This is a genomic window from Sunxiuqinia indica, from assembly GCF_009847015.1.
Lineage (GTDB): Bacteria > Bacteroidota > Bacteroidia > Bacteroidales > Prolixibacteraceae > Sunxiuqinia > Sunxiuqinia indica.
The window spans coordinates 115,343-173,013 of the sequence record NZ_WVEM01000005.1 but is presented as its reverse complement, the minus strand read 5'-3'; the positions used below and the strand labels follow the sequence as shown (position 1 = coordinate 173,013).

At 40.5% G+C, this 57,671-nt stretch carries 44 protein-coding genes and 1 tRNA gene (1 of these 45 cut by a window edge); 25 read left to right on the top strand and 20 right to left on the bottom strand.

Annotated features, from left to right (window positions below):
- The 3 genes in view from GR929_RS09405 to GR929_RS09395 are tightly spaced (at most 35 nt apart) and all read right to left on the bottom strand, a layout consistent with a single transcriptional unit that may run on beyond the window.
- Nucleotides 1-3,116: the 5' portion of an efflux RND transporter permease subunit gene (locus tag GR929_RS09405; RefSeq protein ID WP_159519089.1), read on the bottom strand. It extends 10 nt beyond the left edge of the window; 3,116 of the gene's 3,126 nt are visible here — the first part of the coding sequence; it begins with the start codon at nucleotides 3,114-3,116; its stop codon lies beyond the left edge, outside the window.
- Nucleotides 3,117-4,325: an efflux RND transporter periplasmic adaptor subunit gene (locus tag GR929_RS09400; protein ID WP_159519087.1), complete on the bottom strand. Its 1,209-nt coding sequence runs from the start codon at nucleotides 4,323-4,325 to the stop codon at nucleotides 3,117-3,119. It lies immediately after the preceding gene.
- Nucleotides 4,326-4,360: 35 nt separating this feature from the next.
- Nucleotides 4,361-5,800, bottom strand: coding sequence for an efflux transporter outer membrane subunit (locus GR929_RS09395; protein WP_159519086.1), 1,440 nt, complete (start codon nucleotides 5,798-5,800; stop codon nucleotides 4,361-4,363).
- A gap of 243 nt (nucleotides 5,801-6,043) precedes the next feature.
- On the opposite strand from GR929_RS09395, the gene GR929_RS09390 reads away from it, so the two are divergent.
- The 5 genes from GR929_RS09390 to GR929_RS09370 all read left to right on the top strand — a co-directional run bounded on the left by GR929_RS09390 (nucleotide 6,044) and on the right by GR929_RS09370 (nucleotide 10,897).
- On the top strand, nucleotides 6,044-6,613 hold the full coding sequence (locus tag GR929_RS09390; RefSeq protein WP_159519085.1) for a DUF502 domain-containing protein: 570 nt from the start codon (nucleotides 6,044-6,046) through the stop codon (nucleotides 6,611-6,613).
- Between the two features lie 161 nt (nucleotides 6,614-6,774).
- Nucleotides 6,775-7,710, top strand: coding sequence for an ABC transporter ATP-binding protein (locus GR929_RS09385; RefSeq protein ID WP_159519084.1), 936 nt, complete (start codon nucleotides 6,775-6,777; stop codon nucleotides 7,708-7,710).
- An 87-nt stretch (nucleotides 7,711-7,797) separates the two neighbouring features.
- Nucleotides 7,798-9,120, top strand: a complete 1,323-nt coding sequence (locus GR929_RS09380; protein WP_159519082.1) for an ABC transporter permease — start codon at nucleotides 7,798-7,800, stop codon at nucleotides 9,118-9,120.
- A gap of 235 nt (nucleotides 9,121-9,355) precedes the next feature.
- The gene (gene cysK, locus GR929_RS09375) at nucleotides 9,356-10,267 is read left to right on the top strand and encodes a cysteine synthase A (protein ID WP_159519080.1); all 912 of its coding nucleotides are present in this window, start codon (nucleotides 9,356-9,358) and stop codon (nucleotides 10,265-10,267) included.
- Nucleotides 10,268-10,363: 96 nt separating this feature from the next.
- Nucleotides 10,364-10,897 (top strand): mechanosensitive ion channel domain-containing protein, encoded by a 534-nt coding sequence (locus tag GR929_RS09370; RefSeq protein ID WP_159519078.1) that lies wholly within the window; start codon nucleotides 10,364-10,366, stop codon nucleotides 10,895-10,897.
- Between the two features lie 228 nt (nucleotides 10,898-11,125).
- On the opposite strand, the gene GR929_RS09365 is transcribed toward GR929_RS09370, so the two are convergent.
- Nucleotides 11,126-11,881 carry an NYN domain-containing protein gene (locus GR929_RS09365; RefSeq protein ID WP_159519076.1) on the bottom strand — a complete coding sequence of 252 codons (756 nt, stop codon included), beginning with the start codon at nucleotides 11,879-11,881 and terminating at the stop codon, nucleotides 11,126-11,128.
- 216 nt (nucleotides 11,882-12,097) lie between these two features.
- Here GR929_RS09365 and GR929_RS09360 point away from each other — a divergent pair, with 216 nt between their 5' ends.
- The 3 genes from GR929_RS09360 (at nucleotide 12,098) to GR929_RS09350 (ending at nucleotide 15,364) form a co-directional block, all read left to right on the top strand.
- Entirely contained in the window at nucleotides 12,098-12,784 is a 687-nt protein-coding gene (locus tag GR929_RS09360) for a TrmH family RNA methyltransferase (protein ID WP_159519074.1), read from the top strand.
- The gene (locus GR929_RS09355) at nucleotides 12,781-14,706 is read left to right on the top strand and encodes a dipeptidyl-peptidase 3 family protein (protein WP_159519072.1); all 1,926 of its coding nucleotides are present in this window, start codon (nucleotides 12,781-12,783) and stop codon (nucleotides 14,704-14,706) included. The genes GR929_RS09360 and GR929_RS09355 overlap by 4 nt, the downstream gene beginning before the upstream one ends.
- A gap of 124 nt (nucleotides 14,707-14,830) precedes the next feature.
- Nucleotides 14,831-15,364 carry a TlpA family protein disulfide reductase gene (locus GR929_RS09350; protein ID WP_159519070.1) on the top strand — a complete coding sequence of 178 codons (534 nt, stop codon included), beginning with the start codon at nucleotides 14,831-14,833 and terminating at the stop codon, nucleotides 15,362-15,364.
- 3 nt (nucleotides 15,365-15,367) lie between these two features.
- Here GR929_RS09350 and GR929_RS09345 read toward each other — a convergent pair whose 3' ends face one another.
- Nucleotides 15,368-17,443 carry a cache domain-containing protein gene (locus GR929_RS09345; protein WP_159519068.1) on the bottom strand — a complete coding sequence of 692 codons (2,076 nt, stop codon included), beginning with the start codon at nucleotides 17,441-17,443 and terminating at the stop codon, nucleotides 15,368-15,370.
- Between the two features lie 304 nt (nucleotides 17,444-17,747).
- Between GR929_RS09345 and GR929_RS09340 the strand changes: the two genes are divergently transcribed.
- From GR929_RS09340 to GR929_RS09330, 3 genes are all read left to right on the top strand, one after another.
- Nucleotides 17,748-19,196 (top strand): Do family serine endopeptidase, encoded by a 1,449-nt coding sequence (locus GR929_RS09340; RefSeq protein WP_159519066.1) that lies wholly within the window; start codon nucleotides 17,748-17,750, stop codon nucleotides 19,194-19,196.
- Nucleotides 19,197-19,311: 115 nt separating this feature from the next.
- Nucleotides 19,312-20,172: a sigma-70 family RNA polymerase sigma factor gene (locus GR929_RS09335; protein ID WP_159519064.1), complete on the top strand. Its 861-nt coding sequence runs from the start codon at nucleotides 19,312-19,314 to the stop codon at nucleotides 20,170-20,172.
- Between the two features lie 93 nt (nucleotides 20,173-20,265).
- Nucleotides 20,266-21,381 carry an MBL fold metallo-hydrolase gene (locus tag GR929_RS09330; RefSeq protein WP_201300953.1) on the top strand — a complete coding sequence of 372 codons (1,116 nt, stop codon included), beginning with the start codon at nucleotides 20,266-20,268 and terminating at the stop codon, nucleotides 21,379-21,381.
- A 5-nt stretch (nucleotides 21,382-21,386) separates the two neighbouring features.
- Here GR929_RS09330 and GR929_RS09325 read toward each other — a convergent pair whose 3' ends face one another.
- The 3 genes from GR929_RS09325 to htpG form a co-directional block, all read right to left on the bottom strand.
- Entirely contained in the window at nucleotides 21,387-24,554 is a 3,168-nt protein-coding gene (locus GR929_RS09325; protein ID WP_159519060.1) for an ATP-binding cassette domain-containing protein, read from the bottom strand.
- Nucleotides 24,555-24,646: 92 nt separating this feature from the next.
- The gene (locus GR929_RS09320) at nucleotides 24,647-25,477 is read right to left on the bottom strand and encodes a hypothetical protein (protein WP_159519058.1); all 831 of its coding nucleotides are present in this window, start codon (nucleotides 25,475-25,477) and stop codon (nucleotides 24,647-24,649) included.
- 293 nt (nucleotides 25,478-25,770) lie between these two features.
- Nucleotides 25,771-27,828, bottom strand: a complete 2,058-nt coding sequence (gene htpG, locus GR929_RS09315) for a molecular chaperone HtpG (RefSeq protein WP_159519057.1) — start codon at nucleotides 27,826-27,828, stop codon at nucleotides 25,771-25,773.
- Between the two features lie 192 nt (nucleotides 27,829-28,020).
- Here htpG and GR929_RS09310 point away from each other — a divergent pair, with 192 nt between their 5' ends.
- A complete protein-coding gene (locus tag GR929_RS09310; protein ID WP_159519055.1) occupies nucleotides 28,021-29,484 on the top strand; it encodes an aminotransferase class V-fold PLP-dependent enzyme in 1,464 nt (487 codons plus the stop codon).
- Here GR929_RS09310 and GR929_RS09305 read toward each other — a convergent pair.
- The 3 genes from GR929_RS09305 to GR929_RS09295 are packed head-to-tail and all read right to left on the bottom strand — an operon-like array spanning nucleotide 29,481 to nucleotide 31,794.
- On the bottom strand, nucleotides 29,481-30,164 hold the full coding sequence (locus GR929_RS09305) for a LytR/AlgR family response regulator transcription factor (protein ID WP_159519053.1): 684 nt from the start codon (nucleotides 30,162-30,164) through the stop codon (nucleotides 29,481-29,483). The genes GR929_RS09310 and GR929_RS09305 overlap by 4 nt on opposite strands.
- Nucleotides 30,161-31,195 (bottom strand): sensor histidine kinase, encoded by a 1,035-nt coding sequence (locus GR929_RS09300; protein WP_159519051.1) that lies wholly within the window; start codon nucleotides 31,193-31,195, stop codon nucleotides 30,161-30,163. Before GR929_RS09300 ends, GR929_RS09305 begins: the two co-directional genes overlap by 4 nt.
- A complete protein-coding gene (locus GR929_RS09295; protein ID WP_159519049.1) occupies nucleotides 31,192-31,794 on the bottom strand; it encodes a hypothetical protein in 603 nt (200 codons plus the stop codon). Before GR929_RS09295 ends, GR929_RS09300 begins: the two co-directional genes overlap by 4 nt.
- Before the next feature lie 161 nt (nucleotides 31,795-31,955).
- On the opposite strand from GR929_RS09295, the gene GR929_RS09290 reads away from it, so the two are divergent.
- Together GR929_RS09290 and GR929_RS09285 are read left to right on the top strand one after the other, a co-directional pair.
- Nucleotides 31,956-32,303, top strand: coding sequence for a hypothetical protein (locus GR929_RS09290; RefSeq protein WP_159519047.1), 348 nt, complete (start codon nucleotides 31,956-31,958; stop codon nucleotides 32,301-32,303).
- A 205-nt stretch (nucleotides 32,304-32,508) separates the two neighbouring features.
- Nucleotides 32,509-34,611 carry a tetratricopeptide repeat-containing sensor histidine kinase gene (locus GR929_RS09285; protein ID WP_159519046.1) on the top strand — a complete coding sequence of 701 codons (2,103 nt, stop codon included), beginning with the start codon at nucleotides 32,509-32,511 and terminating at the stop codon, nucleotides 34,609-34,611.
- Between the two features lie 63 nt (nucleotides 34,612-34,674).
- On the opposite strand, the gene GR929_RS09280 is transcribed toward GR929_RS09285, so the two are convergent.
- From GR929_RS09280 to dacB, 3 genes are all read right to left on the bottom strand, one after another.
- Nucleotides 34,675-35,622 carry a phosphoribosylaminoimidazolesuccinocarboxamide synthase gene (locus GR929_RS09280; RefSeq protein ID WP_159519044.1) on the bottom strand — a complete coding sequence of 316 codons (948 nt, stop codon included), beginning with the start codon at nucleotides 35,620-35,622 and terminating at the stop codon, nucleotides 34,675-34,677.
- Nucleotides 35,619-36,611: a PhoH family protein gene (locus GR929_RS09275; protein WP_159519042.1), complete on the bottom strand. Its 993-nt coding sequence runs from the start codon at nucleotides 36,609-36,611 to the stop codon at nucleotides 35,619-35,621. The genes GR929_RS09280 and GR929_RS09275 overlap by 4 nt, the downstream gene beginning before the upstream one ends.
- Before the next feature lie 115 nt (nucleotides 36,612-36,726).
- Entirely contained in the window at nucleotides 36,727-38,214 is a 1,488-nt protein-coding gene (dacB, locus tag GR929_RS09270) for a D-alanyl-D-alanine carboxypeptidase/D-alanyl-D-alanine endopeptidase (protein WP_159519040.1), read from the bottom strand.
- Nucleotides 38,215-38,401: 187 nt separating this feature from the next.
- Between dacB and GR929_RS22150 the strand changes: the two genes are divergently transcribed.
- The 3 genes from GR929_RS22150 to GR929_RS09255 all read left to right on the top strand — a co-directional run bounded on the left by GR929_RS22150 (nucleotide 38,402) and on the right by GR929_RS09255 (nucleotide 41,058).
- A complete protein-coding gene (locus tag GR929_RS22150; protein WP_159519038.1) occupies nucleotides 38,402-38,671 on the top strand; it encodes a fluoride efflux transporter FluC in 270 nt (89 codons plus the stop codon).
- Nucleotides 38,672-39,175: 504 nt separating this feature from the next.
- A complete protein-coding gene (locus GR929_RS09260) occupies nucleotides 39,176-39,511 on the top strand; it encodes a hypothetical protein (protein WP_159519036.1) in 336 nt (111 codons plus the stop codon).
- 200 nt (nucleotides 39,512-39,711) lie between these two features.
- A complete protein-coding gene (locus GR929_RS09255; protein WP_159519034.1) occupies nucleotides 39,712-41,058 on the top strand; it encodes a sigma-54-dependent transcriptional regulator in 1,347 nt (448 codons plus the stop codon).
- Nucleotides 41,059-41,064: 6 nt separating this feature from the next.
- Here GR929_RS09255 and GR929_RS09250 read toward each other — a convergent pair whose 3' ends face one another.
- Nucleotides 41,065-41,433: a hypothetical protein gene (locus tag GR929_RS09250; RefSeq protein ID WP_159519032.1), complete on the bottom strand. Its 369-nt coding sequence runs from the start codon at nucleotides 41,431-41,433 to the stop codon at nucleotides 41,065-41,067.
- A gap of 220 nt (nucleotides 41,434-41,653) precedes the next feature.
- On the opposite strand from GR929_RS09250, the gene GR929_RS09245 reads away from it, so the two are divergent.
- The 3 genes from GR929_RS09245 (at nucleotide 41,654) to GR929_RS09235 (ending at nucleotide 44,310) form a co-directional block, all read left to right on the top strand.
- Nucleotides 41,654-42,019: a DUF190 domain-containing protein gene (locus tag GR929_RS09245; RefSeq protein ID WP_159519031.1), complete on the top strand. Its 366-nt coding sequence runs from the start codon at nucleotides 41,654-41,656 to the stop codon at nucleotides 42,017-42,019.
- Nucleotides 42,020-42,342: 323 nt separating this feature from the next.
- Entirely contained in the window at nucleotides 42,343-43,644 is a 1,302-nt protein-coding gene (eno, locus tag GR929_RS09240) for a phosphopyruvate hydratase (protein ID WP_159519029.1), read from the top strand.
- A 216-nt stretch (nucleotides 43,645-43,860) separates the two neighbouring features.
- On the top strand, nucleotides 43,861-44,310 hold the full coding sequence (locus tag GR929_RS09235) for a VOC family protein (protein ID WP_159519027.1): 450 nt from the start codon (nucleotides 43,861-43,863) through the stop codon (nucleotides 44,308-44,310).
- Between the two features lie 30 nt (nucleotides 44,311-44,340).
- On the opposite strand, the gene rho is transcribed toward GR929_RS09235, so the two are convergent.
- Complete coding sequence (gene rho, locus GR929_RS09230; RefSeq protein WP_159519025.1) at nucleotides 44,341-46,062, bottom strand: transcription termination factor Rho; 1,722 nt, start codon at nucleotides 46,060-46,062, stop codon at nucleotides 44,341-44,343.
- Between the two features lie 368 nt (nucleotides 46,063-46,430).
- Between rho and GR929_RS09225 the strand changes: the two genes are divergently transcribed.
- Nucleotides 46,431-47,297: a sigma-70 family RNA polymerase sigma factor gene (locus tag GR929_RS09225; RefSeq protein ID WP_159519024.1), complete on the top strand. Its 867-nt coding sequence runs from the start codon at nucleotides 46,431-46,433 to the stop codon at nucleotides 47,295-47,297.
- Nucleotides 47,298-47,372: 75 nt separating this feature from the next.
- Nucleotides 47,373-48,026 carry a ribulose-phosphate 3-epimerase gene (gene rpe, locus GR929_RS09220; RefSeq protein ID WP_159519022.1) on the top strand — a complete coding sequence of 218 codons (654 nt, stop codon included), beginning with the start codon at nucleotides 47,373-47,375 and terminating at the stop codon, nucleotides 48,024-48,026.
- A 247-nt stretch (nucleotides 48,027-48,273) separates the two neighbouring features.
- On the opposite strand, the gene feoB is transcribed toward rpe, so the two are convergent.
- Entirely contained in the window at nucleotides 48,274-50,730 is a 2,457-nt protein-coding gene (gene feoB / locus GR929_RS09215; RefSeq protein WP_159519020.1) for a ferrous iron transport protein B, read from the bottom strand.
- 143 nt (nucleotides 50,731-50,873) lie between these two features.
- On the opposite strand from feoB, the gene GR929_RS09210 reads away from it, so the two are divergent.
- From GR929_RS09210 to GR929_RS09200, 3 genes are all read left to right on the top strand, one after another.
- A complete protein-coding gene (locus GR929_RS09210) occupies nucleotides 50,874-51,614 on the top strand; it encodes a hypothetical protein (RefSeq protein WP_159519018.1) in 741 nt (246 codons plus the stop codon).
- Nucleotides 51,601-51,897, top strand: a complete 297-nt coding sequence (locus GR929_RS09205; protein ID WP_159519016.1) for a thiamine-binding protein — start codon at nucleotides 51,601-51,603, stop codon at nucleotides 51,895-51,897. Before GR929_RS09210 ends, GR929_RS09205 begins: the two co-directional genes overlap by 14 nt.
- Before the next feature lie 66 nt (nucleotides 51,898-51,963).
- Nucleotides 51,964-52,037: transfer RNA gene (locus GR929_RS09200), tRNA-Arg, on the top strand.
- Nucleotides 52,038-52,298: 261 nt separating this feature from the next.
- Here the strand turns inward: GR929_RS09200 and GR929_RS09195 are convergent.
- The 3 genes from GR929_RS09195 to GR929_RS09185 form a co-directional block, all read right to left on the bottom strand.
- Nucleotides 52,299-54,347, bottom strand: a complete 2,049-nt coding sequence (locus tag GR929_RS09195; RefSeq protein WP_159519014.1) for an OmpA family protein — start codon at nucleotides 54,345-54,347, stop codon at nucleotides 52,299-52,301.
- Nucleotides 54,348-54,350: 3 nt separating this feature from the next.
- Nucleotides 54,351-56,699 (bottom strand): InlB B-repeat-containing protein, encoded by a 2,349-nt coding sequence (locus tag GR929_RS09190; protein WP_159519013.1) that lies wholly within the window; start codon nucleotides 56,697-56,699, stop codon nucleotides 54,351-54,353.
- A 93-nt stretch (nucleotides 56,700-56,792) separates the two neighbouring features.
- Nucleotides 56,793-57,026: a hypothetical protein gene (locus tag GR929_RS09185; RefSeq protein WP_159519011.1), complete on the bottom strand. Its 234-nt coding sequence runs from the start codon at nucleotides 57,024-57,026 to the stop codon at nucleotides 56,793-56,795.
- Nucleotides 57,027-57,671 lie beyond the last annotated feature (645 nt).

Here is a 57,671-nt window from a genome sequence, read left to right as displayed (position 1 = left end):
ATGCGTGCTTTCTGACGCTTTACCGCTTTAACCACATCCTCCAAAATCATGTACAGGCAAGGAACCAAAATCAGGATAATTGAAGTTGCAAATACAATTCCGAACCCCAGTGAAATGGCCATTGGAATGAGGTAGTAAGCTTGGCGTGAACTTTCCAGGATAATTGGAGTTAAACCACCAAAGGTTGTAAATGTAGTCAGGATAATGGGACGGAAACGACGTAAGCCAGCCTCGTGAATAGCATCAAATACCGACATACCTTCCCGCTTTCGGTTGGCATAGTCAATCATAATCAATGAGTCGTTGACAACAACACCGGACAGTGCAATGACGCCCATCAAGCTAATCAATGACAAATCGTACCCGAGCAAGATATGGCCAATTACTGCTCCAACAATCCCGAAAGGAATGGCGGTCATTACAATCAAGGGCTGAACGTAATTATTAAACGCAATGGCCAGCAATGCATAAATAATAAGCATGGCCAATGCAAAACCGCCCCACAACGCCTGCGTTGACTCCCTCATTTCCGCCTGGCTGCCTTCAAAGCTCCAGGTGATTCCGGGAAAGTCAGCACGCAATTGAGGCAGCTCTTCACTTTTAATGGATGCCAACACTCGCGTTGTTGCATTGGCCGGTTCAACGTCCATCCCTACATTAACCACCCGACGACCATCCCGGCGATTAATTGATGTGAACGCTTCACCTTGCCGCACCTCAACGACGTCAAAAAGAGGAACTTCCACCCCATTCGGTGTTCGAATAACAAGATCTTCTAAGTGATAAATATCCTGTCTTTCTTCCAGCGGTAATTTAACCCGTACTTCAATTTCGTTGGTTTCGCGCAATTGGCGCATGGCTAAAGCACCGTAAAATGCATTCCGAACCTGCCGTCCAACTTCGGAGGGCGTTAAACCGAGGCTTCGCCCCTCCGGCAAAAGTTTGAAATCATATTGCATTTTCCCTTTGTTGTAGTTATCGCTCACGTCACGAGTCGCCTCATAGGCTTCCATCCGGTCAAAAAATGCCTGGCTTGCTTTCTCCAACACTTCAATATCTGAGTGGCTTAAGTCAACACTAATATCTTGCTGATAACCGCCGGGGCCTCTTTCTGCTTCAAAAGTAATCTGGTCAACTCCTTCAATGTCGCCAATTTCATTACGCCAAAGTTCAATGACATCCCGGGCTGTCATATCGCGCTCATCGGGCGGCAACATTACAATTTCAACGTCAATGAAACTCTGTCCCCGGACATTGGTTTTAATTCCTTCGGCAACTTCGTACAGATTGTGCTCGTCGAACATTTTTTGAGTTGACCGGGTGATTTCACCAGCCACTTTCGCTGCCTGTTCCGGAGTTGTTCCTACCGGAAGCCGCACTCCTGCCTCGATTTCGTCTGCAGCAACTTCCGGCATCATGATAACTCCCATGTGGTCGCTGTAGGCATATCCACCAACAATTAGAAACAACGCAATTGCGCAACTAATGGTAATGTATCGGTGCTTCAAACTGGTTTCCAAAAATGGACGATAATAGCGATCGACAAAACGATTGAAGCCTGTTGCGAATTTCTGTTGAAAACCTTCGATCCGCTGAACGATTTTATTTTTTTTCCTGGGATTACTGTGCCCCAAATGGGCAGGCAAAATAAATAAGGCTTCAAAAAGCGATACGGCAAGAACGACGATAACCACCATCGACATCGGCCACCAGAATTTCCCGGTAGTTCCCGGGATAAAGAGAAGTGGAATAAAGGCGATGATATTGGTGAGAATACTAAATACAACGGGCTTGGAGATTTCTTTCGTCCCCGCAATTGCGGCCTCCATGTTTCCCATTCCCTGCTGTCGCTTCTCATAAATGTTTTCACCCACAACAATAGCATCGTCTACAACAATTCCCAGAACGACTAAAAACCCAAACATCGAAATCATATTAATACTAATCCCGGCTAACGGCAGAAACATGATTCCTCCAATAAAAGAGATTGCCATTCCCATCATGACCCAGAATGCCAGTCGAATCTCGAGAAATAAGGCCAGAATAATTAAAACGATGACGATCGCCAGAATTCCATTCTCTGTCAAAAGCGATAAGCGTTCCTGGTAATCTTCCGCCCGATTACTATCAATCCGGTATTTTACACCAGGAGGAAGTGATGGCTCAAAATCAGCTAACACACCCTGAACTTTCTCTGCAATATCCAAAGGAGACTGGTCGCCCACTCTGAAGATTTCCAACTCAACTGAAGGCTGTTGATTGAACTGCCCGTGAAATCCTGTCTCCTCAAATCCATCGGTTATCTCAGCGATATCTTCCAGCGTTATTCGGGCTCCGTTTGCAGCAGTAATAATATCAATTTGGCCAAACTCTTCGGCCCACTGCTTGCGTTCTTTCATTCGCAAAAGTATTTCGCCGGTTTGTGTTTCTACTGCTCCGGCAGGAATGTCCTCGCTTGACTGCATCAGTAACGATGCTACTTCATCAAGCGTTAAGTTGTACTCCCTGAGCTTGTGATGTGGTATCTCCACATGAGTGACATAGTCGGGCACATTACCGATTTCTACTTGAGTGATGCCATTGGTGCTCAGTAGGATATCGCGCAATTGCTCGGCCAGCTTTCTTAAAGTCCAAATATCGGTGTCGCCGTATAATCCCAACTCCATCACATCGCGCTGCTGAGACTGCAAAACCACTTCGGGTTCTTCAATGTCGTCAGGAAATGTGCGAATGCGATTCACCGCCTGATCAATATCCTGAAACGCTTTCATGCGCTCAGAGCCAGTTACCAGCTCAATGACAACACGGCCAGAACCTTCCCTGGCTGTTGAGGTAATTTCCTTGATTCCCTGTACTCCCCGAACGGCTTCTTCAACAGGCATCAGTATTCCCTTTTCAACCTCTGCGGGAGCAGCTCCCGGATAAACAACACTCACCTCAACAATATCCAACTGAAATTGGGGAAACACTTCTTTCTGAATGTAGAGCATAGTCCATATACCTCCGCCAATCAAGATTAGCATAAGCAGGTTTGCTGCGATTGAATTTCGAGCCATATATGCAATCGCTCCCTTTGACTCTTTTTTCTTCGTATGATCGTTCGTTGAATTGGCCATCTACTCGTTCCCTCCTTCCATTTGGAATTCACTGTCGCCGGAAGATTGTTGTTCTCCTTTACTTTCGGTTCGTAAACTAACACCATTCACAACAGTGGATAAATTGGTAGTTACAACCTGATCTGTTGTTGATAAGCCTTCCTTTATATAAGCGTAATTGGCGTCCTGAAAGATAATATCGACATCGCGAATTTGAAGCTTCTTATCCTCCATGACCCATACTGTTTGGTTTGCCCGAAGGTAATCGCGACTCAATCGTATCACATCCGGAATTTCTTTCCCTTGAATACTAACGTCCATGAATGCTCCTAAAATCAGTGGCTGTTCACCGCTATTTTTTGTTGCTAATGGATCAGAAACTTCAACCAGTATACGTGCAAGGCGGGTTTGGTTTTCCAGTGAACCAATGAGCCGGGATACTTGTCCGGTGCGAAACTCATCTTCTGCCCAGGCGGAACGATTTCGAACCTTAGCCTTTGAAGCTTTTTCATGATCGTCAGGAAAAGAAATCCACCGCAGCTTGGCTAATGGCACACTGGTTTCGACCCAATAATGCTCGATTCCAACCAGTCGGCCTAGGTTTTCGCCCCGAGCCACTTGGGAGCCGATATTAACATTCCGGCTGATGATATGCGCATCAAAAGGTGCTCTTATGTTGGTGCGCGACAAATCCAGTTCTGCCTGTCGGACAGATGCTTCTGCTGATTCAATCCTTGCTTTAACCGCATTTAACTGAGGCTCTCGAAGTACCAACGATTGGTTTTGCCCTTTGAGTGCATCGCTAACTAGTTCTAAATCTTGCTTTGCCACCTGCTGTCGTCCCATTTCCATGTCGAGATCCGCCTGTGCCTGGTGCAATTCACTTTGCCGCATTTGCAATGCATTTTTATAATCAGCGGAATTTATCCGAAGTAAAGTTTCTCCTTTTTTTACAAAACCACCGGGAGTAAATACATCCGAACGAAAAATAACCTCTCCTTCCACCTGCGAACTCAGGTTAACATCCTGCTCAGCAACGACCACGCCGGTAGCAACAATAGCAGGCCGGAAATTTCCACGATCAACACCAACAACATCGACCAACATTGCGGTTTGCTTCGTTGCCCCTTCTCTTTTTGCCTTCGGTTCTGTTGAAAAAATGATGAGCGTTACTCCCGCTGCTACCAGCAGAATGATTACGCTAATAATAAGTGTCTTTTTCGAATTCATATATTCTCGGTTCTTTTAATACTTACTTAAAAAGATTATCTCCCTTCTAAAACATCTCCCGCATCAGATACTTTTTCAAGCTGTAAGTCGAATCCTCCAGCCAATGCCCGATAAAGCAAAATTCGATATTTCAAAAGCGTTAGATTGGCCGCCAACAGGCTGCGTTGCAATTCTTGTTGGGCATTCAGAGCAGTCAACACATCCAGATAATTGCTCATCCCGTTAAAATACTCCAACTGTAGCTGTTTGTAGGTTTTTTCTGACAACTTAACCTGTTCTTTCAGATTGGCAATTGTTTGCTGCTGCATTGCTTCCTGCACCAAGGCATCCTCAACCTCCCGGAATGCGGTTAAAACAGCTTGCCCATATGCATACAGATATTGATTCTTAATCGCTTCTGAGCGTTCAATTTCTGCATTGATTTGCCTTCCGTAAAACAGGGGAGCGAGCAAATTGCCAGCAACAGAGTAAGCCCAATCATCAAACAACTTATCAGCATTGATTGCAGCCGTTGAGATGGAAGCTGAAATATTCAGACGGGGATAACGATTACTGATTGCAGCGGCCAAATCCCGATCGGCAGCCTGTAACAAATTATAGGCATTTTGCACATCAGGTCGCCGCTCTACTAATTCAACGGGCAAGCCAGTTTGCGGTAGAGGCGGAAGGTCTGGCAAACTATCCAACGCCAGAGACAAACTCTCCGTAGGCGTTTTCCCAAGCAAAACGGCTAACTGGTGCTCCAGTAATTTTAATTGGACTCTAGCTGCGAGTTCGCGTTCACGGGTTGCTTCCAACAACTGCTGCTGCCGAAGAATATCCACTCCTCTGACTTGTCCATATCCAAATCGTGCTTTAATCGATCGCAGGACTTGTTCGTTAATATCAACCTGCGAGGAAGCCAATTTGAGTTGATTTTTCGCTTCAATTAGCTGGAACCAGGTTGTTGCAATCTCTGCAGAAAGAGATAGGGCGGCTGTTTGAAAATCTGCATATGACGCCTGGGCCCGATATCGTTCAGCCTCAACACTCGACTTGATTTTCCCCCACAGATCAACCTCATAATCGGCGCTAAGCCCTAGCTGTAAAACCTCACTATCCCGAAACTGTGATTGAGACCTGTTCTTTTCCGCTCGTAATGAAGCATCAACAAAAGGATAGTAGTTGGATGACTGTCGTTTAACCACCGCCTGTGCCGCTTTTAAACGCTCCCATGCGGTCTTTAAGTTAAAATTGGAATACAGCGCACTGTCGACCAACCGATTTAATTGTGGATCATTAAATGCTTCCCACCATTTATCAGAGAGAGTGGCTGTACCAGTATCAGAAAATTTCGCTGAGCGTTGAATAGGTATCGACTCAGTCGTTGTCTTTGGTGAACAGCCAACAATAAATATGACGATCAACATCACAATTCCTGTTCTTCGATTTATTTCCTTACCACATTTGCATTTAAACTCTCCGACATCAATCATGAACCTATCTGTTAGTATTTCAGCACCTTAATAGAAGGTGATTAAAAGAATAACAATACCCGTCTGAATGAAGTTCAAATTCAAACTAACCAAATAATATAACAATTGTTAATTCAGCAGTAAACACAGGAGAGGAGCAACCTGCTGCCGGCTTCAATATTTATTATTGATGATCTTAATTCGACCACAGGTATATTTTGTAACTTTCGGATCGAACAAAACGAAAACTTTAACATCAGAATAATGAAAAAGCTTTTTACCTATTTCATGCAGGGACTGGTTTTAGTAGCTCCCATTGCGATTACAGTTTACATTGTTTTTCTCATTTTTGATTTTGTTGACGGCTTGCTTCGCGACCAGCTGGCGAGTTGGTTTGGCTATGCCATCCCCGGGTTAGGGCTGGTAGTCATTTTCATTCTTGTTGCTGCCCTCGGATTATTAGGTAATTACATTGTTGCCAGCCCTTTTAAAGTGTTGAGCGATCGTATTTTAAAAAGAGCCCCCCTTTTGAAAGTCATCTACAGTTCGTTGGTTGACCTGTTTTCTGCATTTGTAGGGAAAGAAAAGAAGTTTAATCAACCAGTCTTAGTTGAAATCAACAAAGAAAATCGATTGTGGAAAATAGGTTTTATCACCCAGCAAAGCATGGCCGAACTTGGCATGGAGGGTATGGTCGCCGTATACTTTCCTCATTCATATAACTTTTCCGGCGAACTATATGTGATCGACTCATCGGCTGTTAAGAGTCTGAATATGGCACCTTCCGAAGCCATGAAGTTTGTTGTTTCAGGAGGAGTAACACAGGTCAATTAATTTGAAGAAAAAGTCTAACTTCCTGGCATCAATAGGGTCGCTCATGGATTCAGAGCTTACATTCACCGAAAACTATCTTCCAGGTCAGTCTATTTTACTAAACTTGTATATTTATATTTTCTAATTGCAGATAAAGCTACATTTAATACAAAAACAAACTCATGGAAATTTTTAAAGCGACCAATGTTACCAAAGATTATGCTGGTCACCGGGCACTCGATGGGGTGAGCATTTCGACAAAGGAGCAAAGCATATTTGGATTACTTGGGCCAAACGGAGCCGGGAAAACGACCTTAATACGGATTATAAATCAAATTACAGCTCCGGATGCAGGAGAAGTGCAGTTATTTGGTCGTAAGCTGAAAGCAAATGACATTCAGCATATTGGCTACCTGCCCGAAGAACGAGGGCTGTACAAAAAGATGAAAGTTGGCGAGCAAGCCTTATACCTGGCACAACTAAAAGGACTCAGCAAAAGGGATGCTCTAAAAAGCCTCAAGTATTGGTTTGAGAAATTTGAAATTCAACCCTGGTGGAATAAAAAGGTTGAAGAGCTTTCGAAAGGGATGCAACAAAAGATCCAGTTCATCATCACGGTTGTTCACAAACCTAAATTATTGATTTTTGACGAACCATTCAGTGGATTTGACCCCATCAATGCGAACTTGCTTAAAAATGAAATTCTTGATTTGAAAAACCAGGGAGCCACCATTATTTTTTCTACCCACAATATGGCTTCAGTCGAAGAAACTTGTGATCATATTGCGCTGATTAATCAATCAAAAAAAATATTGGATGGCCCAATTGATGAAATCAAGGAAAGCTACAAACAAGATATTTATGAGATCGAAACAACTGTTCCACATGACGTTACTTCGGAGTTTTCAAGAAATGGGTTTCAGCTAATTGATTACGAACTAAAAGGGCTCAGTCAGCGGGTAAAATTCCGACTTGAAAAAGAAATGACCAGCAACGATTTACTTCAAATGCTCATGCAAAAAATGGAAATCCGCTCGTTCCGCGAAGTTATTCCTTCGATGAACGAAGTATTTATCCAAGTTGTAGGGCACGCCAACCCTAAAAAACAAACCGCATGAAGCGAGTACGCAAAAGTGCAAAGACATTAGCGGACAATTACAAGCGAATTCCATTAACTACCTTTAGAAACTTCAAATTATATTGAGATGAACAAGTCACTACTAATATTAAAACGAGAATATTTAACCCGGGTCCGTAAAAAATCATTTATCATCCTGACGCTACTTGTCCCATTCATCTTTGCCGGGTTTACGATTTTACCTGCCTGGCTGGCCATGCAAAACGATGAAGAAGAACGAACGATTGGAGTTTACGATGCAACTGGCCAGTACTCGGGACGAATGGAAAATACCGAGTTTACCCGCTTTACTACCATCCCGCAAGCCGAATTTGAGCAAATCCAGCAAGACATCAAGTCAAGCAGTTACTATGCTGTCTTGTACATTCCATCAGATATTTTAGCGACGAATAAGGCTCAATTGCTATCGGACAAACAGGTAACTTTCGACATTAAAAATATGATTGGTCGTAAGCTCGAAAACCTTATTGAAGCGGATAAAAAAGCTGTTATCATTGATGGTTCGGGCATTCCGGATCTAGAGGAAAAGCTGTTGGCAGCACGAACAAGCATTAATTTGGAAACGCTTAAGGTTGGCGAAAAAGGAGAAGCGGTCAAAAGCTCTACTGAATTGGCCATGGGAGTTGGATATGCTGCCGGATTTTTGATCTACATGTTTGTATTCATTTATGGAGCCATGGTTATGCGTGGCGTTATGGAAGAAAAATCAAGCCGGATTGTCGAAGTAATTATTTCGTCAGTCAAACCAATTCAATTGATGTTTGGTAAAATTATAGGCATTGGCTTGGTCGGATTAACGCAATTGGCTTTCTGGTTGATTTTGATGTTTTTAATTGTTAGCGGACTACAAATGTTTCTAGCACCTGATCAGGCAGAAATGCTTACGCAATCGCAAAACATGATGGCCTCATCTCCACAAATTCAGGAAAACGCGGTTTTAAACATCATCGATTTAATTGGCAATTTAAATATTCCGCTCATTATTGGATCATTCATTTTCTACTTCCTCGGAGGATTCCTGATGTATTCCTCGTTGATGGGAGCCGTAGGTGCAGCAGTCGACCATGAAGAAGAAGCACAGCAATTAATGCTTCCGGTGACAATACCACTTATCTTTTCAATTATTATTTTATTCCCGGTGGTTAAAAACCCGGAAGGAACGCTGGCATTTTGGGCTTCCATGATTCCATTCACTTCGCCGGTTATCATGATGGTCAGAGTGCCATACGGACTACCGGCCTGGGAGCTGCTGCTATCAATGGGCATTTTAGTGACTTCAATTTATGGAACAATTTGGGTGGCTGGGAAGATATACCGTACCGGAATTTTAATGTACGGCAAGAAAGTCAATCTTAAAGAAATTGTTAAATGGCTTTTTTATAAAAATTAATTCAGATTAAATTGTATTTTATCCAGATATTTTATTTATAATTGTTCCAGATAAGTAAAACAAAAAACTTTCTTATGAGTTATACCTTCTCAAATATGTGTGTGTGTTGTTGTATGAAATACAATGCGGGGAAGGTATGTTTAAGTTAAAAAGATAATAGTATAAAGATATAAGCAAGCCTTCCAGTTACTGGGAGGCTTTTTTTTTGAATAAAACCATTTAAATACAAATAAGTATGAAATTTAACAACATCTTAGAGACAATTGGAAATTCTCCATTAGTTCGCGTGAATAACCTATATCCTGATGGATATGAAGTGTATGTGAAACTGGAAAAAACAAATCCTGGCGGTAGCATCAAAGACCGTATCGCACTTAAAATGGTTGAACAGGCTGAAAGCAAAGGCATCCTGAAACCCGACACCGTGCTTGTTGAGCCAACTTCTGGAAATACAGGAATCGGGCTGGCATTGGTTGCCGCTGTTAAAAAGTATAAGTTGATTTTGGTAATGCCTGAATCAATGTCAGTCGAACGTCGCCGTATACTTACAGCCTATGGAGCGGAATTGGTGCTTACGCCAAAAGAAAAAGGGATGAAAGGAGCCATTTCGAAAGCCGAAGAAATTGCAGCCGAAAATCCAAACTCATGGATTCCGTCTCAGTTTGACAATGAAGCAAATATTGCTGCTCACCGCGACCATACGGCGCAAGAAATTTTGGCTGATTTCCCGGAAGGTTTCGACTACCTGATTACCGGTGTTGGAACAGGTGGACACATTTCAGGAGTTAGTGAAGTATTGAAAAAGAGCTTTCCTAATTTGAAAACATTTGCTGTTGAGCCTGAAGCTTCTCCTGTAATTGGAGGTGGAAGCCCTGGTCCACACCCCATTCAGGGAATTGGTGCAGGCTTTATTCCTGAAAACTTAAAAACCGACTTGTTAGACGGAACTGTGTCCGTTTCGAAAGAAGAAGCCTTTGACTATGCCAAACGTGCTGCAAAAGAGGAAGCCTTATTCGTCGGAATTTCATCAGGGGCTTCGTTGGCCGCTGTCGCCAAAAAGATTCAGGAACTACCCAAAGGGTCAAAAATATTGACTTTTGCCTACGATACCGGAGAACGATATTTATCCGTTGATGGTTTGTTTTAATGATTTTGAGGTCGGTTTATCCGGCCTCTTTCTTTTCATAGTAAATCACTTTTGTTTCAACGAATTCACTATTTTTGCTTCAAAGTAAAACATACCATGGGAACATACCAATTACAAATTATAGAAACTGCAATTGTAATCGTTTTACTGATTGTAGTCCAGTTCATTGTCAGACACTACATCAACAAAACCCTGAAAAAGTTTCACTTCTCATTACAACGACGAAGGATGACCACAAAGATTATGAACTTGTTCATAATCATCGGCGCACTAATTGCATTGACGGGTATTTGGGGCATTGAAAAAGAGAAGTTACTGCTCTTTATTTCTTCGGTACTAACCATATTAGGAATTGCGTTTGTTGCTCAATGGTCAATTTTATCGAACATTACCGCCGGATTGATTCTCTATTTTAATCATCCCTTAAAATTGGGAGATCATATACGAATACTTGAGAAAGATTTTATTATTGAAGGTAAAATCGATGATGTCACTTTCTTCTTTGTTCACATCATTTCCGCCGATGGTGACCGAATTACTGTCCCCAACTCCATCATTCTGCAAAAGAATATTTCGGTAAAACATCCGAATGATAGAAAAGCTAGAATCGAAAAGGAAAAACACAGTTAGCTAAAATTTAAAAACAGCTTCTTTCTGATGTTTCTTTCTTTATAGCTATAATTAAACTTTCTTTTTGGATTCCTGTGTGATTGTAAGCGGCTTGTATGATGGAATCAATAAAACAATCTGCAGTGTTTGGACTGCTTTGCGTATTGAGTTCATCGGTTAGTATTTGAAAGAGTGACAGTGTAAAACAAAATTTACACCAAACTCCGCCTCCTTTCAGTCAGATGTATATTAACGTCTTGATTTTGGTTTTTCCTTTATCTTTACATAAATCAGTTTCAGTTGCCCTTTGGTGTTCTCTCGCTGTTCAATCTCAAAGTTTTTAATGGACTTTATTAAAGGTGTTAGCTTTTGAAAGCCATAGTTCCGGGAATCGAAGTTGGGTTGTTTTTTCTGAATGAGATTACCAACATCGCCAAGGAAAGCCCAGCCATCATCGTCTGCCAAATCGGAAATAGAGCCTGAAATTAATCGGATGACTTTGGGAGTAATTTTGTCGACATTGTTTTTGGGAGTTGCCCGACTGGAGGGGGTCGCAGACTCGTTTTCTTCCGGTTCGGTTTTTAAAATTTCAATGTAAATAAACTTATCGCAAGCGACAATGAATGGTTCTGGTGTTTTTTTCTCGCCAATTCCAATCACCTTCATGCCGGCTTCGCGTAAGCGGGTTGCCAGCCGGGTAAAGTCGCTATCGCTCGATACCAGACAAAAACCATCCACTTTCTCCGAATAAAGAATGTCCATGGCATCAATAATCATGGCCGAGTCAGTGGCATTTTTTCCGGTGGTATAACCATATTGTTGAATAGGAGTGATGGCGTTTTCCAGCAATAGGTTTTTCCATCGTGTTAAGTTGGGTTTAGTCCAGTCGCCATAAATACGTTTGATCGTTGGGTTGCCATATTTGGCAATTTCCTCCATCATTTCTTTTACGTGGGCTGACGGTATATTATCGCCATCAATTAATACGGCTAGTTTTATATCCATGATTTTTATCTATTTGCTGCAAATTACGCATTATTCCTAAAGTGGAGCACTAAAAATGATGAAAAGGTATTGATTGGGGTTTAATTGCCAACAGATGGTTGAAAATATCCAGGATACGACAGAGGTAAAACAAATTTTGAGTCAGCTTTAAAGTTTAAAAATTGATTATTTTTACCCGCTAAAGCTTACTTACGCTATTTGAAGTACGATTGATTTATGGATTACCAACTCATTGAATACCTAACGGAGTGCCTGACACCGGAACGAAAAGCCCTTTTTGAAAAAGTGCTGGAACAACGAACCCGCTACCTCACGGTTGTTTTGGAAGATATTTTTCAACCCCAAAATGCAAGTGCTGTGCTTCGCTCGGTCGATTGTTTTGGTTTGCAGGATTTGCATGTCATCGAAAATCGGAATGAATTTACCGTTGATCGGGAAGTGGCCATGGGGGCATCAAAATGGCTAACAGTAAAGAAATATCAGGGACAGGAGAACAATAGCTTGGATGCGATTCGGCATTTACGGCAGCAAGGATACCGGATTGTTGCAACCACTCCGCATGATGGTGACACAAACCTTGAAGACTTCGATTTAGCCAAGGGAAAAGCTGCTCTTTTTTTCGGAACCGAACTGACCGGGATTTCTGATGTGGTTAAACGGGAAGCGGATGAATTTTTGAAAATTCCGATGTATGGTTTTACCGAAAGCTTTAATATATCGGTTTCTGCAGCCATCATTTTGCATTATTTGACCTATAAAATGCATGGAGATTCGAACATCGACTGGAGCTTGACTGAAGAGGAAAAAGCAACGATAAAATTGAGCTGGATCAAAAGAACTTTAAAACGATCGGAATTGTTAGAAGAACGATACAACGAACTGAAAAAAGAAGGAAAACTATGAAGGTGTTTGCGGAAAAATTTGCCGACTTAAAAATACTACGATATGAACTGATAGGCTTTGAAAACCTAAGTCTTCAACAAAAAAAGTACATTTATTATTTGTCGAAAGCAGCCTTGTGCGGGCGCGATATTTTGTGGGATCAGAATAACAAATATAATTTGAAGGTTCGAAAACTGGCAGAGATCATCTATAAAACGTATTCCGGAAATCGGGGAACTGATTTGTTTCAACAATTTCATATCTATTTGAAACGAATTTGGTTTGCCAATGGCATGCATCATCATTATTCGATGGATAAAATTTTGTCTGGTTTTTCGGATGAAGAATTGAAGCAGTTAATATCAGATGCTGACCTTTCAGACTTTAAGCACATTGATGAAGTTGATGAGTTGGTTGATGTGATTACGAACCCGGAGCGTGAAAAAAAGCGCGTAAGTCTGGATAGTTCAAAAGATTTGTTGGAAGCTTCGGCGATGAATTATTATCGGGATGTGACGCAGGAAGAGGCAGAAGAGTTCTACAAAATAAAAAACCAGGAAGCCGGGGAGAAAACTCCTCCATTTGGGTTGAATTCGCAATTGGTAAAAGAGAATGAGGAGTTGAATGAGATTGTTTGGAAGGTTGACGGGAAATATGGAAAGCCGATAGAGAAGATTTGTTATTGGCTGGAGCAGGCAATTCCTTTTGCAGAAAACGAACTTCAGCAGCAGCATATTCGCAAGTTGATTGAATTCTACCAGACTGGTGATCTCAGGAAGTTTGACGATTACAGTATTTTATGGGTGAAAGAGCTGGAAGGACAAGTTGATTTTATCAATGGTTTTATTGAGGTGTATGGCGATCCGCTGGGCATCAAAGGAAGCTGGGAGTCTATTGTTAATTATAAGGATTTGGAAGGCACTAAAAGGGCAACTATTTTGTCCGAAAATGCCTCATGGTTCGAGCGGCATTCGCCGGTAAATGAAGCATTCAAAAAGAAAGAAGTAAAAGGCGTAAGTGCCAAGGTTATACATGTAGCCATGCTTGGCGGCGATTGTTATCCGCATACACCAATTGGTATTAATCTGCCCAACTCCGACTGGATCAGAGAAGTTTACGGCTCCAAATCGGTAACGATTGAAAATATTACCAAATCGTATTTTCTCGATTCGCTGGGTAATGGACTGATTGAAGAATTTGCAGCCTCGGAGCAAGAAGTAGAACGAGCAAAAAAATATGGCTATAAGGCGGGCAATTTGCATGTCGATTTGCATGAATGTTTAGGGCATGGCTCCGGAAAGATGATGCCTGGTGCAAAGCCGGAGGATTTGAAAAACTACTATTCGACGATCGAAGAAACCCGGGCCGACTTATTTGCACTCTATTATGCCATGGATGAAAAGTTGCTGGAACTGGGCTTGGTGCCATCTGAAGAATCGGGGATGGCTGAATACGATTCGTACCTGCGTGTTGGATTAATTACTCAGCTAACCCGGGTAGAGCCGGGAAAGGATATTGAAGAATCGCATATGCGTAACCGCCAGCTCATTGCGCGTTGGTGTTTTGAACATGGCAAAGCTGAAAACGTGGTGGAATGGATCAAGAAGGATGGTAAAACATATGTCAAAATTAACGATCATAAAAAGTTACGAGCCATGTTTGGGGTTTTACTGGCCGAAGTTCAGCGAATAAAATCGGAGGGAGATCTTAAGGCTGCCGCTAAATTGGTCGAAACATATGGGGTGAAAGTTGATGCGGATTTGCATCAGGAAGTATTGGAGCGTTTTAAAAAGCTGAATATTGCGCCATACGCCGGATTTATGAACCCTGAATTAAGCCTTAAAAAGAATAAAGAAGGAGAGGTGATTTCTGTAGAGGTAGCTTATGCTGAGGATTATACCGACCAAATGCTATCGTACTCCGAGAATTATAGCTTTTTATAGCAAGCAGATAATGATCATTTTCAATTTGTAGTCAACTGAAATGAGCTGCTAAATGTTTCAACACTAATAGGAAGATTATGAGCGAGTTTTATGCGCTTACATAAGAGAATAAAAATAAAAATACATGAAATCAACATCCTTATTTTTGCTGGCTATTGTTTTGTTAATCATGTTTTCATCCACTCTATTTGCACAACAGAGCGAAGAAGAAAAAGCAACGATTGTGCAGCTTGGACAACTGGCTCCACATTTTGTTTTCCAGAATGAGGCTGGAGAAGAGCTGTCTATCTCTGATTTGAAAGGTCAGGTTGTAATGATTAACTTTTTTGCGACCTGGTGCGGTCCGTGTTTAAAAGAGCTGCCTCATGTTGAATCCGATATTTTCGGTACCTATAAAGACAATCCGAACTTCAGGCTGTTGGTTATTGGACGGGAGCATAATTCTGTTGAGTTGGCAACGTTTAAGGAGAAAAAGGGGTATTCTTTTCAGCTGATTGCTGATCCTGAACGGAAGATTTACTCAAAATTTGCCGCGAAATTTATACCACGCAATTTCATCATCGATCGGGAAGGGAAGATTATATACAGCTCTGTTGGCTTTAATGAGGCTGAATTTGCTGAGCTGAAGAAAGTGCTTGCCTTTGAGTTGGCAAATTGAAAACTATTTTGATTTCGGTTCCCATTGAGACGGAATGTAAAAATAAAAGTCTGATCCTTTGCCCAGCTCAGATTTTACACCAATATCGCCTCCCAGAAGATGAATGATATTTTCAGAAATGGCTAAGCCTAGACCCGTTCCGCCGTATGTTTTATTTGTTAATTTCCTGGCTTGGATGAAGCGTTTAAAAATGTCTTTTTTGTCATCTTCATGAATTCCTATTCCAGTATCAGAAACTTTAAAGTGTAACCACTTATCACGTTTGTCAACTTTGAGGGTTACCGATCCTTTTTCGGTAAATTTTAACGCGTTGTTTATTAGATTATCCAACACTTGTTTTAATCGGTATTTATCGGTTGTGCACACAAAGTCATCAGGCAGTGTATTTTCCACGACAAACTCTACCTCTTTTTCTTTTTGTTTGATAAAGAGGTCTTTATAGTTCCATTTTAGTTCTTCAATCAGTTCGTTGAGTTGAAACTCATTAATGGCAACCGATAATTGATCAGACTCAATTTTAGAAATGTCAATAATGTCGTTAATCAGTTTCAACAAGAATCCGCCATTTTTTTGTATAAGCTGAATATACATGACCTGGTCTTCTTCAGATAAATTTTCCTCATCCAAAAGGCTTGAAAAACCGAGAATAGCATTCATTGGTGTGCGAATTTCATGTGACATGTTGGCAAGAAAAGCCGTTTTTAATCGGTCAGATTCCAGTGCTTTTTTCTGCTCAAGAACCAGCTGTTTGTATACTTTGCGGCGCTCGGAAATCATTTCATTGGCAACTTCTCCCATTTCTTTAAATTCATTAAAATAGAGGTTGTCAATGTTAATCTTTTTATAACTCTGTTTGCCGGTTTTGAAGAAGCGAGTGAAGTTGCTAAAGTCGGCAAAGTAATGGGAATTAAACCTGCGGATAACCATCGTTTCTCCCAGGATTACCAGTAGGAGGACAAAGAGGATAACCAACAGGTTTTTGATCAGGTCATTTCGAAGCGATTCCTTTTGATGTTCAATCTCCAATAAGATGTCATCCAGGTAAAAACCGGCACCAACCAGCCATTTTGTTTCCGGAAATTCTTTTACATAGGAAATTTTTTGCTGCATTTTTTCTTCACCGATTTTGTTCCATTGGTAGGTGAAGTAACCTCCTTCCTTCGAGTTTTTTGCAACCTCTATTTCTTGCAGAAACACAGCCATTTTTGCAGAATCTGACCCGTCAAGCAGATTGAAATCACCATAATAGGGCTTGCCTTCAAAAACCACCGGATCTCCATCTGTCTCATTAATAAAAACATAGCCGCCATATCGGAAATGATCGGCGCTTACTTTTTGGGCAACTTCATTTTTAAATTCCTGATAATAGTCTTCATAGTAGGTTTTAGATCCAAAGTACCAGTTTAGCTGGTTGTGCTTTTTTAGAAAAACAATTTTGTTTTGAGGGATAGTGTCAGTTATGGCAAGTTTATCTCCGTGAATGTAATTAATAAATCCCTGATTTTTATCCTTGAAAAAATCCAGCTCACGCTGCACGACCTTATTCCCATTAACGTCGGTATGGTCGAGCAGATTTGAGCCGGTGTATTCCGGTCGTCCCGGATAATAAACGCCGATTCCATCCAGATCGTTAACAAAAACGTGCATGAATTCATTGCCATAGTTCAAGGCCGATACGGTTTCTATTATTAATTTTTTAAGATCTTTGGCGTCCATTTTGCCCTGGTAATAGTTGTATAGTTTGTCAGCAACACGATACGCATTTTTCACATTTTCACTGACTCTGTCTTTCAGCCTCCTGTCAAACGATCTTTTTTGGCTGGCTATGTATTCAATTTCAATATTGATTAAGTCGCGTAAAAACTCCTTGTGTTCTCCAATATGTGCTTCTTGTTGCTGCTTACTGATATCTCTGAAAATTAAAATTTCCTGAATGGAAATAATCCCGGCAACAAAAAAAGTCATCAGTAATGTTGATACGATTACAATTTTCCGAATATGATTAGTAATGCTCCTGGAGGCCGGTCGTCTTGGGGCTTCTGTTGGCTTGGTTTCTTTTATTGTTTGTTTTTCTTCCATTCAGAAAAAACAATTAAAATTGTTTAACTAAAGTCGTCACATTCAAAGTTAATCATATCTCTGAAATATTGTCAGTACTAAGCATTCAATTTGTCTGTGTTCAGAGTAGAATTGTAAGACTAATCTTTCAAAGATGTTAAGCTGAGAAATATAATTTCTTTGTAATTCATATTTTATAAGTGCTTTGCTGTTAAAACATGTTAAACAATACAAATGAATCAAAAATAGGGAAACACTGGCATCTTTTGTGCGTTAATTTAGCCGATATTGAAGAAAATGATCACTAATAATAAAATAAGACGAAATGAAAGACTATAAAAAAATTGGACTAACATTCATCGTTGCGCTTTTTGGTGCTTTCGTTGCAATATGGGCCTACACAAGCTTTTTTGAAGAACCACAAGTGGTAACCGTACAACAAGATCAGGCGATGCGCTACGCAAGTCTGCCATCTGCGCCACAGGGAGAGGCTCCGGATTTAACTTATGCGGCTGAGAATTCGATTCACGCTGTTGTACACGTAAAAGTGACTTCACAGGAGGAGGTTCAACAATATCATTCGAATCCTTTTTACGAATGGTTTTATGGCGATCGTAACCCACGCCAGCAGCAACCAAGAGTTCGGCAAGGAGCAGGCTCCGGGGTTATTCTTAGCGAGGATGGTTTTATTGTCACCAATAACCATGTAATTGACGGTGCTGATGATATTCAGGTTGTTTTGAATGACAATCGGCAATATGAGGCGAAACTAGTTGGCACAGATTTGACTACCGATATTGCCGTATTAAAAATTGAGGAGAATAGTTTACCCCATTTGAAATTTGGGAATTCTGATGCTCTGAAATTGGGAGAATGGGTATTAGCAGTTGGTAATCCTTTCAATCTTACATCAACAGTAACAGCAGGAATTGTTAGCGCAAAAAGTCGTAACATAGGAATCAATCGTGTTGATATGGGGATTGAGTCATTCATCCAAACAGATGCGGCAGTAAATCCAGGGAACAGTGGTGGTGCTTTAGTGAATATGAACGGCGAACTTGTCGGTATTAATACCGCCATCGCTTCTAGAACTGGTTCGTATGCTGGTTATTCGTTTGCCGTGCCGGCCAGTATTGTTGGTAAGGTCGTCGACGATTTAAAGCAATTTGGTCAAGTACAAAGAGCATTACTTGGAGTTATGATTCGGGATGTTGATGCAAAATTAGCCGAAGAAAAGGATATTGATGTGATCGAAGGGGTTTACATTAGTGAAGTCAATGAAAATAGTGCCGCCGAAGAAGCTGATATTGAGGCGGGTGATATTATTTTAAATGTAGACGGAGTAAAAGTTAACTCAACGGCGCAGCTTCAGGAGCAAATTAGTCAGCATCGTCCCGGAGATGTTGTGAAAGTTTTGATAAAAAGAGACGGTAATTCGAAACAAATTAAGGTGACCCTTCGTAACATGCACGGAGATACAGAAATTGTTAAAGCTAGCGACAACAGATTTCTTGGCGCCAGGTTTGAACAACTAACAGAAAACGAAAAATACCAACTTCGCATAAGCCATGGGCTAAAGATCACAGATTTAAGTAAGGGAAAGTTGAAAGATGCCGGACTTAAAGAAGGTTTTATCATAACTGATGTGAACAAGGAAGAGGTTGAGTCGGTTAATGATTTTAAACGGATAGTTAACAGGGCTGATGGTGGTATTTTAATTGAAGGAAAGTATCCCAGCGGAGAGCCGGCATATTTTGTGTTTGGCACCAAATAAGTACATCATTGTTTACTTATAATTAACAAACAAGAAGGCTTTGTGCAAAGCTTTCTGTTTGTTTGAATTATTGACCGTAAAAGTCTATATTTGCACGATTTTTTTAGAAGGGTATATGAGACAATTAAAGATTACAAAATCGATTACCAACCGTGAGAGTGCTTCACTTGACAAGTATTTGCAAGAAATTGGCAAGGAGGATCTGATTACAGTTGAAGAGGAAGTTGAATTAGCACAGCGGATTAAAAAAGGCGATCAACATGCGTTAGAAAAACTGACCCGTGCGAACTTGCGTTTCGTAGTTTCAGTGGCTAAACAGTACCAAAACCAAGGCTTAAGCCTTCCAGATTTAATTAACGAGGGAAATTTGGGACTGATTAAAGCAGCTGAAAAGTTTGACGAGACCCGTGGGTTTAAATTTATTTCTTACGCTGTGTGGTGGATTCGTCAATCTATCCTTCAGGCATTGGCTGAACAGTCGCGTATTGTTCGATTACCGCTTAACCAGGTAGGTTCGTTGAATAAAATCAACAAAGCATTTTCGAAATTTGAACAAGAAAACGAGCGTAAGCCGTCACCTGAAGAGCTAGCTGATTCATTGGAACTGCCTCCTGAGAAAGTTGCAGATACCTTGAGAGTATCAGGACGCCATATTTCTGTTGATGCTCCTTTCGTTGAAGGAGAAGATAACAGCTTGTTGGACGTGCTGGTAAACAACGACTCACCAAATGCAGACCGTAGTCTGATGATGGAGTCGCTTGCCCGTGAAATTGAGCGTGCTCTCGCTACCCTTACAGAACGTGAAAGTGACATCATTAGGATGTTCTTCGGAATTGGTTGCCAGGAAATGACCCTGGAAGAAATTGGAGAAAGATTCGGGCTAACCCGCGAAAGGGTGCGCCAGATAAAAGAAAAAGCAATCCGTCGATTGCGACACACATCCAGAAGTAAATTATTGAAAACATATCTTGGATAAGAAATTCTTTTAAACCGCCCCACGAGGCGGTTTTTTTATGCCCTGAAACTTTTGTACCCCATTATTGTTTTACCAATCAATATGAAGAAAACAATGATGGTACTTGTTCTTATTGTATTTATAATTCTTGTTGTTGTCTATCTGGTAATTAGGTATAACCCGGCCTTTGGCAGAACACCGGACGGAGAGCGATTGGCTCGTATAAAGAACTCTCCGAATTATGTCGGCGGGAAATTTCAAAATCCAGTAGCGACAAATGTTCAGATTGACGACGTTCCATATTTCAAGTTGATCAAGGAATTTCTTTCAACAAAAGATGATCGAACTCCTAAAGAGGAAATACAGGTTGAACCCATTGATCAATCAAAATTTCATCGTTCCAAAAATAGTGTCAACATTTGTTGGCTCGGACATTCCTCTCTTTTAATTGAAGTGGATGGTAAAGTGATCTTAACTGATCCCGTATTTAGTCAACGGGTTTCGCCATTCTCATTTATTGGGACTAAAGCCTTTCCGTATTCCGAAAATTATTCATTGGAAAGTCTTCCGGAAATAGACTTGGTAATGATCTCCCACGATCATTACGATCATTTGGATTATCAAACAATTAAGAGTTTAAAGAATACTGGTGTTGAATTTGTAACTGCTTTAGGAGTTGGTGCACATCTAGAATATTGGGGAATTTCACCTGACCGGATAACGGAACTGGATTGGTGGGAAGAATACCAGTTTACCAATGAAATTCGATTGACAGCAACACCGGCGAGGCATTTTTCGGGACGAGGATTGACAGATCGTTTTTCAACCTTGTGGGCTTCATGGGTTATTGCAGGTTCAAAAGCGAAGCTGTTTTTTGGGGCTGATTCCGGCTACTATCGCGGATTTGAGGAAATAGGAGAGAAGTATGGCCCTTTTGATATAGCTATGCTTGAATGCGGACAATACAGTCAATATTGGCCATTTATCCACATGATGCCTGAAGAGACGTTTAAAGCTTCAGCCAACTTAAAAGCAAAGGCGCTGCTACCTATTCACTGGGGGAAATACAAATTGAGTATTCATCCCTGGACAGAGCCGGTTGATCGCTTACTGGCTGCCCGGGATAACGAAAATACTGAAATTGTTACGCCACGAATAGGGCAGGTTTTCAACTTAAATTCGCCCTTTTCGACGAAACGATGGTGGAAAAATGAATATCACGAAAACTAAGGATTTTATTTCTCCTTTTTCTTCGAATCGCCTTTCATAAATGCCATTGGATTGTAGAAGATGTTGTCTCTTAATCTTGCCTGACGAGCTAACCTCCAATTCTCAACATAGGTTAATCCTTTGTGCAATAAATCAAAGTAAAGAGAAACCATCAACAAAAACGTGAATAACCATAACACGCCAATGTTGAACAGGATCGTATCTATTTTCCTGTCACCAAGAAGCTTGTACGAAGCATAAAAGTGTGCAATTCCATTGTTTTGAGCCGGCTTTCGGTAAATTGGCTCATCGCCCTGGTAAATCCTGTTTTCGTGTAAGTATGTTTTATGTAAGCTGTATTTGTCACGCACCAAAATCTCCATTTTTTTATTGGTGTATCGATCTCTAAATTCAATCAATCGCTCGTCTTTCCCGTTAAAGCCCGAAAGCAAACTATTGTATTTTGCTTCAAGTTCGCTCGAGACTTCCTGATAAGCTACTTTGTATTCATGCTGCGATTTTTGCAGGTATTGCGTCAATACATCACCCCAACGAGCATTGAAGTCAGGTGTGCCAATAAACTCAAACGCCGATTGAATGGAGTCGTTAAAATGCCCGTTTTCTTTAAAAAGATCAGTAAATGAGTTTTTCAAAACAGGGATCAGTGTTTCTGCATTTTCATTCTCGTTTTTATCCTCAAAAATGATGTAAGAGTTTAAGTATTTGTCAACCTCAGGAATCCAATAGAACGCTTTAAATCCGAGGTCGTTTTTCTTTTGTTCTTCATCAAAAAGAATCTTCCGGTAGGCATTGTTTTTATATTGATCTACAGCTAGTGCTTCGTAAGCCCAACGCGAACTCATGAGATCGCCAATTAAAGGCGTGCGGTTGTAGCTGCTAAGCGAGGGGTGCATTTTATTAAAATCAATGATTACACCACTAAGCAAAAGCTGAGGAACGAGGATTAAGGGAATCAGAACATAAATGGCGACTGCTGAGTTTAGTCCTGCCGAAAGGTTTAGCCCCAACAGGTTTGCGAAGCAAGCAGTAGAAAATAGAATTGCCCAGGTGGAGAATGTGAGTCCCGGTATTTCAAGCATGAAATGACTGATTAGTACAAACGAAAATATTTGAACAGCCGAGATTAAAAATAAGATTAATATTTTGGATGAAATATAAGCCCCCCGGCTCAAATTCAGGAACTCTTCGCGCTTTAGAATTTTACGATCTTTGAAAATTTCTTCGGCACTAATACTTAGTCCAATAAACAGAGCCACAACGACACTCATAAACAGAAATGCCGGTAAGTTGTCGTTGTTGGCCAGCCAATATTTTCCTTCGTCAGAATATTTGGAAAAAAAGCCCAAAATAATCGCAAGCAATGGTGCCTCAAGCAAGGCGATTGCCAGGTATTGTTTGTTCGACTTTTTCGTTGCGAAATCTCGTTTGATGAATAATTTTAGTTGGTTGAACCAATCCGGTATTTTAAAAAGAATTTTTGGGAAAACTTCCTTCTCTGCCGGATTTGTTTTCATGAAATCGAGTACTCTGGGTTCGACGTTCTTTTTGTAACGCTCGTACCAGTCTTCTGGTGATATTTTCCGACGGCGAATGCTTTTCCCAAACGGATTTACCATTCGGGCTTCAATAATCTGAAGTGGTTGCTCAGTCTTTACATTTCCACAGCTTAGACACTCGCTTTCATCGGGATTAATATAATTGGCCTGATTTTTAAAATAGGTAATGGCATCCATCGGGTTCCCAAAAAAGACAACCCGACCGCCTTTGTCCATAACAATCATGCGGTCGAACAATTTGTAGATATCGCTCGAAGGTTGATGGATGTTTGCAAAGACCAGTTTTCCTTTTAAACACTGTCTTTTTAGGAGATGCATTACTTTTTCCGAATCAGCTGATGAAAGTCCCGAGGTCGGTTCATCAACAAACAGAATAGAAGGCTCGCGCATGAGCTCAAGCGCAATGTTTAATCGCTTTCGTTGTCCTCCACTCAAGATCTTTTTCAGCGGGCTTCCCACCACTAGGTCTCGCGCTTCAACCAAATCAAAATCTTGAAGAGCCTGGTCTATTTTTTCCTCAATTTCTTCGTCATTCAGATCGCCGAAACAAAAACGTGCATTGAATTCCAGGTTTTTGTATACGGTTAGTTCTTCAAGCAACAGGTCGTCCTGCGGAACGTAACCAACAACTCCTTTTAGTAATTCTTTGTTTTCCGGATCATGCAGATCGAAACCGTTTAACGAAATGGTTCCATTGTTGGGCTTTAGTTTGCCGTTCAACACATTCAGCAAGGTGGTTTTCCCAACACCGCTACCTCCCAGTATGCCAACAAGATCACCCGATCGTTCCTGAAAGCTTAAGGGATGAAGTCCATAGTTTTTCTTGGAGAAGCGATACTCGGTATTTTCGACATTGAGAACAATGCGCGGTTTCCCCTTTTCCTGAATAAAGCGTGTCATAACACTACTATAGTAGATCGGAATGATCCTGGAGGTCTTCAATATTGACCCGGGAGGAAAAACATACAGCCGATTTTGAGTAAGTCGGTGCCCATTCAGGTACATGTTACGTGGCCCCCAATATTTAAAGAAAAGAGTATTTATACTTCCAATGCGTATCAGTTCGAGTTCTACTTGTTGATTCTCCCGATATAGGTGTTTAATCTCTTTATCATGATAGGTCTCATTCCCATTAACCACAAAGAGGCATGTTTTATCTCTTACCTTAGTTATTGAAAATAAATGAAACCGATAAAGGTTATCATATTCTTTCGAATTAATTTTTAACCCTCGAGCCACAAGATTAACCGTTTTCAGATCGTCCAACTTAAAATCTCCATCTTGATTGATGAAATTCAACAGTTGGGCGACAATCATAAAGCGGGTACTCAAATCAAATTGAGTTACAATATCTTCACAAATTTGACTGAGGTAAGACTTATTGATGAATTTTTCACCTTTACCGTTTTCTTCATATAAAATATCACGGTTGCTGATGTGATAGTATTCAACTGATTCAACGTAATGTTGATGATATAACTCAACCAATTCGCGGTTGAAGTTTTCATTGAGAAACGACCGCACCAGTTCTGAAGAAATCGATCTTGATTCTTCATCCTGGTAGTCTGTTATAATTGCAAACAGCCTGATCAGCGTTTCTATGATACCTTCATACATAAGTCTGAAATTTAAGAAAAAACGGATTTTTGTATTCCTAGCATTTGGTGGAACAACAAAAACCCGTTTTGTATTTTAGAGCTGACTTGGTCTTATTTTGTGAATTTATTTCTTACAGAAGTTAATAAATCCGTCAACTTAGTCACTTGTTCCTCAGTCATTGCAGTAGTACCCTCTTCCAACGCATAAATGTCATTGATAGCGACTATGTCAGCGTATACATCGCTCAAAATCTCTGAATCTTTGTAGGGCTCCATCATTTTTTCGAGTTTTATCAATGGTTCTTTTTGAAAAAGAATTGCTTCAATGATTTTCGGGTTTTGAAACGTATTTTCAGAGATATGAGTTGTCAAATATAATCCTTCGAAAACTGTTCCTGAAAGCACCAAATAGGACACTTCCGGGCGTCCTTGCTCGTTTAAAAAAGTGTAAGCATTTTGGAACATATTGGTGATAATATTCACCAATTCCTCGTTGTTGTCCAGATTTGCTTCAATTTGGTCAGGAAGATTTTCTTCAAACGCTTCAGTCATATCTAGTTCGCGCACCAGTTTTTCTGCTGCCTTAAAGTAATCCTGCACATCGGTTTTCTGGTTGTAAGTTGTTGCATAAGCCAAATCTGACGTGTAGATTCCCAGATTTACAGCACGGTCTTTTTCTGAGAAATATTCTGACGCTTTTTCAGGATCATTGGTGATTCCAACAATGTAGCTTGCTTCAATTTCGTTCAACATTTGAGTTACTTCGAATGCTGATGATATGGGGTAAGAGTAGTCTTCGATTTCTTCTTTTATCGTTTCCTCAACAATTTTTGGCTCGGTCTTTTTTTCTTTTTTGCCGCCTGTGCATGCACCGAAAGTACCAGCAAACAGAGCTAATACGACAGCCAGAGAAACGAATTTAAGTGTTTGTGTTCTTCTCATACTTATGGTTTTTAATTGTAATTTATTTGTTTGTTGAAAGTTAGCTTGTTATCTGTCTCACAAATGCAAATCTGATAACTGTCTGTTTAATTTTAAGCTAAAATAATATAAAAATGTTGGGTAACGTATTAATTAAAAATGATTTTTTCATTTAAAGATGCATCAATCCTACATTTGAATATTAATTGTATGTTGGAAAAAATAAATATTTACGCGTTTATAGATTTGAAAAAAGAGCGAAATGGCTTGCGCCCTATCGCTCTTTTTTTAGTCTGTTAAACGATATGTTATTTTTACTTGATCAACTCGACACTGCGACGTACAAATTTATCAAGCGCTTCCCCTTTCAGCATGCCATTTGCCAATAAGGCTAAATCAACCATTTGCTTGGTAAATTTATTTTTCTTGCCAAAGTCACTAAGTTTTTCGCGTTTTTGTTGTTCTAATTCTGCAATTGCTTTTTGCAAATCATCCAGCTTTTCTTTGTCGGCGGCAGGAACTTCTTCTTCTTTCTTTCCTTCTTTCGCTTTTTCCAAAGAATCCTTTTCCAGTTTCTTGGCAGTTAAGTCTTCTTTTATCGTTTCAAAAGCTTTACCTAACTTTTTATCTTTTGATTCCAATACTTTTTGCACCAACGGATGAGCTGTATTTACAACAAGATTTAAGCTGTCTGGCAGGTTGCCGTACATATTCATGCCTCCGCCGCCTTGCAACTGACCCATATCTTTCATTCGACGCATGAATTCGTTACGCGTAATAACGATTGGTTGTCCGCCTTCGCCTAAATTTTTAAAATCGACAATGTAATTGACGCCATTATCCGCAGGGCAAACCGCCTGAAATACCGGGCTCAATTCTTCTTTTTCCTCCCAACTCAATTCTTCTTTTTCTTCTTCTTTCTGAATCAGGTTTTCAACCACATCCGAGTCAACACGCACAAAACGCTTGTCGCTATGTTGTTGCTCCAATTTGTTGAGCAGCGGGGTTGCCAAAACATTATCCAGAATAAGTACATCATAGCCTTTATCTTTGGCTGTTTGCACAAACGAGTATTGTTCTTCCAGATTACTGGTGTATAAGTAAACCAGGTTGTTGTCTTTATTTGTTTGGTTATCCTTAATTAGCTTTTCGTATTCTTCGAAAGTAAAGTATTTACCATCGGTATTTTTAAACAGGAAGAAGTTCATGGCGCGTTCTGCAAACTTCTCATCAGTTAGCATTCCGTATTCGATGAAAATCTTGAGGTCGTCCCATTTTTTCTCGAAATCCTCGCGGTTATCTTTAAATAGTTGGTGCAAACGATCAGCTACTTTTTTGGTAATGTGACTGCTGATTTTTTTTACATTTGAATCGCTTTGCAAGTACGAACGAGAAACGTTCAATGGGATGTCCGGCGAGTCGATCACACCATGCAGTAATGTCAGAAATTCAGGAACAATTCCTTCAACTGAATCAGTTACAAAAACCTGGTTCGAATACAGCTGAATTTTATTTTTCTGAACTTCGATGCTGTTTTTCAAGCGTGGGAAATACAAAATACCGGTCAGGTTGAATGGGTAATCAACATTCAGGTGAATGTGAAATAACGGATCTTCGCCCATTGGATAAAGCTTACGGTAGAAAGCCGAATAATCCTCATCTTTCAAATCAACCGGAGCTTTTGTCCAAGCTGGATTCGGATCGTTAATCTGGTTTTCGTTTTCTGTCTCAACTTCTTTACCATCTTTCCATTCTGTTTCTTTTCCAAAAACAACTGGAATTGGTAAGAATTTACAGTATTTATTCAGAATTTCTGAAAGTCGGGCTTTATTTAAAAATTCTTTCGAATCTTCGTTGACATACATGATAATATCGGTACCAACCTCTTCGCGCTCGGTATCTTCAATGCTGTACTCCGGACTTCCGTCACATTCCCATTTTACAGCTTGCGCACCTTCTTTGTATGATTTGGTTACAATTTCAACTTTATCCGAAATCATAAATGACGAATAGAAACCTAATCCAAAGTGTCCGATAATCGCATTGGCATCGCTTTCATATTTTTCGAGGAATTCATTGGCTCCCGAAAAAGCAATCTGATTAATATACTTTTCAATCTCTTCGGCTGTCATTCCAATTCCATTATCCGAAATCGTAATGGTCTTTTTGTCTTCATCCAACGAAATGCGGACTTTCGCATTTTCTGTTGAAACGGAAGTTTCTCCACGCCCGGACAATGTTTTTAGCTTTTGAGTTGCATCTACCGCGTTTGAAACGATTTCACGAAGAAAAATATCGTGATCAGAATACAAGAACTTTTTGATGATGGGGAATAAATTGTCACTGGAAACGCCAATTTTACCTTTTTGCATCGCTTTTATATTTTTTAGTTTAACATCAATTTTACGGCTCCTCTTTTTCAAAGCTTGTGCCATTCTCGAAAAATGACGAATTGTCACGATCGTTTGCAAAAGCTTGATTTTTTGACTCGCAAAAGCTGACTTATCTCGGTTTTTATGTCAGTTGTATTGCGTTATTTTGAATGACGTAAAATTTCAAGCAAGATGACCCAACTCGAAGAATATTTTAAACCCTTTCGTGAAAACATTATTGGTATCGATCAAACTTTTTCCAGCCCTTTTGGTGAGCAGAAAATTTTGTATGCCGACTGGATTGCCAGCGGACGCCTGTATCGACCAATAGAACGACAAATGTTGGAGCAGTTTGGCCCCTTTGTAGCCAATACGCACACCGAAACCAGTGAGACTGGAGCCTTAATGACGAAGGCTTATCAATTGTCGCACAAAATTATAAAAGAGCATGTGAATGCCGGGCCCAATGATGTCATCATTACCGCAGGATTTGGTATGACAACGGTGATTAATAAATTTCAGCGAATTCTGGGGTTGAAAAATGGCAAAGTGCCGGGAAGTAAAAATATTGAGGAAACCGAAAAGCCGGTCGTTTTTATCACGCACATGGAGCACCATTCGAACCACACAAGCTGGTACGAAACAATTGCCGACGTAGTTATTGTTGAGCCGGATGAAAATTTGCAGGTTAGCCCAGAAAATCTTCGTAAAAAGCTGGAGGAATATAAAGACCGCGCGTTTAAGATTGGAGCATTTACAGCTTGTTCGAATGTTACAGGAATTCGGACACCTTATTTTGATATGGCTAAAATTATGCATGAGTTTGGCGGAGTCGCTTTTATTGATTTTGCGGCTTCGGCTCCGTACGAAACAATTGACATGCACCCGGAAGATGCGATGATGAAACTGGATGCTGTTTTGTTTTCGCCCCACAAGTTTTTGGGAGGCCCGGGCTCGTCAGGAGTGTTGGTTTTCGATAAGTCGATGTATCGAAATCCCGTCCCTGATCATCCGGGCGGTGGAACGGTGGATTGGACTAACCCTTGGGGGAAATATAAATATGTCGATAATATTGAAGTTCGGGAAGATGGTGGAACTCCCGGTTTTTTACAATCAATAAAAACAGCTTTGTGTTTTCAGTTAAAAGACCAAATGGGTGTTGAAAATATCAGGCAGCGCGAAGAGGAGCTGTTGGCTCTTGCTTTTGATGGTTTAGACAGCATTCCTGACGTTAAAATTTTGGCGAATGAAGAGCGCGATCGTCTAGGCGTAATTTCATTTTATGTGCAGGGTATTCACTACAACCTGCTGGTGCAGTTGCTAAACGATAAATACGGAATCCAGGTTCGTGGAGGTTGTGCTTGCGCCGGAACCTATGGACACTTTTTGTTGGAAGTAACAGCAGAGCGATCCGATGCGATCACCGATAAAATAAACCATGGCGATATGTCAGAAAAGCCGGGATGGGTGCGCTGGTCGCTTCATCCGACGATGACTAATGCAGAGGTCGAATTGTTCATTGTGGCACTGAAAGACATCATTTCCAATATTTCAGACTATTCAAAAAATTACAAGCCGGTACCTCGCACGAATACATTTAGTCATAACGATGAAAAAGATTACCATCTGGAAGTTGCAGAATGGTTTGAACTTTAAGTATTCAGGCGTTCAAGCAACTCTGCTTTAAAACGTTTGCTCACGGGTAGAAAAGTGTCAGCAAGTTTTATTCGATTGCCTTCAAGATATTGAATGTGCTTGAGGGCAACCAGGTATGATTTATGAATTTGACAGAACCCGGTTGAAGGAAGTTTTTCCAAAAAGGCAGCCAGTCGGTCGTAAACGGTAAGTGTTTGGGTGGTTAAAGTGAGCCGGATGTAATCGCCCATGGCTTCAACATAAAGCAATTCATTCAAATCTAACCGATATATTTTTCGGTCTGCTTTCACTACGATGAAGTTATCAGTTGTCTCTTCCTTGCCTGCCTTTTGCAAAAATCGGTTGACGGCTTTTAAGAAACGATCCTGCTCCACCGGTTTAAGGATATAGTCAATTGCTTCCAACTCGAAACCTTCAACAGCATGTTCTGCATAAGCAGTAATAAAAATAATGTTTGGAGGATTCGGAAGGCTTTTGATCAGTCCAATTCCGGATAGCCGGGGCATATTGATATCCAAAAATATCAAATCAACTGGGTTTTGTTGGATGAAATTTCGTGCATCGATCGCATTGCCAAAGGAATTTAAAAGCTCCAACTCCGGGCAATCGGCGATGTATTCTGCAATCAAATCGCGCGAAAGCGGTTCGTCGTCAACTAGAATACACGAATGCTTCTTCATTTGATCGAAAGTTTAAGTTTGACAAGGTATCGTTTTTGCTGATCATCTATAACCAGTTCATGTTTGTCAGGATATAGCAAATCCAATCGTTTACGCACATTTTGGATGCCCATCCCTTTGTATTCATCTTTTGACGAATCATTTTCAACCGCTTTTTCATTTGCTACAAAAAACTGGAAATCATTGTCCGAGTTTTCCCAAGCAATTGAAATCCGGCCACCGGTATTCAAATTATCAGTGCCATATTTAAAGGCATTTTCCACAAATGGCAATAGAAGCAGAGGGGCTATCTTAAATCCCGAAGGATCTCCTTTTTGGTCGACTTCAAGATTAAAATCCGGTTCCAATCGTATTCGCTGAACTTCGATGTATTTTTTTAAAAAATGCAATTCTTTTTCCAGCGATATAAAGTTAGTCTCCGCATCGTAAATCACATAACGAAGTATGTCTGATAATTTTAATACCAGTTGCGGTGCCAAGTCTGATTTTTTTCGTGTGAGCGAGTACAGATTATTCAGGCTGTTAAAAAGAAAGTGCGGATTCAGTTGCGAGCGGAGTGCGCGCAATTCGCTCGTTGTCTTTTCTTGTTCAACTTGATTAATTCGAAACCAGGCCCTTGCCAGCTTAATTAAAGTCGTTAAAACCAAATAAACCGCGAAAAACAGGAGGATGTCCCAAAAGGTATAATAAGCGATGAAATAGTAGCCCGGAAACAAATAGTCAATCCAACGCTCAAAAAGTTGAAGGTAAAACTCCGCTCCAAAAGCCAGCAATATAACAATAGAGAGCAAATACCAGCCATATTTGTTTTTAGCCAGCAGCCGGGGAAAAAGAATTGCTTCATTCAGGTACACAACCAACAGAATCGGAAGGTGAAAAACCAATGCGTAAATCAGATCGATGTGATGAATCTCGGCTGAAACACGCAATATATTGACCAGCACCAGAAATGAAAGGCACCAAAAAGCCAGATGTTGAATCGGTCGTGATTGAATCAGTCTTCCTAAAACGGATAGCATTTTTTTGATCATTTCTTTATTCTATGTAACTCCACATCCACTCCATCTTTGAACGCTTCCTCCGAATTTACATATTTTACAACAAACTTTTGAAGTTCTTTGGGTTTAGCCGTAAGCAATATATTCTCGCCATTATTTTCATGATGAATACGAATTCGATTTTGTTCGATTAAATCTTCCAGCCACTCCGGATCAAACCAATTAATTTTGGCTTCACCATTTTCCAGTTCCAGTTTGGCAAAACTGTGAACAGGAAGAGCATGCCAATCAAAGAGATCGGGATCTTTGTCAAAATAATCATCCAGGTAGAAATCGAGAAAATAATGGTCGTCGAGTTTGATTAAATGCACCAGGAAAGATTTTTTTGATAGTTTGTCATCTTCTTTGATCCGAAGAATATAGGCTGTGCTATCCAGGTTTTCAGCTTTATGTTCTCCTTTGTAGTTGAACTCAAATTGCCAAACGGCAGAGTCTGAGTCTATCCATTCTCCAAGTAGTAAATCATTTGCATAGAGATCATCGTCGGTGTACAGCGGATAGAATGAGAATACCATACATCCGGATAAAAACATAAAAACTAATGCAATCAAATATAAGTTTTTAGATTTCATGATGTTTGATTTTTATTGAATTACGGTTCAAAAAAACAAGAACTTTTGCTCATTTTAAAATTTATTCGTTATCTGGACTGGTTTTCTCGTTGAAAGAGTGAACTTTGTGTTTGCCTGATAAAATAATTGTTACATTTGAGTTCATTCAAATTTCTATACTAATGAAAAGTTACAAACCTTACCTGAGCTTAAGCAAATCAGTTGAAAATTATGTGCTTGACGTAGTTTTTTCGGCAAGTAAGTTGCAAACAATCGCTTCTATCCAACAGCAGGAAATTGTTGTTGATGAGAAGGCCTATTGGGGCGTGATTATTACCTTATCAACCACCTCTCAAATTGTTAATGGTCCCGATGTTCCAATTTTTTCAACAACCGTTGATATTTCTTTTGAAAAATCGAAGGAATACAAAACCATTAAATGTGTTGTTCAGCAAGTTGTGCCAGAAGGTGAATTTGGTCCTGCGAGAGATAAAGAAACTGATATTGATTTTGGAGATGGCGATGATTAGTATGGAGGGGGGTGTTCATCAGTTACTCAATTTATTTCTTTGAGTTTTTTTGTAAGAAAATGCTATGAGGTAGATTCGATTACCCTCTTTGCTTATTGAAGGCAGAAAGGAAGTTTTGTGAGACTTCCTTTTTCTTTTAGATTAATCTCGACACTTTTCGTATTTTTAGCTTTGTATAATAAATCCTTTAAAATACAATGCCGATATGTTGAGGCAATCCTTGCTTTATATAATCTTGTTTTATGGGTTTTTAGGACACAGAGTTCAGGGACATGAGTTGCCGAAGTCGGATCGTTCGGATCGATTGGCGAATTTAAATTATCTTGAGGATTTAATTTCGCGTGATTTGGATAGTGCCATAATTATAGGTAATACTATTTTAGAAGAATCAACAGTTTCTGATTCTATTTTAGTTGAAACAAAGATTTTATTGGGGGGGGCATATTATGATCTAGGACAAAAAGATACTTCGTATAGCATTCTTAATTCAGTTTTAAAGCAAGCTCAAACAACAGGAAATCGATTGGTTGAAATTAAAACCCGCACTCAAATAGCTTTTAAACTCAAGAATGATTACCAATTTGAAAAAGCTATCAAACATCTAATAAGTGCTGAGCGATTATTGCAAAATTCTGATCCGATAGATCTTCGTTTCAACATTTTAAACACACTGGCTGCCACCCACCGTAAAATGAAGGACTATTCGAGTGCACTAAACTACTTTACTTATTTAGAAGAAAACTATTATTATCAGTTAAGTTCGGAACAGCGCCGCACGTTGTTTATGAATAAAGGGAACGTTTATGCTGTTCAGAAGAATTATGCAAAAGCAGAAGAGCTATTTAATAAAGCCTATGAAGAGACTTTAACAATTGACAGACCAGATAGCAGAGCGTTGATTACGTATAATTTGGGAGCCTTATATTATCGCCAACAGAAATTTGACAAATCAGTAAAATATATCTCAGAATCGTTAAAGTCATATCTGAAAATCGGAGATCAGGTTTATATTGAGCGTTGTTACCGGGTACTAGGAGCTATTGCTATGGACCAAGGGAAGCTTTCTGAAGCTGAAAGCTATTTTTTGAAAGCCTTAGATATTGCACAACGAATCGCTCAAAAAAAATCGATATTAGGAAATTATAAGAATTTATATCTTCTTTATTGGGAAAGAGGACTTGAAACAGGTGAGCTTTCAGATTTGAATGATGCGCTTTTGTACATGGAGAATTATCGCTTAATGAACGATAGCCTTTATAAAGTTGAAACAGCCGAAAAAATACTGGAGCTGGAGAAGCAATACGAAACAGAAAAGAAGAACAACCAAATTACGATACTGGAAAAGGAGAACGAACTAAAAGAGGATGAAATTGTATTGCAACGCACCCAGCGTAACTACCTGCTGATTGTTATGTTGTTGGTGACGGGCATACTGGGTATCTTCATTTATTTTTATTATTACAACAGAAGAATCAACAGGCTTTTGCAACTGCAGGGCAAACGCATTTTAAATCAACGAAATAAAATATCGAAACAAAACAAGAAGCTCGAAAGCTCTATAAGTACGCAAAATAAACTATTTAGCATTATTGCGCATGATTTACGAAGTCCATTGGTTTCAATCTCGAATGTTTCGAAGCTGATTGGCTTTTATTTACATGATAAGCGCTATGGCGAACTTGAATCGGTTGCACAAATGATGGAGCAAAAGAATGAGCAAGTATTGGATTTGACTGACAATCTGCTCAACTGGGCGAAAAGTAAAACGGGACAGCTCGCTCCAATGTTTGAACCCATTCATTTTAGCGAAATTTTGGAAGACTGTATGGATTTGTATCAGCCAATTGCACAGGCCAAGGAAATTCATCTTAGTTATGCCGATAAAGAGGATGTGGTGCTTTGGAGCGACAGTAATATGTTGAAAACAATTTGCCGCAACTTGATCAATAATGCCATAAAATTTACACCACGAGGAGGATCGATTATTATCGATTATCTGAAAAAAAAGAAGTTTGTGGTGCTTTTTGTGCAGGATTCCGGGGTGGGAATCCCAAAGGACAAAATTGCTTCGTTGTTTAAAATTGATCGGGCAAAATCTACTTCGGGCACCGAAGGTGAAAAAAGCTCGGGATTGGGCTTGACTGTTTGCAAGGAATTTACTGAAGCCATGAAGGGGGAAATATGGGTTGAAAGTGAAGTTGGAGAGGGAAGTCGCTTTTGTGTGAAATTGCTGATGTTTAATCCTGATATTCATCAAACGAGGCGGACTACTGCTTCTACAACGGATTTTAAGGTTTCAGCGAACTGAGTAAAAAGAAAACATCCGAAGTTGAATGCTCCGGATGCTTCGGCAGTTTATATTTTACTTGCCTTACAATGTCGAAAGGAAATCAGTCACATTTTTTTCAATGCGGGACTGAATGGCATCCACGTCCGATTTTTGGAAACTGTCGCCTGTAATCTTCTCAAATAACTCGATGTACCGTTCAGATACGGAGCTCACAAAGGCTTTGTCCATTACCGGAATTTGTTGGCCTTCTTTTCCTTGAAATCCATTTTCGATGAGCCATTGGCGTACAAACTCTTTTGAAAGCTGTTTCTGACTTTCACCTTTTTGCAGGCGCTCTTCGTAACCTTCAGAATAAAAATAACGGCTCGAATCGGGAGTGTGAATTTCGTCAATCAAGTAAATCTTTCCATCTTTTTTACCGAATTCATATTTGGTATCAACCAAAATCAATCCCTTTTCGGCAGCGATCTCTGTACCACGTTGGAACAATTTGCGAGTGTAGTCTTCCAGCATTTCGTACTCTGCTTTGCTCACCAAACCTTGCTCGATAATGGCTTCGCGCGAAATATCTTCGTCGTGGCCTTCGTCAGCTTTTGTTGTTGGTGTTAGAATTGGTTCGGCAAATTTTTGATTTTCAACCATTCCTTCCGGCATCGGAACACCGCACAATGTGCGTTTTCCATCGCGGTATTCGCGCCAGGCATGCCCGGTTAGGTAACCGCGGATTACCATTTCAACTTTAAACGGTTCGCAATGGTGACCAACTGTTACGTTTGGATCAGGGGTTGCAATCTTCCAGTTCGGAACAATATCCGATGTAGCATCCAGAAATTTCTCGGCAATCTGGTTCAAAACCTGACCTTTGAATGGAATTCCTTCTGGTAAAACCACATCGAAGGCTGAAATACGATCCGATACGATCATGACTAGATATTCGTCATCAATATTATACACATCTCGGACTTTTCCGTGGTAAACACTTTTTTGCTTGGGAAAGTTAAAATCTGTTTTTGTTAATGCTTGCGTCATTTCTTATTGTTTTTATCTTTTTTGAACTCTTCTTTTCTTGCTAATTCTTTTTGGTAATGCTGGTCGTAGGCATTCACGATGTCTCGCACCAATCGGTGGCGAACAATATCGCGGGTATCAAATTGTACAAAAGAAATATCCTTAATATTTCGCAGTATTTTTTTTGCCTGAACCAGACCTGATTGATGAACCGATGGCAAATCGATTTGAGTTTCGTCGCCGGTGATAATGAATTTTGCATTCATCCCCATTCGGGTTAAAAACATCTTCAGCTGGTTGAGGGTGGTGTTTTGGGCTTCATCCAAAATTACATACGCATCGCTCAACGTGCGACCGCGCATAAAGGCCAGCGGAGCAATTTGTATGATGCCGTCTTTCATGAATTCCTCCAGCTTTTTTGCCGGGATCATGTCTTGCAAAGCGTCGTACAAGGGTTGTAAATACGGATCAATTTTTTCCTTTAAATCACCGGGTAAAAAACCTAAACGTTCACCGGCTTCCACGGCAGGGCGACTCAGAATAATTCGCTTTATTTCACGATTTTTCAGTGCGCGAACGGCCAATGCAATTGCAGTGTAGGTTTTCCCCGTTCCGGCAGGGCCAATGGCAAAAACCAGGTCAGATGTTTTGCTTTCTTCTACCAACACGCGTTGGTTCGGTGTTTTTGCCCGAATGGGTTTCCCACTATTACCATGAAGTAAAACTTCTCTATCAATTCCGGTTTCTATTTGGTTCAGATCATTATTCATGACCTGTTCAATTGTATCAACGCTCAGCACATTAAACTGATGATAGTGATCAAGTAGTAAATGAAATTTCTTTTCAAAAGCTTCACTTTCTTTCTCATCACCCTGAATAATTAATTGATTGCCGCGACTGACAATATTCAATTTTGGGAAATATGTTTTGATCAGATCAATTTTGGTGTTGTTTACACCGTAAAACTCCAGAGGATCAACGCCTTCAAGATATATTTGTTTTTCAAACATAGACTAATTTAATTCCGCTATTTGTAACAGCAAAAATAGTAAAATTGTTGGGAGTCGTTTGAAAATTATATCGCTGGGCTTTTTGTCTTTACAAAGAATGAAGATTGTGGGCTGGCTAGTTTTTCGAAATGGTCACCAATAACCCTTCAACGAGTTTGATGGCTTGTGACTGTTTACAATTAAAATTGTTTAAAAAGATGGCAAATAGAATCGGCTGTTTATTATGGGTAATCAGCTCTCCTGCATAACACCTGACTCGGGTCATGCTTCCACTTTTCGCTCGCAGCGTTTTGCCGGGAAAATTTATTGGGTTGAAGTAATAAAGCGTTCCGTCAGGAACATAGGGAAGGGAGCTGAACCAGTTTTCACCTTCGGGACTTTGGTTTTTCATGTAATACATGATTTGAACCATTTGTTTGGCGGTTAGGCAGTTGAAATGCGATAACCCACTTCCATCGGCCATAAACAGGCCATCCATATCAATGCCTCGTTTTTCCCAAAAGTCAGTTATGACATCAATTCCTTTTTTTGTTGAGCCTTGCCCGTGGATCATATACGCTAAATATTTCAGCAGGTGCTCGGCAAATAAATTCACACTTTCGTGGTTGGTTACCCGAATGATGTCGAGCAGTGGTGGCGATGTTGTTTTTGCAATCAGGTGAGTTGATGAGTCTTTCAAATTGCTTTGCTGACTTTCAATTAAACCACCAAGTGTTATTTGTGCGTCTGATAACCGGCTCTTAAAATTCCAAGCTAACAAATAGGGTGGGTTTGGCACCGAAGCTTTTATAATAAAGTCATTACGTCCCTTAGGAATTGTTCCTCGAATGGTTCGCTGGTTAACCATGGGAGCACCAAAAACATAGGCTAAATCTCGATTCACATCAGACGACCTGACTTCATTATTAATTTCCAAGTTTGGAATAAATGGCTTCGTGTACTTTAATGTCGTTAATTCTCCGGCCACGGCTGGCGATGAGAAATGGATTTGATACATGTTGTCGTACACCGAAATTCCGCTGGCTCCGGCCCCGTAATAGTTGCCCAGGTCTTCCCATATCCAGGTGTTCGGAACCATCTGTTCTTCAAAAATAGTAGCATCGGTAATTAAATTACCGGTGATGTGGCTAATGTTAAGCTCCTTTACAGCGGTGCTCCATTCATCCAGAAAATGGTTTTTGAGGTAGTGTTCCTTAAAATACTTCGATCCCAAAGCCGGATCGGCACCACCAACAATAATCAGATCGCCAAATAAAGTGTCATGCTTAATTTCACCGGAATAGCAAAGTTCAGTTTCAAAACGAAAGTCAGATCCAAGTATTTCTATCGCCGTAGCAGTCGTTACCAGTTTTAAAGTTGATCCGGGAGCTAGACTTAGTTGCGGATCGGTTTCGGCTAGAACTTCTCCGGTTTCAGCATTTTGAAGGTAGATGCCAATTCCGGCATGTTTCAGGTAGTCGTTACTTTTCCAAAGCGTTATCTCATCTTTCAACGACCAATCTTGTCCCTGAGCGTTGCTTGTTGCAGGAAAACTCAAACTTAATATGATGACTAAATAGTGTATCAGCTTTTGCATGGGGCATTTCTGAAGTTCGACTTCCATCCATTTAGAATGTCGATTATAATTATAAATTTGGACGGAAGGTATTCATTTCACCTGAAATTATAAAAAAATCAACGTTAAAAACCATCTTCATTGTTGGTACAGGAGGCTTTTTCGGGAGTGTTGCACGCTATTTTATGCAGCTCATCGTTGAGCGGTATTTGCACAGCTTGTTTTCAAAGGGGCTTTGTTTGCAAATGTAGCGGGGTGCGTTCTTATTGGATTGGTGTATGCTTTTTCTGAACGCGGAAATTTGCTTGTTCCTGAATGGTGTCTATTTATGACCGTTGGTTTTTGTGGTGCGTTTACAACGTTCCCCGCCTTTGCTTATAACAGCCTTTCTATGCTTTCTGAGAATAACTTGCTTCAGCTTTTAAGGAATATTAGTTTGAATGTGATTGTAGGAACGGGGGCAGTCTATATAGGAATTGTTGCTATTCGTTTCATCTATAGTTAATTCTTTTCCTTTCAATTTAAATTTGTGGTTTAAAGCCAGATGCTTTTTTAATGTTAGCAGTTTTTATTATTTATTATCATTAGTGTCCGGTTAAAATTTCAAATGATGGGCTAAAGCCCGCGTCATATCTGGCATTCACTAACCCCGGGATTAATCCCGGGGTTAGTCATCGCACTAGAGCGTCCGGGCTTTAGCCCATAACTCCATCTTGTTGAATATCAACTGTTCTATTTTCATTCGTTTCTCGCATCACCCAAGTTTTTATTTTTCCCAGACAACAGTGATTTATTATGTAGAAAGTTTCTACAATTACACGGGTAATCCCCATTTGCTAATTTTGTTCTTTGACCCGCGTGATGTGATTAAAATTGTTGGTAGTCTGTTGTTTTTTAATTGGTTATGTGTTGTTGTTGGCTCGAGTGTACTTTGTGGCACACTTATCTCTATAAGGGAGGGTGTAGAGTTAATGATTACAAATTATTTAAATATTAAAATTAAAAGGTTATGAAAAAAGTAATGATAATTACAGCCGCAGTAGCAATTATGGGAATTAGTGTACCTGCCGCAAGTGTTTTAGCAGGAAATGCAGTGAAAGCTAAAATCGTTGCTCAGCAGGATGTGAAATATGAGAAAATAGATAAGGAAGATTTGCCCGAAGCAGTAAGCAAATCTATTTCTGAAGGGTATGCTGACTACACAATTTCTGAGGCTTTTAAAGGTACCGATGGTAGTTTTAAAGTGAAACTTGAAAACGGAAGTGAAAAACTTGCTATCTTTTTCAACGAACAGGGTGAATTTCTGAAGATTAAAAAAGAAGATCAGGCAGCTCCAATGGAGTAAGGCTCATCACTTTAATAAAATATAAGAATTGCTTGGATGCTATAGAATAAGTGTCTTAACCTCTATCACGAAGATTAGATTCTGACTGATAGAGGTTTTTCTATTAAACTTTTTTTCAGCAGAAAACTATACTATCTGAGATAGTTCAACGTTATTTTTAATCAACTAAAGAATATTAATACGATCGTGTTTTAACTCATATGATAAACATTCTAATTATAGACGACGATGTTACTTTTTGTTTCATGTTGCAAACTTTGCTAGAAAAGAATAAGTACCGCGTAACAACTGTTTTTTCACCCATTGAAGCCAAACGGATTATTCAGGAAAAAGAGTTTGACATTGTCATGACTGATCTTAGGATGCCGGATATGAGTGGAATGGATCTGATTCGGTTAATCAAAAATCAGGCACCCGCGTCGCAGATTATCATGATGACTGGTTATGCTGATATCGCCACCGCTATTGAGTCCATCAAAAAGGGAGCATTTAACTATATCCCCAAGCCTTTGAATCCGGACGAAGTGTTGAACGTAATAAAAGAGGCATTGCAGGCTGCAAAAAATGAGACAGCCGCGTCGGTCAACGAAAGCAAAAGGGGAAAGACATCCGATTATAAAGAAGGAGTCAGCCGTCCATCACGAAAGTTAAATAAACATATTGAATTGGTTGCGCCTACTCCCATGTCGGTGCTTATTACCGGGGAAAGTGGTACCGGAAAAGAATACGTTGCCCGATTAATTCACAATAAGAGCAAACGTTCCGACAAGCCTTTTGTGGCAATTGATTGTGGCGCAATTCCCAAAGAGTTGGTTGCCAGTGAGTTTTTTGGGCATGTCAAAGGATCGTTTACCGGCGCGATTGGCGATAAAGTAGGAAGTTTTGAAGCCGCCAATGGAGGGACCTTATTTTTAGATGAAGTAGGAAATCTTCCGTATAACACGCAAATTCAGTTATTACGGGTATTGCAAGAGCGAAAGATAAAACCCGTTGGAAGCAATAAGGACGTAGGTGTGGATGTTCGGATTATTGCTGCAACCAACGAAAATCTGACCGGTGCGCAAGAGAGCGGTGATTTCCGCGAAGACCTTTATCATCGGTTGAACGAGTTTCAGATTAATGTGCCACCCTTGCGGGAACGAAAGCAAGATATTATGCTTTTTGCGCATTACTTTTTGGAGCAAGCAAATCAATATCTGGAAAAAGCTGTTGAGGGCTTTGACAAAAGTCTTGAAGAGGTGTTCATGAATTACGGTTGGCCGGGTAATTTGCGCGAGATGAAAAATATTGTCAAACGAGCAACCTTGTTGGCTCATGGTAAGCAAATCACCCTGAAAGAAATTCCAGATGAGTTGTGTGCTGGGCCAGAAAGCAACCAATTCGGTCTGTATCGTAAGGAAAATGAGCACCAGGTTATTCGCAGGGCATTGGAAGCAGCAAATTACAATAAAAGCCAAGCTGCCCGGTTGCTGAAGGTTGATCGGAAAACCTTGTACAATAAAATTAAGGCTTACCAGATTGAGCTTCCTGAAAAAAATAAAAGCTAGCTTTCTTTACTCAATATTGTAGTCTTTTTGAATGGTGGCAACCAGCTGTTCAACTTTTTGAATGAGTTCTGGCGTTTTACTGTCCCACTCTTCGGATGCAAGTTTCTTTTCTTCCATTAGCTCCAAAATAGGGATGAGCTCATTCACCTCAAGACTTTTAAAAAGTGGCAGCATTTTATGAGCTACATTCGACAACATCCGGTGATTTTCCCGATCATGGTATAATTTTAAATAGGCCAGATTTTGTTTTGTTGAAGCTACAAATGATTGCAAAATCATCCGGGTGCTGCTGTCGTCACCCGATGTAAAGGCTGCTATCCGAGTGGTGGAATAGCTGGATCCGGCGGTATATTTTTTATCAAATTCATATTTCATGATGGCGTACTCTTTCTGGGTTCAAAAAAATATAGCTGTTTTATTTTATAACAAGGGCTTCGGAAATTTGTTGTTTAATTAGGAGATGCTCTATGCTGATTTGGAGTGGTAATACGTTTCAATCCGAACCAGTGTAACATAAATGAGTAGGCGTAAGAGTGATAACTGTTTTATTTGCAGGGTGTTAATAATGAATTTAAACGTTTAATAGAGCTACATCATGAAAGGAAAAGCAAGTGTATTGAAAGTTTACATTTCCGAATCAGATAAGATTGGATCATCGCCATTGTATGAGGAAATTGTCAAAGAAGCAAGAAATGCTGGATTAGCCGGAGCAACTGTTCATCGGGGGGTCTTGTCATATGGTGCCAGTCATTCCATTCATACCATGAAAATATTTGCCTTGTCCAGTCACCTCCCTGTTGTTGTCGAGATTGTTGATGAGAAGAGCAAAATTGGTGCGTTTTCAAAGCAGGTAAGCGAATTAATTGGTGACTCCAAAAAGGGAGCATTGGTGACCATTCAGGATGTGGAGGTGGTAGAATACAAGTCGGGAGAAAAATATAGTCAGTTTAAAAAGAGCTAGAATGGATTACGTGTTTTGGTAATTCATTCAAAATAAATGAACTAATTGGTCAATTTTTAGTACATCTGTGTTAGAGGTTGTCGAATAGACGCATTGATTAGTCCGTATTTTCAGCTCGTAAATAACAGCTTCTAATTGTGTTCTCCAGGCGTTTCTTTTTATTGATTTAACGCCAGTACTGGTGTAGTTAAATTTAGGTTATCCCTTTGCTGTTGTGCTTATGATTTTCAGGGGGATTTCGTATATTTGCGATCGGTTTTTGAAAGTTTTTAAAAATCAGTGTATTAAGATAAATTACTAAGTTTAATTCAAAACCATAAATCATGTTAATTAATAACGTCGTTGGTAGAGAAATTTTAGATTCTCGCGGTAATCCTACAGTGGAAGTTGAAATCACTTTGGAATGTGGAGCTATTGGTTTGGCTGCTGTTCCTTCTGGTGCTTCAACAGGTGAAAATGAAGCTCTTGAATTGCGTGATGGCGATAAAGGCCGTTACCTTGGAAAAGGAGTTTTAAAAGCTGTAGAGAACGTAAACAACGCAATCGCCAAAGAAATTATTGGTATGGATGCTTCTAACCAAGTTGCTCTTGATAGCAAGTTGTTGGAGCTTGATGGTACCAAAACAAAATCAAAATTAGGTGCTAACGCGATGTTGGGTGTTTCTTTAGCCGTTGCCAAAGCTGCTGCTAATGCACTTGACCTTCCATTATATCGTTACATCGGTGGAGCTAATGCAAAAACATTGCCTGTTCCAATGATGAACATCATCAACGGAGGATCTCACTCTGATGCTCCTATCGCTTTTCAGGAATTCATGATTCGCCCAATTGGTGCTCCTTCTTTCCGTGAAGGATTGCGTATGGGTGCTGAGGTTTTCCACAGCTTGAAAAAAGTATTGTCAAAACGTAATTTGAGTACTGCAGTTGGTGACGAAGGTGGTTTTGCTCCAGCTTTGGACGGAACTGAAGATGCCTTGAACTCAATCATCGAAGCTATTAAAAACGCTGGATACAAACCAGGACGTGCCGAAGATGGTGGTGATGTTTCTATCGCATTGGACTGCGCTGCTTCTGAATTCTTCAGCGACGGCGTTTATGACTATAGCAAATTCGAAGGAAAAGACGGAGCAAAACGTAATTCTGAAGAACAAGCTGCTTATTTGGCCGAATTGGTTTCTAAATTCCCGATCGATTCAATCGAAGACGGAATGGACGAAGGCGACTGGGATGGTTGGGTTAAATTGAACGCTTCTATCGGTGATAAGTGTCAGTTAGTTGGTGACGACTTGTTTGTAACGAATGTTGAGTACCTGCAAAAAGGTATTGAATTGGCTGCTGCTAACTCAATCCTGATTAAAGTAAACCAAATTGGTACGTTGACTGAAACATTGGATGCGATTGAAATGGCACACCGTGCAGGTTATACTTCAGTAACTTCTCACCGTTCAGGTGAAACTGAAGATTCAACTATTGCTGACATTGCTGTAGCGACTAACTCTGGACAAATTAAAACAGGTTCATTGAGCCGTTCAGACCGTATGGCAAAATACAACCAACTGCTTCGTATTGAAGAGCAATTGGGTGCTGCTGCTATCTACGGATACAAAAAAGTATACAAGAAGTAATTCCTTACTACAAAATAATAAAAAGCCGCTTTCCGAAAGGAGAGCGGCTTTTTTGTTGAGGTAAAGTCATTCCGAACTTTGTATTTTCATTAAACGGGTTGATATCATTCTCTTTTAAAACTAATCTAAATTGAAACAAGTTTAGCATAATTCTGGCAGGTTTTGTATATTGGCGATTGACGCTCTATCAAATTAAGTCATTGAAATACTTTTCAGGTGCAACCTATAATCGATCACATTCAAATTACCGTCAGGGATCTAAAAGTCGCTGAGAAGTTTTACGATAAATTCTTGCCAATAATCGGTTTTGATATTACGAATAAAGTGAGTGCATTTATCGAAGAGCACGATTTTCATGTCGTTGAGTATACGCACAATCAATTGGCTTTTGCGATTACTTCGCCAAGAGAGGCCTTTAAAAATGAGCCGATACATCGCAGAAAACCCGGAGCGTTGCATCATTTAGCTTTTAAAGCCGAATCGCGAGCTGAAGTTGATCAGGCTTATTCGGAGTTGCAAAGGATTGGGGCTGTCATTGTTTCCGAACCCCAAATACACCCGGAGTACGGTGAAAACTATTACGCTGTTTACTTTAAAGATCTGGAAAATATGAAGTATGAAATTGTGTGTAATAGCATCAAAGAAAAAGGGCTTCACAAATTGTAAAGCCCTTTTTCTTTGAATTTCTTTTATTGATCATTCGCTATTCATCGAAATCAAAAATTCTTCAATCGAATCTGTGCGCATCAGGCGCGTTTTAATGAAATCCATTGCTTCCAATGAGTTCATGTCAGCCAGATAATTGCGCAAAATCCATATTTTATCCATCATTCCTTTAGACATTAGCACGTCTTCGCGGCGTGTACTTGAAGAAACAATATCCACAGCTGGGAAGATGCGTTTGTTCGACAATCTGCGGTCGAGTTGCAGTTCCATGTTACCTGTTCCTTTAAATTCTTCAAAGATAACGTCATCCATTTTAGATCCGGTTTCGGTCAATGCTGTCGAAAGAATGGTTAATGAACCTCCTTCTTCAATATTTCGGGCTGCTCCAAAAAAGCGTTTCGGTTTGTGCAAAGCGTTAGCATCAACACCACCCGACAATACTTTACCTGAAGCCGGTGCAACCGTATTGTACGCACGAGCAAGACGAGTAATCGAGTCAAGTAGAATGACCACATCATGACCACATTCAACCATTCGTTTGGCTTTCTCCAAGACCATTCCGGCTACACGAACATGGCGGTCGGCTGGTTCGTCAAAAGTTGAAGCGATTACCTCTCCATTCACGCTTCTTGACATATCGGTAACTTCTTCCGGGCGCTCATCAATCAATAATACGATCATGAATACTTCCGGATGGTTAGCGGCAATTGCGTTGGCAATTTCTTTTAATAACATGGTTTTACCCGTTTTGGGCTGAGCCACAATTAAACCACGCTGTCCTTTCCCGATTGGAGCAAATAAATCAACAACCCGTGTTGAGATATTGTCGTGTCCATTTCCTGTGATGTTGAATTTCTCAGTAGGGAAAAGCGGAGTTAAATGGTCGAATGGAACACGATCTCTAATGTAATCAGGAGTTCTTCCATTGATTTCGACTACTTTAATAAGCGGGAAATATTTTTCACCTTCTTTGGGAGGGCGAATTGTTCCGGTTACTGTATCTCCTGTTTTTAGGCCAAATAGTTTGATCTGAGATTGAGAAACATAGGTGTCGTCCGGAGAGTTCAGATAATTATAGTCAGATGAGCGCAGGAAACCATAACCATCAGGCATAATCTCCAGAACGCCGGAATTGGTAATAATACCTTCAAATTCATATGATTTATCCGTTCCGGAATTTCCATGTTTACTCTTACCATGCGGTTGGTTGTTGTCCCATTTGGATTGCTTGGGCTTCCGTTGCTGTGGTTGCTGTTGTGTGTCAGGAGCTTTTTTATGTTCCTTTGCACCTTGATCCTGAGATTTATCTATTTTTTTAACAACCGTAGGCTTAGACTGCTGATGTTTATCTTTCTTGACTTCTATTGTCTTATCCTTGGCAACGTCTGGTTGAGAGTCTGTAGGTGGTTTTCCTTGATCGCCTGTTTTCTTCGACTTGTCAAAGAATGAGGACGCCTTTACAACCGTTGCACGTTTGCGCTTTTTAGGCTCTGGATTTTTATTACTCTCTTGATTCTGAGAGTCCTTATTGTCTTGTTTTGTCGGGGCGCCGGTATTGGCTTTACTTCTAGGCCCTTTTTCTTTTTTTGACGGTTCTGATTTTTTTTCAGAAGCAATAATTGCCTGAGTATCTAGTATCTTATAAATCAGGTCTTGTTTTTTGTAGGATTCTACTTTCTTAATGTTAAGCTCCTTAGCGATTTCCTTTAATTCGGGAACCAACTTTTTGCTTAATTCAATAATGTCATACATATATTTTGAAATTAATTACATCTATTCAATGTCTGGAGGAGAAAAGTAATAAAATGCCTTTGGGTAAAATAGTCGGACAACGTTAAAATGTCGTTATATTCTGCAATTATAAGTAATATGAAACTATTACCCAAAAAAAGCGTTTAATTTCTATGAATATTTTAATAATTTACAAATTCGATCCAAAACCAAAACCATTGCTTTTTGTTCATTCATATAGAAAAACAGCCTATTCATAACGAATTTCGTTTAACTCATGAAATAAATGTGTAGAATTGTAATAAATCATCTGAATTAACTATTTTCACTTCCGTAAATTGAGTAAGGATGATTTTCCTTAATTGGTGTTATTATAATACTCAGCTCCCATGAGACAACTTAAAATTACAAAGCAAGTTACCAACAGAGAAACCTTATCTCTTGATAAGTATCTGCACGAGATTGGCAAAGTTGAACTGCTAACTGCCGAGAAGGAAGTTGAACTTGCTAAACGTATTCGGAAAGGTGATCGCGCCGCGTTAGAAAAATTAATAAAAGCGAATCTTCGTTTTGTCGTTTCAGTTTCGAAACAATACCAGAATCAAGGATTGAGTCTTCCTGATTTGATTAATGAAGGGAATTTGGGCTTGATTAAAGCTGCCGAACGCTTTGACGAAACCCGTGGGTTTAAATTTATTTCGTATGCGGTGTGGTGGATTCGCCAGTCGATATTGCAAGCACTTGCCGAACAAGCCCGGATAGTCCGTCTGCCTTTAAATAAAATTGGATCGATTAATAAGATTAACCGCGCATTTTCGAAGTTGGAGCAAGAGTATCAGCGGGAACCCACGGCGGCGGAGGTGGCTAAAGTATTGGAAACAACTGCAGGAGTTGTGGAGAATGCTATGAAAGTGTCAAGTCATCATGTTTCGATGGATGCTCCAATGCGTGATGAGGATGGCAATAATCTTTACGATGTGATGCTGAATGACGAGTCTCCCAGCCCGGATAACGGCCTGCTCGATAACTCATTGAAAAAGGAAATTGAACGGACGTTATTAACCTTAGGCGAACGAGAAGCCGAAATTTTAAAATATTATTTTGGGTTGAATGGCTATCGTCAACACACGCTGGAAGAAATAGGAGATATTTTTAGCCTTACTCGTGAGCGAGTTCGTCAGATTAAAGAAAAATCAATTAAACGGTTGAAAAACAACTATCGAAATCGCTTGCTGAAAGCTTATCTGGGACAGTAAAACTAACTATCAACCCAAAAATTCAATTTTCACAAACGAGGAGAAAACCTACCTTTGTGTAAAAAGATATAGTATATGAGTACACAACTTGTCGCCCCTTCGATCTTAGCTGCTGACTTTTCCAAATTAGGTAGAGATATTGAAATGATTAATAGCAGTAATGCTGACTATATTCATTGCGATATTATGGATGGAGTTTTTGTTCCGAATATTTCATTTGGAATTCCTGTTGTTGAAAAAGTTGCTGAAGTAGCAAAGAAACCACTGGATGTACACTTAATGATTACGAATCCTGATCATTTTATTGTTCCATTTCGTAAAGCCGGAGCTTCCATATTGACGGTGCATTACGAAACTTGTCCTCATTTGCATCGAACCGTTAGTTCAATTAAAAATGAAGGAATGAAAGCAAGTGTATGTTTAAATCCGCACACTCCCGTTCATTTACTTGACGATATTATTTCCGATCTGGATATGGTGCTCATTATGTCAGTAAACCCGGGGTTTGGAGGACAAACATTCATTAAAAATACCTACCAAAAAATTCGGGAGTTGAAAGAGCTCATCATGGTTAAAAATCCAAAATGTTTGATTGAGGTAGACGGTGGGGTGAACTTTGAAACTGGACGTAATCTTTATGAGGCGGGTGCCGACGTGCTTGTTTCAGGAAGTTTTATTTTTAAAACTGACGACCCGATTGCAACCATCAACAAATTTAAAACACTATAACCAATTTACATTGCCTGACCGGGAGGACAGTCAGGCTTGCTTTTTAGCTCTTTTAAGCTGCAACTTGTTGTGCAAATGCCGCACTTGCCCTCGTCTGATGTTGAGTTCCTTTGCTTTTTTAGCGAGCTCATTAGCTGGTAGATTTTCCAAATAACAAGCCCAAAAGTAATCGCCAAAATTAAGTATGTGATAATTTCCTGTACCATGCTGATTTCAATAAGGAATTGGATGCCGGAAATGTTTTCGCTTAAAAGAAAAACCGGGATATGTGCAATACGACAAACGATAAAACCCAGGCTAAGGCGGTGGTGTAGAACATCGTAAATATGGCCCAGAATAATTTGCCTGATTCATTTCGAATAGCGGCAATTACTCCTATACAAGGGAAATATACCAAAATAAAGATTAAAAATGCCAGAGCTACCGGAACCGAAATGATGAGCTGCCCTTTTTTCGGGCCTGTTGTATAACGTTCCTGCTGAAGTTTCTTGGTTAAGCTAACTTCTTGGTCGTCTTCGACTTGGTACAGCACACCCATGGTGCTTACAACAATTTCTTTGGCGGGCAATCCAGCCAATAAACTAACGCTCATTTTCCAGTCGAAGCCTAAAGGGCGCATAACCGGCTCAATAAATTGACCGATTCTACCTAAATAGGAATTCTGCAAACGTGTTGCTTCTTGCTTTAATTCAAGCTGATGAATTGTCTTTTGCTGAGCTTGCGTTTCCTGATTCGTTTGAAGTTGTTCAATTTGAGTAGCAATTTGCTTTGTTGCATCGGTTTCGCGGGGGAAATAGCCCAATGCCCAGATAATAATTACTCCAATCAAAATTACACCACCAATTTTTTTCAGGTATTGCCAGGTTTTATCCCACATGTGTATCAATACATTTCGTGCTGTTGGAATTCGGTATGGGGGTAACTCTAAAACAAATGGAGTTTCCTTACTTTTAAAAATGGTTTTATTGAATAATTGGGCAATCAGGAAAGCAATAAATATGCCTGTAAAATAGATTCCGACTAATACAAGTCCCGGGTTGTTGGGGAAGAATGCTGAGATAAACAACACATAAACCGGAAGCCGGGCACTGCACGACATAAATGGGATAATCAGCATGGTTAAAAGTCGGTCGGTTGGGCTGCGTAATGTGCGGGTAGCCATAATTGCCGGCACATTACATCCAAATCCCATCACCATCGGGATAAAAGATCGTCCGTGAAGACCAAAGTAGTGCATGATTTTATCCATGATAAATGCAGCACGTGCCATGTAGCCGGAGTCTTCCATGATGGAAATAAAAAAGAAAAGAATCAAAATGTTGGGTAGAAAAACCAATACACTTCCAGTTCCATCAATGATTCCGTTCGTGATTAAATCGTGTAACATCCCGTCTTCCATGTGCGACGATACGAAACCACTCAGTGCACCTACCAGATTTTCAATCCAGGTCATGGGGTAACTGCCAAGCGTAAATGTGCTGTAAAATGCAACGAAGATGAGAACAATAAAAATTGGCATGCCCATTAATGGGTGCGTTAAAACTCCATCAATCTTTTCTGATTTGGATTTTTCTTTTTTTAATTTCTGTTTGAAATTCTCTTTTAGTGCCCCTGATATAAAGCCATATTTGGCATCGGTAATTACCGTTTCGCTATCTTCGTTAAAAAGCGTCTCAATTCGGTGCGACTCCTCTTTTGTGATTGCTTTTATCTGGTCGAAATTTGAATAGCGCGACAAGTTGAAAAATGTTTCATTATCTTTTTCAAGCAATTTTAAAGCTAAAAAGCGAGAGGATATTTTGTCGGTAATGGGTTTGTTTTCCTTTATTTTAGCGCGTATCCTGCGAATCGATTTTTCAACTTCTTGCCCATAGTTAATATGGACATGCCGCACAATCGGATCACGATCTTCATAAACTTCAATCGATTTTTTCAGTAGCTCGTCAATACCTTTGCCTTTCGAGCTAATTGTGGGAATGATAGGAATCCCCATCATTTCACCCATTTTCTCGTAATTGAAAATGCTTTTGTTTTTCAACAGCTCATCATACATGTTTAGTGCACAAACCACTTTGATGTCCATATCAATGAGCTGGGTCGTTAAAAACAGGTTGCGCTCCAAGTTCGATGAATCGAGTACGTTGATAACAAGATCCGGTGTTTCTTTCCAGATGTATTTGCGCACGTATATTTCTTCGGGCGAATAGGCCGTCAGAGAGTAAGTTCCAGGGAGGTCGATCAGGTTGAATAAATAGCCTTCTTTCTCGAATGAAGCTTTCTTAGCGCTGATGGTTACGCCACTGTAGTTGCCAACATGCTCTTTTGAACCCGAAAGGAAATTGAAAAGAGTGGTCTTTCCGCAATTTGGATTTCCGACCAAAGCAATGTTGATAATCTTGCCCTTTTCGTTGGCCGATTTCTTCAAAATCTCCTTATCAATGACTCCTTCATAATTAGCATTGATAACTTCCTTCGCTTCGTTAAATGAAACCACTTCAATCAGGTTAGCCTCAGAACGACGCAAGGTAATATTGTAATCCAAAATTTTAAACTCAATGGGGCCTTTAAAGGGGGTGTTTTTTACAACTCTGACTTCTTTGCCCTTTACAAATCCCATTTCAGTGATTCTTTTTCGGAAAGAACCATGGCCCAGAACTTTTGTTATTATTACTGTTTCGTTATTTTTTACATCTGAAAGCCTCACCCACTATCCCCTTTATGCTAATTTGATTTAAATTAAAATAGAGTTGCAAAGATATTTAAGTTTTTAAAAAAGATTGGAAAAATACAGTAAAAGCCATGCATGATTTTTGCATTAGCTTAACTTTGTAAACTGAAGGAACTAATATGAAAGATGAAAACCATTTAAAACACATACAAGATGCAATTAATGCTTTGCCCGAAGAGTTCAATATCCTGGAGGAGCAAATCGACATTAATTTGCAAATGACCTATTTTGACAAAGCCAAAGAATTACGTGATGCAGAGTTTGATGAATCGTTGATTGATAAAGCCAAGGCTGATTTGTATAGCGATGAGGTTAGCTTGGAGGACAAAAAGCAATTGTTAGTTCAGCTGGCAGGTTTTGACGATATCGAAGCATTCCGCGTTATTGAAGCTTTTTATAAGCAGGCTCCAAAGGAAATTAGAGATTGGGCGGTTCTTGCATTTCAGGAAAGCCGCATGGTAATTCAAAGTTCTTTGCTTGGCGAACAGCAGGTGTTCATTTCAACCGGACTCGGGGGTAAAGGAAAAAATATTCGTTACTCCGTAGCCATGCATAGCACGGGGGAGGGGCAGGCGTTTAATGACACCCAAAAGAAGCTGGTAAAAAGTGAATTCGAGTATTTTTTACAGAAAAGTGAAGGGGAGTTGGAAGAAATAAGTTTTGAAGATCAATATGCATTGGCGGTATTTTTATTTCCTTTAAAAGAAAACTTGCATATCATATTTAAATCTTTCATTGACGAATGCAACCAGTTTGGTAATTTCCTGAGTGAAGATGTCATTATCACCAATGTAAAAAGGTTGAACGTTGAAGAATTAGATGAATTTTTAAAAAACAATGATCAAGATGAACAAGAATAAAGTAAATATGGCTTTGCAGGTGCTGCCTCAGGCTGAAGGTAAAAACAGTTATGAACTTGTTGATACAGCCATCCACCTTATACAGGAGTCCGGACTAACCTATCAGGTATGTCCGTTTGAAACGGTGATTGAAGGTAAATTTGATGAATTAATGGACTTGGTGAAGCGCATTCACCAAGAGCTTGAAAAAAATGGAACAGAAAAATTAATGACTTATATTAAGATTCAGACTGTTTTTCAGCAAGATGTGACAATCGACGATAAAATGCACAAATATAAATGAGAAAAAAAGCAGAAATAATTTGATTCTTATTTCTAAAAAACGTTATATTTGCACCGCTTTAGCACTGGACCTGTAGCTTAATTGGATAGAGCACCTCACTACGGATGAGGAGGTTGTGAGTTCGAGTCTCGCCAGGTTCACAAAAAAAACGAGGCGTTTACAGAGATGTAGACGCCTCGTTTTTTTTGTGGGTACAACAATTTTTAATCGGCATTCAGGCAGTATTTTCTTTGACCATTCTGGATGGGATACCTCAGGCTTGGTTTTGCAAAACTTTGAAGAATAAAGTAAAAATGGCAACATGCAAAAATTCCACGAAGTATTTAAAACTGAAAAGAGGTTGGCTTAAAAAGTCCAGCCTCTTTTTATCATCAGAACCAATGAAGGTTTGAATTGAGTACTTACTTCACCGGAATAATATCAACGACAACGGTCCGGTTGTAAAAACGTTCTTCCGGGAACTTGTTGTTGAACGGCGCTAAGCTCTTATCTTCACCAAAACCGAGAACTTCAAACTTAACATCGCTTCTGTTTGATTTGGCCAACGCTTTTTCCATAATGGCTTTGACGTCATTTGCCCGTGCAGTCGATAAGTTCAGATTTCGATCTTCGTCACCAATAACATCGGTATGGCCATGGATGATCACCAAACCGTTTTTCGGAACTTTTGGAGTTACCACTTCGGTCAGATATTTATTATACATCGCAATGGCTTCAGAATTATTGAACTCGTAGATCACACTGAATCGCATCATTTCGTCGGTAACCGGTGGGGTCCAAAGAACCAGGTTCGCTGTCGTTTCTTTCTTGATTTCCTTACCACTAGCGGTCCGACCGATCATTGTCATTTTGTAAGTGCCTTCAGGATTTGAACCTAAAATGGTTTTGCCCGGTATGCTTACCGATTCCTGGGTGTAGGGTCCAAATTTCTGAACATTTCCTTGTTTGTCTTTTGTTTCCACCGACCAGGATGAGAATGCTTCATCAGCACCAGCATTGTTGAAGGTGACATAACTATCCAGTGGGGCTTCCTGAACAGCATTGATTTCAACCGGTTTGAGCGGTACATCATTGCCACTATGGAACTCCATCAGCAATTCAGGAGAGTTGCTTGCAATAGAAACCCGGCGGTCTTCTTCACGAAGCAAAGCCAATTCGAGCTGACCACCTGGTTGTTCCGATGGGGTTACTGGTTTTAAACGGCCTTCCGTTTTGATCCTTGCCGGAGCAATTCCAAAGACATCAACCAGGTATTTTTTGGTTGATTCAGCCATTGCTTTTCCGTCTGCAATCCCTTCTCTCGATGATCCGGTCATACTTACATTGGTATTCGGATAGTCCACCATGCGGTCGCCAAGGATGTTCAATATATTATAATAGACCGTCATCTGGCGTTTTGAGCGGGCAGCCACTTCTTTCGGTGTAGATACTTCCAGTTGGTCTTCACTAAAATCTTTTACCTGATCTTTCCGCAACACGACATAACGGCTGGGGATTTCAGTAGATCCTTCGTTGAAGAATACATAATTACGAACCGGGAATGTTTCCCTTACCCGACGTTCGGCAGGAATATTTTTAGGTGCATTAACTGAAAAAGTTACCTCAGGTTCGACAATTAAAGCTGCCGGCACAAAAACTTTTTCAGAAGCTTCAACTTTCTTGCCGCGACCAAATTTAAGCGCAAGCCCTGCTCTTACTGTTGTTAGGTTCCAAGATTCGATTGAACGGGGATCTTGTCCAAAATAAGGATGAAAGGCAACAAAAGGAGAAAGCACGACTTGTGTTTGATTGGCATCTGCTGAAAGTGAGATGTCGTATCCGGCGCCAACCTGCATCGAGATGATGGATTTGTTCATTTCGCTGAATTCACCGTCTACATCCGGAGTGACCGGTTGATTTGGATAATCAGGATTAATGCCTTGTTGGTACAAGAAATTCTTGTCAAGGTTAAAAGCCAGGCGCGGTCCACCGTAAATATAAAAGTTTGATTTGAACGGTGCGATGCGCAGGCTTGGTTCAACCGTGAGGTATGAAAGGCCGGTTTCTAAATCTGCCGGGCAGTTACACGGTGTTGTTACCTGGTCCCACGAACCTTTGCGGTTGTCGTATCCAGCCTGAAGCATGAAGCCCAACATGGTTTTCGGGCGATGAAACTCGATGAGTGGAGCAACGAAAAGCCCAATTCCCTGGCCATCGTGAAAAGCTGTTGGCACCATAAAGGCATCGGTTAATTGCTGGGTAGTTCCCTCGTGAAAGTTAAAGTTTGCACCACCAGCTGCACCAAACCACCACGATGGTTTGGTGAACTTAGCCTCTTGTGTTTCCTGGGCTTGAAGGGGTGACTGCACGGCAGTCAGGATGAAGGTGCCAGCCAGCACACATTTGACTACCAGTTTATAAGGAAACCGCGCCAGGCGCGATTCCTTGTTTAATATTTTATTCAGTTTCATTTTTTATAAATTTGGTTTTGTGATTTCATTTGAATCCAGTGTAACTCCTGCGATCCGTGTTAACGCCCTGCCATTCAATGTTGCACCGGTTGTTAAGGTAATCGCCTGATCAGCCAGAATATTTCCGTAGAGCGTTGAGTTTGTTCCAAGTGTTGCTGATGTGCCTACCGACCAGTAGATATTTTTTGCTTGTGCACCACCTGCCAGAACAACACTGGTTCCCGCATCTGTAATGAACGTGGATCCCATCTTGAATATCCAAACGGCATTGGCATCACCGCCTGCGTCAAGTGTTAAAATCCCGTTTGGTCCTGTTCCGGAGATTCCACTTGTGGATGAATTGACATAAAGGCCGGGAGCCAGCGTAAGTCCACCAAGCTGTCCGGGTAATGAAATGGCGTTTAATGAGCGTGACTGGGCATCGTTGTAAGCCGTTGTCAAGTCATTTTGTGCGATGCCTACCACGGGATCAGCCGTGGTGTAAAGTATGCCATCAACATTTCCGGCAAGAAGTCCGTTTACTGTTCCCGTTGGGAATGAACCAACATCGCCAATAATATACGTGCTAACACCCGTGTTTGCTATTTCGGCACCGGCAAGGACTGCGAAGTTCCCCGCAGATCCGAGGTTTACACCTGCTGGATATTGTCCGGCAAAGTTTGCGGTGATATTCATGTCCGAGTTCATGGTAACCGATAATGGGTTGTCTGAACCTGATGCATCGTCGCTCCAGCCGGTAAATGTATAGCCATCATTTGGCGTGGCAGTAAGCTCAACGATATCTCCGCTATTGTAACTAACTGACTCGGGGTTTTTCAGAACACTGCCGTTAAGGGAAATCACATTTAATGTGAAGGTGTTAGGCGGAACCTCCGTGAAGTTTGCGGTGATATTTTTGTTCGAATTCATGGTAACCGACAATGGATTCTGAGTGCCTGTTTCGTCGCCGGTCCACTCGGTAAATATATAACCTGTAAGAGGTTCTGCAGTCAGTACCACAATTTCGCCACTGTTGTAATCGGTCATTTCCGGATCTTTCATTACAGTTCCGTTTTCGGCCGTTACATTTAAGGTGTACGTGTCCGATTCAAAATTGGCAACTAAGTTTATGCTGGCAGCCACCTGAAACGCATAAGTTGCATCAGTCGATACGACGGTGGTGGTTTCACCTTCCGTCCAGTTGATAAAGGTATATCCGTCATTCGAAATTGCCGTTACCGTAACCTCGGCGCCTGTATCGTATGCGCCTTCGCCGGTTGTGGTTCCACCTTCAGCAGGATTCGATGACAAGCCTACAACAAATTGCAAGGAGAAGTTCGCGGTGATATTTTTGTTCGAATTCATGGTAACCGACAATGGATTCTGAGTGCCTGTTTCGTCGCCGGTCCACCCGGTAAATACATAACCTGTAAGAGGTTCTGCAGTCAGTACCACAATTTCGCCACTGTTGTAATCGGTCATTTCCGGATCTTTCATTACAGTTCCGTTTTCGGCCGTTACATTTAAGGTGTACGTGTCCGATTCAAAATTGGCAACTAAGTTTATGCTGGCAGCCACCTGAAACGCATAAGTTGTATCAGTCGATACGACGGTGGTGGTTTCACCTTCCGTCCAGTTGATAAAGGTATATCTGTCATTCGGAATTGCTGTTACCGTAACCTCGGCGCCTGTATCGTATGTGCCTTCGCCGGTTGTGGTTCCACCTTCAGCAGGATTCGATGACAAGCCTACAACAAATAGCAAGGAGAAGTTCGCTACCAAAGCTTTGTTGCCGTCCATGGCGAACTCATAGTTTGCATCGGTCGAAACCGGAGTGCCGTCGAGGGTCCAGTTAACAAATGAATAACCTTCATTGGCCGTGGCTTCCATTATAATGGTAGAGTCGTTGGTAAATAGCCCTGCACCGCTGGTTGTTCCTCCTTCGGTTGGGCTTGATGATAAAGCGACTTCAGCAATGCTTGTAAACGACCAAGGGTGATCTTGCTGCAAAGTTTGTCCTAATAAATCTGCGGCCAGTGTTTTAATGGTACCTGAATAAAGTACATCTGGCAGAAGTGGACTTGAGGGCGTGAAGCTTGCACTCATTCCGCTGTAAGCAACTGTTCCGGCAACGGCTGTTGTGCCTTGTTGAATAATAAATGATTCCTCGTTGATCGTCGCAGGATCCATATTTTCATTAAAGGTTGCAGTGATGATTTGCCCGAGGGGTATATCGATCGCATTGTCAGCGGGAACGGTTGAAACCACCAATGGACACACTCCGGTCTTCTCCTGGTACTCATCTTTTTTGCACCCAGCGATAAAAATAGCAGCTGCCACAGAAAGGGCTGCCAATAGTTTTAATTTTCTCATATTGGTTTTTTAAATTAAAGAATTGATTAAGTACAAAGCTGTACTTAATATTCGCGGGAACTATTACACAATAAAAGGGTATCCTTACATAATTCACATATTCAATCGATTGAAGATTTGTTTTGGGCTAAAGCCCGGTTGTTGCAGGCTGTTTGGTGTCCCCCGGATAAATCCGGGGGTTAGTGACGCTGTCGCCGATACCTCTTTTGGTGAATCCGGGGGGGGGTAGTGATGGAGTCGCTGGCTTCGCATCGGAGGAATCTGATTTCGTGCTGGTACTTCTTCTTCTTCTTCTTCTTCTTCTTCTTCTGTCTTTGGGTGTCGCACCAGTTAGTAACCCGGTCCTTCAGGGCCGGTCCGTTGCGACGAAGCAAGTCTGGGCTTTAGCCCAAACCTATTTGGTGTCCCCCGGATAAATCCGGGGGTTAGTGACGCTGTCGACGATACCTCTTCTGATAAATCCGGGGGTTAGTGACGCTGTCGACGATACCTCTTCTGATGAATCCGGGGGTTAGTGACGCTGTCGACGATATCTCTTCTGATGAATCCAGGGGTTAGTGATGCTGTCGCCGATATCTCTTCTGATGAATCCAGGGGGTAGTGATACCCGGGTGCTCCAAAAAACAGGCAGGATTACAAACGAGACTGGCCGAGTAAGGATATCATAAGTCCGAGTAGCTTTTGGGTATTATCGAGTAAAGATTTATGCTTGTCGAGTAGGGTTTAAAGGCAGGCGAGCAAGCTTTTTAGCTGCCCGAGTACTACTCGGATAGCATTTTTGATTACTCGTACAGGAATTTTGATTACTCGTACAGCAATTCTTATTACTCGTACAGGAATTGTGATTACTCGATTTAAAAGACCAGTTACCCGGGCCTGTTTTTGGTTAATCGGGTTTCGCTGAACATTTATCTGCTTCTTGATATACGCTACCCGGAAACAAACAAACCCACCTGGCAGGGGGACTTGTGG

Coding starts and splice junctions, on each gene's coding strand:
- GR929_RS09400 (WP_159519087.1), bottom strand. CDS start 4,325: ATGAATTCGAAAAAGACACTTATTATTAGCGTAATCATTCTGCTGGTA.
- GR929_RS09395 (WP_159519086.1), bottom strand. CDS start 5,800: ATGATTGATGTCGGAGAGTTTAAATGCAAATGTGGTAAGGAAATAAAT.
- GR929_RS09390 (WP_159519085.1), top strand. CDS start 6,044: ATGAAAAAGCTTTTTACCTATTTCATGCAGGGACTGGTTTTAGTAGCT.
- GR929_RS09385 (WP_159519084.1), top strand. CDS start 6,775: ATGGAAATTTTTAAAGCGACCAATGTTACCAAAGATTATGCTGGTCAC.
- GR929_RS09380 (WP_159519082.1), top strand. CDS start 7,798: ATGAACAAGTCACTACTAATATTAAAACGAGAATATTTAACCCGGGTC.
- cysK (WP_159519080.1), top strand. CDS start 9,356: ATGAAATTTAACAACATCTTAGAGACAATTGGAAATTCTCCATTAGTT.
- GR929_RS09370 (WP_159519078.1), top strand. CDS start 10,364: ATGGGAACATACCAATTACAAATTATAGAAACTGCAATTGTAATCGTT.
- GR929_RS09365 (WP_159519076.1), bottom strand. CDS start 11,881: ATGGATATAAAACTAGCCGTATTAATTGATGGCGATAATATACCGTCA.
- GR929_RS09360 (WP_159519074.1), top strand. CDS start 12,098: ATGGATTACCAACTCATTGAATACCTAACGGAGTGCCTGACACCGGAA.
- GR929_RS09355 (WP_159519072.1), top strand. CDS start 12,781: ATGAAGGTGTTTGCGGAAAAATTTGCCGACTTAAAAATACTACGATAT.
- GR929_RS09350 (WP_159519070.1), top strand. CDS start 14,831: ATGAAATCAACATCCTTATTTTTGCTGGCTATTGTTTTGTTAATCATG.
- GR929_RS09345 (WP_159519068.1), bottom strand. CDS start 17,443: ATGGAAGAAAAACAAACAATAAAAGAAACCAAGCCAACAGAAGCCCCA.
- GR929_RS09340 (WP_159519066.1), top strand. CDS start 17,748: ATGAAAGACTATAAAAAAATTGGACTAACATTCATCGTTGCGCTTTTT.
- GR929_RS09335 (WP_159519064.1), top strand. CDS start 19,312: ATGAGACAATTAAAGATTACAAAATCGATTACCAACCGTGAGAGTGCT.
- GR929_RS09330 (WP_201300953.1), top strand. CDS start 20,266: ATGATGGTACTTGTTCTTATTGTATTTATAATTCTTGTTGTTGTCTAT.
- GR929_RS09325 (WP_159519060.1), bottom strand. CDS start 24,554: ATGTATGAAGGTATCATAGAAACGCTGATCAGGCTGTTTGCAATTATA.
- GR929_RS09320 (WP_159519058.1), bottom strand. CDS start 25,477: ATGAGAAGAACACAAACACTTAAATTCGTTTCTCTGGCTGTCGTATTA.
- htpG (WP_159519057.1), bottom strand. CDS start 27,828: ATGCAAAAAGGTAAAATTGGCGTTTCCAGTGACAATTTATTCCCCATC.
- GR929_RS09310 (WP_159519055.1), top strand. CDS start 28,021: ATGACCCAACTCGAAGAATATTTTAAACCCTTTCGTGAAAACATTATT.
- GR929_RS09305 (WP_159519053.1), bottom strand. CDS start 30,164: ATGAAGAAGCATTCGTGTATTCTAGTTGACGACGAACCGCTTTCGCGC.
- GR929_RS09300 (WP_159519051.1), bottom strand. CDS start 31,195: ATGATCAAAAAAATGCTATCCGTTTTAGGAAGACTGATTCAATCACGA.
- GR929_RS09295 (WP_159519049.1), bottom strand. CDS start 31,794: ATGAAATCTAAAAACTTATATTTGATTGCATTAGTTTTTATGTTTTTA.
- GR929_RS09290 (WP_159519047.1), top strand. CDS start 31,956: ATGAAAAGTTACAAACCTTACCTGAGCTTAAGCAAATCAGTTGAAAAT.
- GR929_RS09285 (WP_159519046.1), top strand. CDS start 32,509: ATGTTGAGGCAATCCTTGCTTTATATAATCTTGTTTTATGGGTTTTTA.
- GR929_RS09280 (WP_159519044.1), bottom strand. CDS start 35,622: ATGACGCAAGCATTAACAAAAACAGATTTTAACTTTCCCAAGCAAAAA.
- GR929_RS09275 (WP_159519042.1), bottom strand. CDS start 36,611: ATGTTTGAAAAACAAATATATCTTGAAGGCGTTGATCCTCTGGAGTTT.
- dacB (WP_159519040.1), bottom strand. CDS start 38,214: ATGGAAGTCGAACTTCAGAAATGCCCCATGCAAAAGCTGATACACTAT.
- GR929_RS09260 (WP_159519036.1), top strand. CDS start 39,176: ATGAAAAAAGTAATGATAATTACAGCCGCAGTAGCAATTATGGGAATT.
- GR929_RS09255 (WP_159519034.1), top strand. CDS start 39,712: ATGATAAACATTCTAATTATAGACGACGATGTTACTTTTTGTTTCATG.
- GR929_RS09250 (WP_159519032.1), bottom strand. CDS start 41,433: ATGAAATATGAATTTGATAAAAAATATACCGCCGGATCCAGCTATTCC.
- GR929_RS09245 (WP_159519031.1), top strand. CDS start 41,654: ATGAAAGGAAAAGCAAGTGTATTGAAAGTTTACATTTCCGAATCAGAT.
- eno (WP_159519029.1), top strand. CDS start 42,343: ATGTTAATTAATAACGTCGTTGGTAGAGAAATTTTAGATTCTCGCGGT.
- rho (WP_159519025.1), bottom strand. CDS start 46,062: ATGTATGACATTATTGAATTAAGCAAAAAGTTGGTTCCCGAATTAAAG.
- GR929_RS09225 (WP_159519024.1), top strand. CDS start 46,431: ATGAGACAACTTAAAATTACAAAGCAAGTTACCAACAGAGAAACCTTA.
- rpe (WP_159519022.1), top strand. CDS start 47,373: ATGAGTACACAACTTGTCGCCCCTTCGATCTTAGCTGCTGACTTTTCC.
- GR929_RS09210 (WP_159519018.1), top strand. CDS start 50,874: ATGAAAGATGAAAACCATTTAAAACACATACAAGATGCAATTAATGCT.
- GR929_RS09205 (WP_159519016.1), top strand. CDS start 51,601: ATGAACAAGAATAAAGTAAATATGGCTTTGCAGGTGCTGCCTCAGGCT.
- GR929_RS09195 (WP_159519014.1), bottom strand. CDS start 54,347: ATGAAACTGAATAAAATATTAAACAAGGAATCGCGCCTGGCGCGGTTT.
- GR929_RS09190 (WP_159519013.1), bottom strand. CDS start 56,699: ATGAGAAAATTAAAACTATTGGCAGCCCTTTCTGTGGCAGCTGCTATT.